Below are 57671 nucleotides of genomic sequence, written 5' to 3' on the forward strand. Positions count from 1 at the left end.
GCTTTGATATTGTGAGTTCTTCATCGATTGTTGCTCGTAACATCTCCGTCGAATTTCCGATCTACGAGAACTCCCATCGCTCGTTGAAAAAGGCGGTGCTCAATCTCACGACGGGTGGCCGGATCGGTCAGGATGCCGGTCGTCATGCGATCGTCAAGGCGATCGACGACCTCAGCTTCAGCTTTACCGAAGGCGAGCGCGTGGGTTTGATCGGTCACAACGGCTCGGGCAAGACCACTCTGCTGCGCACGCTCTCGGGCGTGTACGCGCCGGTACGTGGCGAGCTCAAGGTGCAGGGCAAGATTGCCTCGCTGCTGGACGTGTCGATGGGTCTCGATCCCGATGCCACCGGCTTCGAAAACATCTATCTGCGCGGCATTCTCGACGGCCTGAAGCCGGCGCGTATCCGCAGCAAGATCGACGAAATCGCCGATTTCAGCCAGTTGGGCGACTACCTGAATCTGCCGGTGCGCACCTATTCGAGCGGGATGATGTTGCGTCTTGCGTTCGCGATTTCGACCAGCGTCGAAGCCGATATCCTGATCATGGACGAGTGGCTGAGCGTGGGCGACGCGGAGTTCAGCGTCAGGGCGGCCGAACGTCTCGAGAGCCTGGTGGGCAAGGCATCGCTGCTGGTTGTTGCTTCCCACGATCCGAAGCTGGTGGCACGGGTGTGCAACCGCAAGATTTCCATGGAGCACGGCAAGATGGTCTCCGACGAACCGGTGATCGCGCCGGAAGTCAACGAGGGGCCGTTGGTTAGCGAGACTGCGCGGTTGCCACACTAACGCCGCAAGCGGGCGTGCCTGAACGGGTTGCGTGACCACGGCACTGCCCGGTGTGACCATTCAGAAAAGTGTGATGCGGGTGCCGAGCTTCGGTCCGTAGACAGGCTTTGCGCCCAACACAACAGTGACAACAGTGCCACTGAACGCGCCCGCGAACCTTCCGCAGCGCGTTTGGCGGGAGCCACACAGGCGCAACAAGGTTCGAATTTCATGCGAGCTAACCATCCATTTCTGCGGTATTCAGAGTCCCTGCTGGTGCGCCAGCCGTTTCGCACGTTAAAGGGCTTCGCGGGCGGCTACATTGCGTATCCGATCGCCGAGAGCCGCGAAAAACGCAGCGTACGTCCGAAGATCGAAGAGTTGCGGCAGCACTACACGTTGCCGATGCCGCATCGCCGTCGCATTGCGCTCGAGCGGCTTGCCAGCATGCTCGAATTCGCCGGCGCCCAGGTGCCGTACTATCGTGACCTGTTCCAGGCAAAGCAGTTCGATCCGGCCAAGGTCAAGCAGGACCCGCGCTATCTGGAAGAGCTTCCGTATCTGACCAAGGACATCATTCGCGAGCAGGGCCCGCGCATGCTGTCGATCCCGCTCGAAGCAGGCCGCCATCACGTCTGCAAGACCGGCGGTTCGACAGGGCTGTCGACCACGATCTACTACGACCAGGAAGGTGCGGACTACTCGTCGGCCGTCACGTTCTACGCACGCGAGCGGATCGGCAAGCTGCGCCATCGTTCGGAACTTCACTTTGCCTGCCGTTTCCCGGATCAGGCGATTCCGGAATGGCCGTCGCGCGAAGACTTCAAATGCTTCGCGATGAATCGCAGCAACATTTTCTTCGACCGGATCGACGACCAGGGTCTCGAGGAAATGTGGCAAACGCTCAAGCGTCGCAAGCCTTATTTGGCGCACTCGCATCCGTCTACCATGTATGCGCTCGCGTGTTACGTGCAGCGCAAATACGGTGGCGGCAAAGCGTTCGCGGTGTTCGAGTCGAGCGGCGAATTGCTCGAGCCCCATGCGCGCGAAATGATCGCGAAGGCGTTGCGGTGCCGGGTGATCGATCGCTACGGTCTCGCGGAGCTTGGCGTGATGGCCTACGAACTCGACGGCCATGATGGCGGCTTCCAGATTCTCGAATCCGAAGGGTGGCCGGAAAGCCGTGTGTCGGAAGGCAATCCCGATGGCGCACATGAACTCGTGTTCACCGGTTTCCGCAACCGCCTGATGCCGCTGATCCGCTACGCAACGGGCGACCTTGCGCGTGTGCAGGAAACTGAAAAGGGTTTCTTCCTGACGGACGTTGTCGGACGGATTCACGACGTCGTGCCGATCAACGGCGTGGCGCACCCGACACACCATATTCAGGACATGCTCGACCATCGTGTCGGCGGAATTCAGGAGTTCCAGATCGATCTGCGGACCGAGCCGCCTACCTTGCGAATCGTGCTTGAACCGACTGCGAACGCAGAAGAAACGACCAACAAGCTACGCCACTTCTGGCAGGACGCTTTCACGATCGACTATGTCGGGCACGACGATCTGGTGCGCGTCGGCAGCCGCGCTAAATTCCGTCACGTGGTGACCGCATGATTGGCGTCCTGTTCCCGGATGCGTCGGCAGAAGCGGGTCAGTATGTGCTGGCGGCCGTTCAGCGCTCGGTCAGCGCGACCCAGACGCAATCGATCTCGCGAAGCAGGCTCCGCGAGATCGCACCGGATGTGCTCGTCGCCGTCGACGCGCCCGATGGCTGGAGCGCGGACCTGATCGCGTGGTTGCGCGCGCGGCCTCGCAAGCTCGTGGTGTTCGGCCACATGCCGGTAGCGCTCGCGGACTATCTGCGCTATCACACGACGGATTGGCCGGCCGGATTGGAGAGCGCGAGCCGCAGCGCGCCGGCGCCGTCGGGCGAAGCGCGCGAGAGCGCGGCGGTGGTGCAATACGGCGCGTTGGCACAGGCGTTGGGCGGTCAGTCCTGGCAGCGTCCATTCGAGCGTTTCGACTTCACCGACGAGTGGAACAACCTCGGCTATGGCGCGATTCGCGGCGACGGCTCGATCTGGTCGGTTGGGCAAGCAGTTCAGGTGCCCGCGGAAGCGGAACTCGCGGCGGTCTTCGTGGCGGGGGAGCGGCAGTTCTCGTACGCCGCGCTGTCCGACGCCGGCACGTCGAGCGTGCTGTGGTTTAACCGGGCAGTTGGCCCGTGCGACTCGTTCGAATGGCGCATGGTCGAGAATTTTCTGTCGGGCTACCGCGCGGACGCATTGCCGTGTCAGCCGGTGCTGAGCGAATTGCCGTGGGGTTACGACGCGGCGATCACGTCGCGGCTCGATTGCGATGAAGACGTCGAGTCGGCGCGTCCTTTGTGGCAAGCCTATCAGCGTCTGGGCGTGCCTTTTACATTGGCGGTTCACACACAAAACCTGGGTCGCGCGGAGCAGCACGGCATTCTGCGTGAACTGCTGGCCGACAGGCAACAGGGCGCGGTGCTGTCGCACACGGCGACCCATGCGCCGAACTGGGGTGGCAGCTATGACAATGCCCTCGCGGAGGGCGCTCATTCGGCGGCCTTGATCGAGTCGGTGACAGGCATCCCGGTGCGTTACGCGGTGTCGCCGTTCCATCAGTCGCCACCCTACGCGATGCGCGGCCTTGCCGATGCCGGTTATGACGGTTGCATCGGCGGGATCATTCGCAACGATCCGGAGTTCCTGACCGCGCGTGGCGGCGCGTTGGCCGGCTTGCCGGCAGGTTTTATCGGACATAGTCAGCAGTGCATGCTGCATGGCGAATGCATGCTCAACGAGGGCGACAAGCTAGCCATTTTCAAGCAGGCCTTCGACTACGCCTACGCCACCAATACGCTGTTCGGGTATCTGGACCATCCGTTCTCCGAGCGCTACGCGTACGGCTGGCCGGACGAGACATTGCGCATCGACGCGCATGAGAAATTCATTGCGTACATCAGAAGCAAGGCGCAAAACCCGCTCTTCATGCACGAGGAAGCGGCGCTCGATTTTCTGCGGTTCAGGTCGCTGACCCAGGTGATCGAAGAGGACGGTAGATTCCGCATCCTGACGCCGTCGAATGGTGTTTCACCTTTGACGCTTGGCGTCGAGTTTCGTGGTGCCCACGTGCAGGTCGAGGCAGGGAAATCATTCCAATGAAAGTCATGGTGGTGATGGGCACGCGGCCCGAGGTCATCAAGCTGGCGCCGGTTGTGCGCGCCTTGCGTGCCGAAGTCGATACCGTCGTTTGCGCGAGCGGTCAGCATAAGGACATGGCTGCACAAGCGCTTGCGTTCTTCGGCATCGAGCCGGACATTACGCTCGATACGATGAGCCCTGGGCAATCGCTGAATGCTTTGTCGTCGCGTCTGTTGTCTGCGCTCGATCGGGCGTTGGAGCAGGTGCGTCCGGATTGGGTGATCGTGCAAGGCGATACGACCACGGCGTTTTGCGCCGGTCTCGCCGCTTTTCATCGCGGGATTCCGGTTGGCCACGTCGAAGCCGGACTGCGCACCGGTGACCTCAAGAGTCCGTTTCCCGAAGAAGCGAATCGCAACCTGCTAAGCCGTATCACCGCACTGCACTTCGCGCCGACCGAGCTCGCGCGCCAGAGTCTGTTGAGCGAAGGTATTGCGGCGGAAAAAATCGTCGTCACCGGCAATACCGTGGTGGATGCGATTGCCGAAGTGCGCCGAAGCTGGGACGTCACGCCTCCGGCGAGTCCGCTGCCGGCATGGACGGGCGCGGAGCAGCAGCACATCCTTGTTACGTGTCATCGGCGCGAAAACTTCGGCGACGTGCTGCAGGACATTTGTCGCGTGTTGCGCGATCTGTGTCAGCGCTATAGCGATTACCGCTGGATCTTTCCGGTGCACCTGAATCCGGCCGTGCGCGAGCCGGTGCTGCGTGAGCTGAACGGCATTCCCAATCTTGCTCTGATCGAACCGGTCGACTATCCGACCAGTCTCTATCTGATCAGCGGCAGCGCGGTTGTTGTCAGCGATTCCGGCGGCATTCAGGAAGAAGCGCCGACTTTCGGCGTGCCGGTTGTCGTGATGCGCAATCACACGGAGCGGCGCGAAGGTATTGACGCGGGCTTTGCAACGCTGGCCGGTCAGGCGTCGGACAGTATCGAGCGCGCGGTAGTGGGCTGGCTCGACGATCCGGCGCGTCGGGCGGCGCTGCGTAATCGCGCGAACCCTTACGGCGACGGGCTGGCCTCGCAGCGTATTCTCGACAGTCTGCTGGGCCGGTCGGTCGAGGTGTTCGGTGGTTGAACGCAAGGACACGGCGTCTGCTGCGCGAGACTGCGTGCTGTTTTCCACCGCCGATTGGGACGAACCGTACTGGACGAACAAACAGCATACGGCGAGCATTCTGGCCGCGCGCGGCTGGCGGGTGCTTTACGTGGAGAGCGTCGGTTTCCGCTCGCCCAAAGTTGGCAGCGGACGCGACTGGGCCCGCTTGTGGCGCCGTCTGTGGCGTGGCGTGCAGTCGCTCGTGATCGGGCCGCCGCAGCGCGCCGAAAACGTCTGGGTGCTGTCGCCGCTGATGGTGCCGGCCGGGCACCACCTGCCGTTCGTGCGTGCGTTGAACCAGGCGTTGCTGCGTTTTTCCGTGACCCGTTTCGCGAAGTCGCGGCGCTTCACGGATCCCGTCGTCTGGACTTATCACCCGTACATGCTCGATGCCATTGCGACGCTGCCGCGCGGGCCGCTCGTGTATCACTGCGTCGACGATATCGCGACGATTCCCGGCGTGGACGTGGATGCGTTCAACAGTGCCCAGCACGCATTGCTTGAGCGTTGCGACGCAGTGTTCACGACCGCGAAATCGCTGCAGGAAACCTGTCTGCCGTATAACCCGAACACGCACTACTTCGGCAACGTGGTGGACGACGCGCACTTTGGGCAGGCCCTTCATCAAGCGCAGCCGGTGCCCGCGGAACTCGCGGCGATTCCGGAACCCCGGCTCGTCTATCACGGGGTGCTGTCCGACTTCAAGATCGACTTCCCGCTGCTTTTGCAGACCGCGCAAGCGCGGCCGGAGTGGCAATGGATCATCATCGGCGAAGAGCGCGAAGGGCAGCGCAGCGACCTGCTGGCGCAACTTGCGCGTTTGCCGAACGTGCATCTGTTCGGCTACCGCAGCTATCAAAGCTTGCCGGCGTACTTGCGCGGCATGCAGGTCGGCGTACTGCCGACCTTGCTGAACGAGTACACGCGCTCGATGTTTCCGATGAAATTCTACGAATACCTGGCCGCTGGTTTGCCGGTGGTGTCGACGCCGTTGGATTTTGCGAAAGAGCCGCGTGCGGAGCTCGAAGTGGGTGGTGACCCCGAAGCTTTTATTGCCGCGATCGAAAAACAGCTGGCGCGCGGCAAGCTGACCGCGGACGAGGCGCGGGCGGCGGTGGGCGACAATACGTGGGAGCGGCGGTTGGACAAGATGCTGGGCATCACGTTCAGCGGCCGTGGATCGGACAACGGCAACGTGCAACACCATCGCGGCGCGGAGGTGCGCACGTGAAGGTGGTTCATGTTTACCGCACCTACTTCCCCGATCCGCCAGGTGGCCTGCAGGAAGCGATCCGGCAGATCGCGCTGTCGACGCGTGCGTGCGGTGTCGAACCATGCATCCTGACTTTGTCGCCGACACCCAGTCCAACGGAAATCGACTATCCCGAGGGACGCGTCGTACGCGAGAAATCATGGGCGGCGCCGGCGTCGTGCGATCTGGGCGGTCCGGGTGCCTTGATGAAGTATCGACAGATGGTCGATTGGGCCGATGTCGTGCATTTCCACTTTCCCTGGCCGTTCGCCGATGTATTGCATCTGCTCGGCCGCACGAACAAACCGACGGTGATGACGTACCACTCGGATATCGTGCGGCAAAAGGCGCTCGGTGCCGTGTACGGACCGCTGATGCGGCGCACGCTGCGCAGCATGTCCGCCGTGGTGGCGACTTCGCCTGCCTATGCGCAGACCAGCGAGGCACTGAGCGAATGCGTGACGAAAGAGCGGCTGAAGACCATTCCGCTCGGCATCATCGATTACCGTGATGCGCCGCATCCCGTGGACGTACAACGCGACGTGGCGAACCGTCTCGGTCTTGCAGCAGACGAACCGTACTTTCTTGCCCTCGGCGTGTTGCGCTATTACAAAGGTCTGCACACATTGATTGAGGCCGCACGTCAGGTCGGTGCGAAAATCGTGATCGCGGGTTCCGGCCCGGAGCGGGAGCGTCTGGCGGCATTGGCCGGGCAGGTGGGGGCGACTAATGTCGTCTTTGCAGGACAGGTGACGCACGAAGAAAAGGTTGCTCTGCTCAAGGGGTGCCGTGCGATGGTGCTGCCGTCGCACTTGCGCTCTGAAGCGTTTGGCATGGTGTTGGTCGAGGCTGCGATGTTCGGCAAGCCAATGGTGTGCTGCGAAGTAGGATCCGGAACATCCTACGTCAATCAACATGGTGTGACGGGGTTTGTCGTCGCACCTGAACAATCAAAAGACCTGGCTGGCGCAATGAATGCGCTGCTGAGCGACGACGCGCTGGCGGCGGCTATGGGAAGCGCTGCACGCGAGCGATACGAAGCACTGTTTTCGGGCGCGGCGCTTGGCAAAGCATATAGTGCGCTATACCAGGAGGTCGCGTGACGCGACGAGGGGAAGGGTTAGCGAAATGCAATGGAAAACACTGGCTGTCGATCTGGACGGCACGCTGATTCGATCGGATATGCTGATCGAGACAGGTTTTGCCTATCTGAAGGCGAACCCGTTGCGCTTTTATCGTCCATTGATCTGGCTTGCACGGGGCGGCAAGGCGCACCTCAAGGCAAAGCTCGCTGCCGCTACGCACGTCGACGTCGCGACTTTGCCCTATGACGCGAAAGTCATCGAATGGCTCAAGCACGAACGTGCTGCCGGCCGCCCGCTTGTACTCGCGACGGCAAGCGATTCCCGCTATGCGGAGGCAATCTCCGGACATCTGGGTTTGTTCGACAAGACGCTCGCGACCGACGGCAAGGTCAATCTGTCGTCGGGCCGCAAGCGCGATGCGCTGGTACGCGAGTTCGGAAACAAGGGCTTTGATTACGCCGGCAATTCACACGACGATATCGCCGTCTGGGAAGCGGCCGAGCGCGCCTATGTCGTGAATCCTTCACGCGGCGTCGAGCGACGGGCACAGAAGATCGGCAACGTCGAGAGCGTGCTGGAGACGCGCAAGAATCCGCTGCGCGTGTGGGTCAAAGCGCTGCGCATGCATCAGTGGCTCAAGAACCTGCTGATCTTCATTCCGCTACTGGCTTCGCATCGGGTGTCGTCGTGGGAGCTCGACGTGCGCGGCGTGCTCGCGTTTGTGCTCTTCGGCCTGTGCGCGTCAAGCGTCTATCTGCTCAACGACCTGCTCGATCTTGACGACGACCGGCATCATCCGACCAAGCGGCGACGTCCGTTCGCATCGGGTTCGCTATCGATTGTATGGGGCATGGTGGCGTTTCCGGTTTTTGCGATCGCGGCCTTTGCGGGCGCGCTGATCTGGCTGCCGTGGCGGTTTGCTGCCGTCCTCGCCGGCTATTACGTGCTGACGATGGCGTATTCGTTCCTGCTCAAGCGCCGTGTGATTCTTGACGTCGTGGTGCTGGCGATGCTTTACACCGCTCGTATCATCGCCGGCACTGCGGCATTCGGAATGACGCTGACGTTCTGGTTGCTGGCTTTCTCGATGTTTCTGTTTTTGAGCCTGGCACTGGTCAAGCGCTACGCTGAATTGCATGCGACCCGAGCAGCAGGCGGCGCGAAAGCGCGCGGGCGCGGCTACGTGGCTGACGATCTGCCGATGCTCTCCTCGCTTGGCGCCGCCTCCGGCTATCTTGCGGTGCTGGTGCTGGCACTCTACATTCAGGATTCCCGGACCACGCATCTGTATAGCCATCCGCAGGTGATCTGGCTGGCGTGTCCGCTGCTGCTTTACTGGATCAGCCGTGCGTGGCTCATCACGCACCGTGGGTTGATGCATGACGACCCGGTGGTGTTTGCCGCTAAAGACCGTACCAGCCTGATGATCGTAGCGCTCATGGGGCTGGTGTTCTGGCTGGCGACATGACGAGTCCGCTCAAGTCCTGGGGACGCTACCCCAATCACCCGCAGGCTGCACATCCGGTGCAGTGGCGTGACCGCCTGCGCGAGATATGGACACACGTAGCGAGTTCCAACGGCACGACACTGGCGTACGGAAATGGCCGGAGCTACGGCGACAGTTGCCTTGCCGCCAGCGATCACGTGGTGCATATGCGGCACCTGGACCGGTTCATTGCCGCTGACTGGCAATCCGGTGTGGTGCGGGCAGAGGCCGGTGCTACGCTGGACGATGTCTTGCAAATCGCCGTGCCGCGAGGCTGGATGCTGCCAGTCACACCGGGCACGAAGTACGTGACGCTGGGCGGCGCGGTTGCCAATGACGTTCACGGCAAGAACCACCATGTGCGTGGCACGTTCGGCCGTCATGTTCGCCGCTTTGGCTTGCTGCGTTCGGAGCGCGAGCCGCTCGAATGCTCACCGGAAGAGAATGCGGAGCTGTTTGCCGCATCGATCGGTGGCCTTGGGCTGACCGGTGTGATTGCCTGGGTGGAAATCCAGTTGATGCCGATTCGTTCGAGCCGTGTGTCGGTGACGAGCATCCGTTTTGGCAACCTCGACGAATTTTTTGCCTTGTCGGAAGAGCTCGACAGCAAGCACGAGTACAGCGTGGCATGGATCGATTGCCTGAGCCGTGGGGCGTCGCTTGGACGTGGGATCTTCATGGTCGGGGATCACGCTGAGCATGGCGATCTGAATCTTCCGGTCAAGAAGAAGCGCGCCGTGCCGATCACGCCGCCGATTTCGCTCATCAACCCGCTGACGCTGCGCGCATTCAATGCGCTGTATTACAACCGTCAGCAGCAGAAAACGGTGCAAAGCGAAGTCGACTACGACAGCTACTTCTATCCGCTCGACAGTCTGCTCGAATGGCACCGGATATACGGCAAGCGTGGGTTTCAACAGTATCAGTGCGTGCTGCCTCAGGCTAATTCCCGCGACGGCATGCACGCGATTCTTGAGGCAATCGGGCAAAGCGGTACCGGCTCGTTTCTCGCCGTGCTCAAGCGCTGCGGCGATATGGTGTCGCCAGGCCTCCTGTCTTTCCCGATGGCGGGTGCGTCGCTCGCACTGGATTTTCCGCAGCATGATGAAAGCAATCGCCGCCTGTTCGAGCGACTCGATGCGATTGTCCGGGAAGCCGGTGGACGAATGTATCCGGCGAAGGACGCGCATATGACGGCGAGCGATTTCCAGCTCGCGTATCCGGCGTGGCGTCAGTTGGAAGCATTGCGCGATCCCGCGCTGATGTCACGTTTTTGGCAACGAACAACACAAACATGAAAAAAGTCCTGATAGTCGGTGCGACTTCCGCAATTGCCATCGCCTGCGCGCGCCGTTGGGCGTCCGAAGGCGCGACGCTGTTTCTCGTCGGGCGGCAGGCGGAGCGCCTGGAACAGATTGCGGCGGATCTCGTGGCGCGCGGCGCCAAGGCTGCGACTAGCCACGTGTTGGACATGAACGACTTCGATGCCCATCAGGCGATGCTCGATGCTTGCGTCGGCACGCTTGGCGGTATCGATGTCGCGCTGATTGCGCATGGCACATTGTCCGATCAGAAAGCCTGCGAGCAGGATGTGAAGGTCGCATTGCGCGAGCTGTCCACCAATGGGTTGTCGGTCATCGCGTTGCTGACGCCGCTGGCCAACATCATGGAAAGCGCGAAGAGCGGTGTGATCGCGGTGATCTCGTCGGTGGCAGGGGATCGGGGGCGGCCTTCGAACTACGTCTATGGAACCGCGAAAGCTGCGGTGTCCACTTTCTGCGAAGGCCTGCGCGCGAGGCTGTTCAAGTCGGGCGTGCATGTGCTGACCATCAAGCCGGGGTTCGTGGATACGCCGATGACGGCTGGTATGCCGTTGCCGGGGCCGCTCGTCGCTACGCCTGAGCGTGTCGCGAACGATATCGTCCGTGCGGTTGAGAAGAAGAAGGATTCGATTTATACGCCGTGGTTCTGGTCGGGGATCATGTTGATCATTCGGTCGGTGCCGGGGTTCCTGTTTAAGAGAGCGTCGTTATGAGGGGGCGTTTGGCGACGGTTGCCGCATGGATTCTTGGGTTCTGTGGCCTGTTCGTCGTTGTCAGCTGCGTTATCGGCGTGGTGGGAAACTATTCTCCCGTGCCGTACTGGGACCAGTGGGATGGCTCCCTGGGCGGTTACATACGCTTCGCAAACAATTGGTCTGTGCTGTGGGAGCAACACAACGAACACAGACTGCTTTTGCCGAGGCTGATTTTCTGGACAGATATCCGATGGTTCGGCGGGCGAAATGTCGTCGATCTCGTGGCGAATCTTGTCCTGCTTGGCGCTCTGGCAGCAACCGTTGGCCGGATCGCGTCGCGCGGCGCGCGCCTGACATGGACTGAAGGGGTTGCGCTTGCTGGCGTCATCGCAACGATGGCGTTCTCCTGGATACAGGACGAGAACCTGACGTGGGGATTCCAGAACCAGTGGTTCGGCGTCTATCTGTTCGCTATGTTGGCGTTCGACGCATTGGCGTGTAGCCGTGATGCGTCAGGACGAAGCGGCCAGTTTTTTCTGGCATTGCTATATGGCGCGTTAGCCGCGTGCTGGATGGCGAGTGGCCTGTTGGTGTTGCCAGTGCTGCTCGTCTTTTCGCTTTATCTCGGTTTGTCAAAGCAGCGCGTCGCGTTGACAGGACTCGCAACGGCTGTGGTATGGGCTGCATACTTCAGGCATTACGGGTCGCCACCAGAACACGGAAGCGTGCTGAACTCGGTACTCCATCAGCCGGTACAGATGGTCGAGTACATGCTGCTTTATCTCGGTGCTCCGGTTTGGGCCGCGACGGCACAGCTCTCGCTGGCATATCTGGTGGGCGCCATTGTCGTGGCCGCTACACTGGCTGGTTTGTGGCTCGGGCGCGGCCGTGAGGTTCGCGCGCCCGCCTTGCTTGCCTTCGCCGTTTTTGTATGCGGCTGCGCATTCATTACCGCCGGGGGGCGCTTGCCCTTTGGTATCGAATCCGCGTTTGCGCATCGCTACACCACGTCGTCGTTATTTGCATGGTTGTCGCTTCTGCTTTACTTCTGGGTCAACTCACGACGCCCGCAGGCTCGCGCAGTAAACGCAGGGCTATTTGCCTTGGCGCTTGCCACGGTTTTGTCGTATCAGGATGCGGCCTTCAGGCCTGACCAGGATCAGTTGTTCGCCCGAAAGCTGGCCGGACTCGCCGTGCGCGAGGACGTATACGACAGCGAATGGACGCATGCGGTGTATCCCGCGGTCGAGCAGCTTCGGATTACTGCACAAGCCGCGCAGGCTCGGGGCCTGTCTATCTTCAAGCAATGCTCGCAGGACTATCCGTGCGCGCCGGAACAAACCACCGCGAGTCGCACGTGTGAAGGCGCGATCGATCTGATCAAACCGACTGGCACACCGGGTCGATACATGGCCCGTGGCTGGATTTTCGATCGGGATGCGAAGGTGCAACCGACTGACGTTGTTATCGTCAATGCGCAAAACGACTTGCGCGGTTATGGGATTGTCGGCAGTCACCGGCCAGATGTCGAGGCGGTACTAAAGTTAAACGGTGACCGTGTTGGCTGGACCGGTTTTTTCCGTGCGGATGACAAAACCATCCGCGTCCTGGCGAAGCACGGAGATACCTACTGTGCATTGACCGAGACAGGCAAGGTGCCGGATCAAGTTGCCCAGTAGTGTGGGCGCCACTGTTCGGCCCGGACGGCGATGATGAATTTGAACTGCAGCCCCAAATCAGAAGGGGCGTTTCGCATAGCTTAAAATGTCGCGTTATCTGGCGCGAACGTGTGCTAGCCCGCGTGCGGCGCATTACCTAAACTCGAGTAATCTGAACGATAGACCAATGAACGATACGCGCATCATTCTCCCAGGCGGCGCCGGCCTCGTCGGCCAGAACCTAGTCGCTCGTCTCAAGCAGCGTGGGTATACGAACCTGGTCGTGCTCGACAAACATCGAGCCAATATCGAAGTCCTGCGCAGCGTGCATCCTGACATCACCGTCGAGTACGCGGATCTGGCTGAGCCGGGCGACTGGGCTCGTTATTTTGACGGCGCGGCTGTTGTCGTGATGCTGCAGGCCCAGATTGGCGGTCCGACGATCGAGCCATTCATTCGCAACAATTTGACGTCCACGACTCACGTGTTGGCGGCAATCAAGCAATTTAATATTCCGTACACGGTGCACATCAGTTCATCTGTCGTGGAATCCGTGGGCGACGATTTCTATACCGACACCAAGAAGCAGCAGGAAGAGATGGTGCTGGCGTCAGGCATTGAATGCGTGGTGCTGCGTCCGACACTCATGTTCGGCTGGTTCGACCGCAAACATCTTGGCTGGCTGTCGCGTTTCATGCAGCGCGTGCCGGTCTTTCCGATTCCCGGCAGTGGGCGTTACATGCGCCAACCGCTCTATGCAGGGGATTTCTGCAACGTGATTATCAGCTGCATCGAGTCGCGCATCAGCGGCAAGGTGTTCAACATCACGGGGCTGGAGCGCGTCGATTACATTGACATCATTCGTCAGATCAAGGCGGCTACGAATGCTCGCTGCGCAATCGTCCGTATTCCGTACGGACTGTTCTATGTGCTGTTGAAGATTTACGCGTTGTTCGATAAGAATCCGCCTTTCACGGCGGATCAGTTGAAAGCGTTGACTGCCGGCGATGAGTTCGAGGTGATCGACTGGGAGGGCATATTCCAGATCAAGGCCACGCCGTTTGCCAAGGCGATGCATGAAACCTTCAACGACCCTGTGTACAGCCAGATCGCGCTTGAATTTTGATGCAGGAAATAGTGATGACAGACGAAAAGATCGCGGTGTTGGGTGCAGGCCCCATGGGCCTCGGGGTCGCTTACCAGTTGGTTAAAGACGGGCGCAAACCCGTTATATTCGAAGCAGACGATCGCGTAGGCGGCATGGCCGCGTGCTTCGATTTCGGTGGGTTGTCGATCGAGCGCTATTACCACTTCCACGCGATCTCCGATCACGCGTTCTTCGAGGTGCTGCGTGAACTTGGTATCGAAGATCAACTGAAGTGGGTCGAGACCAAGATGGGCTACTACTACCAGGGGCATGTGCAGGCCTGGGGGAACCCGATCGCGCTGCTCAAGTTCAAGGGGCTGAGTCTGACGGCGAAGATTCGCTACGGTCTTCACGCGTTCCTGTCCACCAAGCGCAATGATTGGCATCCGCTCGATCACGTTGAAGCGTCCGGTTGGATTCGGCGCTGGATTGGTGAAGAGGCGTGGGAAGTATTGTGGCGCCGGCTGTTCGACTACAAGTTCTACGACTATGCGTACAACCTGTCGGCAGCGTGGATATGGAGTCGCATTCGCCGCATCGGCCGGTCGCGCTACGACCTGTTCCGCGAGAAGCTTGGCTATCTCGAGGGCGGCTCGGATACGTTGCTCGAAGGTATGCGCCGCTATATCGAAGCTAACGGTGGAGAATTCCGTTTGGGGTCGCCGGCGCAGAAAGTTGTGATCGAAGACGGCGCCGTCAAGGGCGTGCAGGTCAACGGTGAAGTGCTGCCCTTTGACAAGGTTATCAGCACGATTCCGTTGCCGTACGTCCCGCGCGTCATTCCGGATTTGCCCGCTGACATATCGGCCGCGTTCCAGAGCATGAAGAACGTGGCGGTGGTTTGTGTGATCGCCAAGCTGAAGAAGGCGGTAACGAAGAACTTCTGGCTGAACGTCAACGATCCGGATATGGATATTCCGGGTATCGTCGAGTACACAAACCTTCGCCCGCTCGGCGAGCACATTGTGTACGTCCCCTTTTACGTGCCAGGCGAGCATGCGAAATACCAGGAAGCGGACAGTGTTTTCATCGACAAGGTGAAACGCTATCTGATGAAAATCAATCCGGCTTTAACCAGCGATGATTTCATCGATGTGCGCGCGAGCCGCTACCGCTATGCACAGCCGATTTGCGAGCCGGGTTTCCTTGACCGGCTACCTCCGATCCAACTTCCGGTGAAGGGGCTGCTGGTGGCAGATACGTCTTATTACTATCCGGAAGATCGTGGCATTTCCGAAAGTATCGGTCTGGCGCGAAAGATGGCGAGGATGCTGTGACGATGCCTGCAGGGACAGTGAAGGAGCGACTGGTGTCGCCTCGTTTCCTCAAATTTCTTCTGGCCGGCGGGGTGGCGGCCGGGGTGAATTTCGGCAGCCGGATCGTCTTCAATAACTGGATGCCGTTTACGGCTGCGATCGTACTTGCGTATATCGCAGGCATGATCACCGCCTTCATTCTGACGAAGCTATTCGTCTTTACGGAGAGTGTTCACTCCACATCGCGATCCGCGATGTTTTTTACGTTGGTGAATCTCGTCGCCGTGTTGCAGACGTGGGTGGTGAGCGTGGTGCTGGCTTTTCATCTGTTGCCGTTGCTCGGAGTTGTCTGGCACAAGAAAGAAATTGCTCACCTCGTGGGGGTGATCGTGCCAGTGTTTACCAGCTATGTTGGTCACAAAAAGCTGTCGTTTCGATCGCACTAGGGCTGTATGAGATGCCCCCTGCAAGGCGATTGCCAAGTAGGGCGGCTAGAGTGTGATGTCCGGCGAGGCGGACATCGACGGACTGCTTTCATTTAAGGAAGCTTGCAGAAGCGGCCGTGCTGATAGACGTAAGCAGAGATCGGCCCTTGAGTGGCGTTGGCGAATCCTGTCCAGCCTGCGTCTGGTGAAGCGTTTTTGACCGCCTCGGAAACGTCCAATCTGCGCTGGCCCGATACGCCATATCCAATCGTTTTGCCTTCGGCGTCGGTCAGGACGATAAGCAAGGTCTCACGGTCGGCCGTCGTCGCCCAGCCCGTTGCGTGCATAACGCCCTTGTCTGTGGACGTTGCATCGAGATGTCCTAGGCAGAAGCTTTGATCCAGGCGGGCGGCGTCGAATTTCACGACTCCGGCGTCGCGAAGCCAGCCGCGTCCATACGGTCCGATTTCATAGTCGGCGGCGAAGTTTGCGGTCGTTACAAACCCATCGTGCATTGCAGCTGGATAGACCGTCGCGTCATACTCAGGATGGTCGAGACCGATTTTTTGACCTAGCACTGCAAGCTTCCATTTGAACAGGTAGGAATTGTCCTCGAAAGCCTGGGATTGATAGAGCGCGATAAACGTAAGCAGCGCAAGCGGGGCGACGGAGGCCAGGAGCCGCGCGCGGCGTGTGCTCACGACATCAAGAACAAGCAGCGCGAGTACGGCAAAGCTGATTACCACAGGTGTGGTGTAACGGCCCGCTACCGACGCCTCAAGTCCGAGCATCCAGCGACTGTTGGATGCGCCCATTGCGGAAGCAACAACAAGCCCGTACGAAGCGATAAGGAACGATCGGTACGGCGTGATCTGTGCCTTTGCAAACAGGCGCACGGTGACAATGGCTGCGATTGCAAGCGAAGCAATGCCGAACAGGGCGGATATCTTTAGCCCCCATGTTGCCAGGCCCGTGGGATTCGGCGGAATCATCGCTACGATGGTGTTCCATCCAAAAAACGTTGGATTCCCCATGAACGCCGCGAAGAATTTGAGCCGGATAAGCGAGGTATGTGCGGCCGCTGGATCGATCGGCAAAATGGGTTTGTTGTACCCATGGAAATAGATGAATGCACACACCGCACCGCCTGCCGCCACGATGAGAGATTCGCGGACGGGCCGACGCTGCAGAACGCCCTGGATCGCCATCACGCCGAAGGCAACGACGCCATTGCCCATGCTCAGCATGGATGCGACGCAGAACAGCATTGCAAGCGAGATTCGAAGCGGCCGGCTATCCAGGCGAGAGAATTGCGCAAAAGCCATCAGCGCGAACAGATAGACCGCGATGCACTGGCTCTGGAATCCCCACTTGATATTCTCGGCTTGGACCCAGAGCAGCAGGAACCCAACGATCAGACCGCCGATAAACAGGGGAGGGTGTAGTTCTTTGTGTCCGGATCGGTATTCACGCCATAGCACAAGAGCCACCGCGGCGAGCAGAACGTAGTTCGCGATGATTGTGAAAACATTACGTCCACCAAACAGGACGATGTCCAGCCAGAAGAGCACGCGCGAAAATACAATTCGGTGCTCCATGTGCTGAGACCAGAAAGCGGAGTAGTTGCCTTCAACGACGTCCTTGTAAAAGCCTAGTTCTCCGTCCCATTGATCCCAATAAGGGATGGGTGAGAAAAAGTGATGTCCGCCATAGATGGATGTGGCAATAATCAGGGCGGCAAGGAGCGAGGCCCAAATAGAGAGGGTGCGCGACAACTTATTCTCCGGAAATGGTCGCGGGAGTATGCCATATCGGAGCCATCGCGCGACCTAAGCGCTCGGATCGGGGCGCTTCAGGCGCTGTTACGAGAAAACGGTGCTGTCCGGGTTGTCGGAACGGTCGGCGAACGTCAAGTCTTGCGGTGACGCGCAGCAGAGCGGTATCGCCCCACGGGTACGTGCAATTGCGTGCCGGCATCCCGGCATGACCGGGATATCGAATTCGTTTGAATATCGAACCTATGTCGCTTCTGTAATCGCGGACCGCAATGCTCGCCTGGTTTTCCAGAATGGGCGGTCAGGAGCATCGTCGACGGTCTCTGTTTCCATCAAACGCCAGCTTTCCACGATATGGGATTTGTCGTCGGATGGCTGGAGCGAAACAAAGAACTCCATATCATTTCGATCAGTATCGAAGAAATTAGCGCAGGCGAAGTCGATAAGCTCGAGTTCGGCCATTTCACGGAACAACTGCGCAAACGAGTGGGGCGAAAAAACCCAGCAGTGCACGTCGTGATAGGCGCCGTTTTCTAAACAGTCTCGTGCCACGCCCAATGCTGTGTCGATGTCGTGGTGCCGCTCGATTAAGTGAGGGTCGAGTGGTCCTCTCCAGGCGGCAAAGCAGTCAACCTTCGCGACGTTGACGCAATAGTCGATTAGAAGCTGCGGTTGAGGAATTCGTGCACGTATAAGATTGCAATATAGGACCGAAGCTATACGTGTTTCTTCGCGGAAATAGTCAAACGTAAATCGTTTGTCGGGCACGACTAATCGCACTTCACCGTTGGGCTTCAGGATGGAGCGAAGTTCTGTCAGCCACGCAACGAGATCGGGTACATGCTCGACAACGTGGGATGCGACCACGTAGTCAACCCGTCTCGTACCCAAAGCCTGCTGGAGGGTGTTTGAGCCCCAAACAGCGTCGACTTCGACGATTGCGTTCACGTCTACGCTGGGGTCGTCTTTGTATTTAGTACGCAGCGTTTCTGTATCTGCGTGATCGACGTAGATTACGGGCCCGTCGTCTTTCAGAAGAAGTGGCCGGCATAACGCTCCGATCTCTAGTCCAAGACTGTCTTTCTGGACCAAGCCGGCAAGTAACTTTTCCTTCCGGGTGCGGGGGCAACGGTCTGCTGAAATCATGGCTCTCCTGCTTTGGGCATTCTTCCAGATTCTTACCGAGAGCCAATCATAACCGAAAGAATCCATGTTGCACTGCACGAAAGCAGCGTTCGACCATTCACCTTTCCGCGGGAGGGTCGAGTTCCTTATCCAGCCAACGGAGTGAACGGAACGCAGTTCTCTCTGGTGTCGCGCATATGGCGGCCGGCTTTTATGAAGGTGCCGCAATGAGTGCGGCCGGTCTGTGAACGTGATTTTTGCGATCAGTTGCCGAGAAAATACTAGCGCCAGATCGCGCGGACGAAGGCTATTCACCGTTTCGGCAGGAAGGTTCCGCCACACGAAGTTCCGGTCGGTTGACGCTCCCAGAGGGTAAAAAGAGGCGCTCACGCAATACGTAACATCCGATTACAATGCGGAAGATTTATTAACATCAACCACACCAACTTGAGAGAGCGCGGAGACTTAGCCCGTGGACAGAACCAAAGAAAATTTTGAACGGGACGGCTTTGCCATCCTGCCGGGATTCTATTCTGCCGAGGAGATTGACAGCGTTGTCGGGTCGATTGCCCAGCGCAAGCTGGAGCGTCCGTTAGACGTAACGGTCGATCTACTGGACACAGGTGAGCGCACCTTGCTCGGCCTGCTTTCTGCGCAGGAAATTGCAACGCGGCGCATGAAGATTAACGACCTGTATCTCGACATGCCTGGCGTGCGGAATCTGGCGTTGTCCGACCGGCTTGCTCCGATACTTCAGGAATTGCTTGGTCAGGATCCGGCGCTGTGCAATAGCCTCTACTTCGAAAAAGGTAGTCAGCAGCCGCCGCACGTTGATTCGATTTACATGACTCCTGTTACACCGAACCATTTGATCGCGACATGGGTTGCCCTTGAGGACGCTCATGCCGATGCTGGTCAGCTCGAGTACTTCCCAGGTAGCCACAAGGTCGAGCAGATGATTTTCAGCAATGGTACGCGTCACTTCGTACCGGATGAAATGCCTCAGTGGCACAAGTACATGGATGCGGAAGTCGAGAAGGCCGGCTTTAGCAAAGTGACCTTTGCGGCCAAGAAGGGTGATGTGTTTGTCTGGCATGCCAATCTATTGCACGGCGGCGGGCCTATCGCTGATATGCAGCGAACGCGCAAGTCGCTAGTTTTCCATTACTACTCGCGGCCCGATGCGCTGAATCTGGACATGAAGCTGGAGCCGATGCTTTGCTCCTCGTGGATTAACCGACCGATCCAGGCTGTTCCCGAAGAAACTTTTGCGCGGGCGCAGTTTGAACAAGCCTATCTGGAGAAATATCCAGATGTCGCCGAAGCCGTTCGTGAAGGCAGATTCGTCTCTGGAATTCACCACTACGACATGTATGGCAAGGCGGAAGGCCGTACCGTTTAATGCATTGCCGGGGCGGAATGGACTAAGGACTATCCGGATGCGCCGTGCTCAAACGTGAGCATCGCGCCCCGGATATCCAGGAATGCTGTTTCAGGGGTTTGAGCTACACGAAGAATTTCAGGTCGAATTAAATCGACATGCAGATGAATGTTGGCCCTTTACGAGAGACAACATGCAGAAGATTCGCGATGAAGTTGCCACCCTTGATCCTCGAGAGGCGCGTCGACAGCGGTTTCTGCGCGGACTCAGCATCCAGGACAGTATTGGTATTGAAATAGGTGCACTGTGCTGGCCAATCGTTCGCCGCGAAGACGGTGCGAACGTCGTTTACGTAGACCATACGGACACGGTGGGACTGCGCCAGAAATACAAAGACGACCCTCACGTCAAGCTTCAGGAGATTGTCGATGTCGACGCCATTTGGGGGAGAAATTCTCTTCATGAAGCTGTCGGCGGTAAATATTTCGACTACGTTGTGGCCTCACATGTCGTAGAACATGTCCCCGATCTGGTTACCTGGTTGAGAGAATTGGCGGCGGTGCTGAGGCCTACTGGCGAGATTCGCCTCGTCGTCCCCGATCGGCGCTTCACATTCGATTATTTCCGCAAGGAAACGAAGCTGCAAGAAGTCCTCGCGAGCTACGTTACTCGCGCACGGGTCCCGCAGCCTTATTCATTGATCGACTACTGCCTGAGCGCCGCGGATATCAATACCGCGGACGCATGGCGCGGGCGAATCGATGCCCAGACCGTTAAGCGACAACATACGTCGGAAGGCGGCATTTGGCTCGCACGCGACGCTTTCGAAAATGGGACATACCATGACGTCCATTGCTGGGCTTTCATACCGAGGTCATTTGCCCGCCTGATGAGCGATCTGTGCGAACTGGGCCTACTCGATCTTGCGTGTGAAGATTTCCATGACACGGCCCGGAACGACATCGAATTTTTCGTCACGTTGAGACGTTCACACGACAAGAACCATATTGCGAAAAGTTGGCTGCGCATGGAGCGCGCGGCTAGCAATGCGACACCCGGGGTTCCATTTTGGCGTCTGCGCCGTAAGCTTGAAGAGCTGCTGGCTAGATCGGCGAACAACGGACCAACGCCTCGCCCATCCGGGCAGAGCAGTGAGTTGGATCCTCTGGAGCCACTCGAATTTCCGCCTGATTTTGATCCTGAACAGTATCTCCGCGCCAATCCCGATGTCCGCGAGTCGGGTGCGGACCCAACGCTTCATTACAGGCACCATGGGTGGCGCGAGGGCCGTCCAATCCGCGCTCTTTAGTGAAACGCCCATCCGGGCTTTTGGCGCGTCGAGTCAATTCACTCGTTTGACATCGACCATGAACCTTGCGAACGGCCTATAGGCATCTCTCTGTGTCCATGCAGGCAGCCAACCGACCGACACGCAACTGTTGGCGATTGTTTCGATTCAGCGCGAGATAAAAAACACATCCTGATGGTTGTCCCATCCGCCAGAACGATACTCGAGAATGATCAAGTCATTCTCGTCGCAAACGTCATTCACCCAGTTATGGGGGATTAGGGATATCCCATAGCTGTCGCCGATGTAGTCGACCGTCTTGGCCTCAAGCGAATGGTCAGCCATGTAGTTGACGAAACCGAACTGACCTGCGTCGTAGCTATCTAGCAAATGGGTACGCGCGGCGTCTCCGACCTGGTAGCAATCCACCGTTTCCAGAATCTCGCGTGAGCGTGCACCGTGCGTCGTGACTACGGCAATCCCGCCGGGTTTTAGCTTTCTGAAAAAGTGCTTAATCACTGTCCGCGCATTCCGTCCAGACAGGTGAGTGATCAGCGACCCAAGCGCGGCAGCGTCAAAAAACGTTTCAGGAACATTCTGGAATTCGTAGACGGGATCGACGATGTAGTAGCCGTTGACGCCAAATGTCTCTACACAGAAATCAACGGCTGGCACCATGATGTCAGCCACGTGTATCCGTTTGGGGTCGAAGCGGGAGGCGAGGTGGCGTGTCACCCGGCCATAGCCACATGGCAGTTCGAGAACGGTTGGCGAATCGATTTGTGCCAATTCGACCGCGTGGGAAACGCAGTCTGCCATCTGAGTGCCGACCGACGTGTAATGTTCGTTGGAGCCATGAAACATGTCGTCGTCTGGGTGGATCGGTGCTGACTGCATGGTACCTCTTGTCAATCGTAGTTACGGGCCGCTGAAGGGGAGCTTGTCGTACGGACTGAACAGGTACATCTGTAGCAAAGCGACCACCGAAACGGCTTGATTGTGGGCACTTGTCTTTGAAACAGCCATGCCATGCAGTCGGCAAAGGCATTGTCTTGTGGTACTGCTTATGAAGCTCGACGCAACAACCGCTCAGTCCTGATAAACCGGTTGCCCGGTATGCGGATGCGGTCGAGTCGCATAAAAATCGAAAAAATGCTGCTGCCACAGAGCGCAAACGGTATCCATCTGATCGACCAGTCCCGATCCGAAAACACCAGAGGCGTCTGCTTCGCCAATTTTCTCCTGCATGCGGTCGAACAGTAATTTTTCAAAATCGTTGATGCAGTAGTCACGTATCTCCTCCGTGCTGAACGGGTACGCTGACCGGGACAGTTCAGGATGCAGTGAAATATACGTGCTGAACAGTCGCTCGACGATGAAAGGCAAGAATGGTGCTGGATCCGTGTGCTTCGTGTCCACCATAACGGCGCGCGCGGATTCATGGGAAGGGTTGGCTTCGAGAAAGTTGGCAATCGGAAGCAATGTGCCACCGACATATTCGTCCCAGAACTGCCGTGAACCCACCCAGAAATTGCAGTAGGCCAGCGACGCCGGCCCGTGCCGTGGGGTGTCCGCGATTGCCCAGTCAAGCCCGCTAGCATCCAGCAGCGTTTGCGTCGCGGCGATCAAGCCGGGGTGTGCCTGCTCGCCTTGCATCCATACATTGTAGGACCAGTAAGCGAGTTGCGGAAAGGGGTTGATGAAGCAGACATCCGAATCGGCGTGACTCTGCACAAACTCGAGAAATTTGGCGCCGGATATCTTTGATTTCAGCGTGAATTTCGGCGAAAAGAGTCCCGTGTAATCGTGCTGAAGATGGTCGCCGTTTCGATACATATCGATGAGGATCTTGAACTCGCGCCACTCGGGGCGCGAATTGTCCGCGCGTACGAGCGGCAGGAACTCCGCGCATGTCAGCGTCTGGTCCGCAGCGTAGATCGGCTCGAATATCGCAACGGTCTTGCTCATACGTGACCTGCACGCTCAAGGCAGTAGCGGTTCAGGTCCGCGCGCCACTTCAGGTAGGTAAATGATGCATTCGGCACAGTGAAGCTGGGGTAGTGCGTCTCGATCGGCACCCCGAGAAGGTGCTGCAGCACTACGCTGATCGGGCCGCCATGTGCGACAGCAATCATCAGGCCGGGTTGGTGAACCTTGGGTTGCACCTCGGAATCGACCCAGCCTTGTACTCGCTCGGCCATTTGCAGATGCGATTCACCTTGCTCGTACTGGTTTCGAATGTTCTTGTTGAAGTCCGGAAAGGCTTGATTGAAATCCGCCTCGAGCCATGATCCGTATATGCCCGGATGAGTCTCTGCGAGCCGTGCGTCGAACGTCATCGGCGTCGACTCGCCGAAAAGCAGTTCGGCAGTTTGACGTGCGCGTGCCCATGGACTGCAATAAATCTGCGACGGCTGGAAGGCAAACTTTTCGAGCGTAGCGGCGAGGTTGACCGATTGAGTCTTGCCAAGTTCGGTTAGCCCGTCCTTGTCCGTCGAAATCAGTAATCCTTTGGCGTTGGCAACCGATTGGCCGTGCCTGATCAATAAGAGATCCATGTCGGTGTGTCCCGTTTAAACCGGATTCTCGCCGGTCATGAGTTCGAGGAAGACCTTCGCCGGTCCAGCGAGGCCGAACCGTTCATGAGTGTCGGCGTAAGCCTTGAGCCGCAACGAAGTGCGCAGTTGCTGATCCTGGTACAACTCTTCCATCGCGCTGGCCCACTCTTCGGCCGTGTTATTTACCAGAATACCGGTATCGCCATGCGAGACCGCCTCCTCGTAGACCGGCGATCGCGAATAGATGCCGGGGATACCGAGGCTGCCATAGTCGATGTATTTGATACATGATTTACAGCTGTTGAAGAACAGCGCATCGGGATCCTCGCGCCCGCCTAGCGGCACGATCGAGAACATATAGCCCGCATCCCGGATGGCGGCCTTGTACGCCGAGTTCTCCAGAAAACCCTTTGAAACCAGCCGGGGAATTCGCGACATCTCGGGGAACCCGTCGCCCCAGAATTCAAAGGCAACATCGGGATGCCGCTGCAAGAAATCGACGATGACCCTAAAGAACTCCTTCCTGAACTGGACGAGCTTGATGCCATCCGTGTTCGAGAACAGAATCTTCGGCGGGTTCGCTTCATGCCAGCTCGATGGATCAGACGGAAGCGCTTGATGATCGAAGCCGTTGGGGATGACGACGACCGACGGCCTGATCCGTCGCAACTTGTTTCGCAGGGTTTCATTCGAGACCGTGGCAATCGACGCCTGCCGGATAAGCCAGGTAATGTTTGCCAACAGGTCGTCGTTCAAATCGGTGACGCTGTACATCGGCAAGTCGATGATCCAGTCGTCCATATCATAGATGGTGCGCAGGCCGAGGTCATTCGCCATACGCATCACGTCGGTGGCGCGGTTCGAACTATGCTTGTTGAACAGCACGGCATCGAAACGCCGCAACTGCCCGACGGTCACGTCGCTTTCGACGATCTCTTCCCACTCGAGCATCCCGTTGTTGGCCATATAGCTTAGAAGCGGGCCGAAGCGGGCAGCGATCGACCGTGACATCAACCTGTCATGCGAGAGCGAGATTCGCTGAACAACTAATAAACGCGGAATCTTCGACATTTCAAATACTTTCCCGTGCAAGCAGCTCAGCGATTTGCGGGCCGATGATCGATGCTGAATGGCGTGCCATCACGCGGTCGTAAGTCGCTGCTACCTTTGCTTCCCGGTCGGCGTCGTTGATTGCACCCGCGATCGCAGATGCTATTGCGCTCACGGAGTCTGTCGACGTGTACCAGACACCGTCCTCAAAATGCTCGCGCTGCCAGGGGCCGTCGGACATGACCAAGGGCTTCTGCATGATTGCGCCTTCCAGGCTCGATCGGCCTGGCGGATCGATACTCGGCTCAACCATCACGCTGCTGTTGGCAATGATCGACCTGAGAAGGGCGCTGCAAGGCTGAATGAACGGTAGGAAGGTGATGCCGGAATGAGCCTCCGCAACGCATTGCCGATAATAGTCGTCGTCGCGTGCGCCTCCCACAAAGAGACCGTCCAGCTTGAGTTCATTCAGGGCTCTGATTGTCTGCAGCTGATTCTTGATCGGCTCGATCAGCCCCAGGCACAGCGCGAAGTCCGTGCTATTCGAGACTGTCGAGAGTAAATCTCTGTCCGGCTGCGCCAGAAAGCGGTTCGATACGCAGGTGGGCAGGATTTCAATTTTCTCAGCTGGCACCTGAATGTATTGCGTGAAATTCTCGAGTTCCGCGTGGGACTTGAATAGCAGCTTGTGCGCAATACGCGTGATTTCCTGAATGCGTTCGACTTCGCTGGCCGCAATGGGCTCGAGCCACCAGACGTTCGGCCAAAGGAAGATGCGTTTATTTCTGATTGCCGCTTCGCGCAATATGGCGTGGCTGTCGGCATGTACCGAGAAATGAATCACGCCGTCGTAAAAGTTGAGCGGGCGGCTACCAATGCCATAGATGTCGGTATGGACGCCAGAGGCCTTGAGAATCTCGGCAACTTGCACGAGCTCCGATTCGCCGCCGCCACTGACGGTAAACGCGGTGCTGTAGGTCGTCAGAATGAATTTAAGTCCTGTCATGCGTTTCTCCCCGTTGCACCAGCGTCAACAAGTCGGTTGGCGCAACTTCTCCGCCAGCGCAACGTGCATGTGGAGGAGGCTGGTCGACTGTTGGTGAAGCCACTCAGCAAAACGCTCATGGCGTGTCTGCTCTTCGAAGAGCCCGATCGAACACCTCCGCCCAATGCTCCGAAGAGGTGAGTCCGAGCAGAGCGCCCGCTCGCGCGCGCGCGCGGTGTGTCAAAGCGTCCCAACGGGAGGCATCGTTGCGCAGCGCGATAATTTGCCCGGCTATCTGGTTCGCGGTTTCCTGCTTGCCGATGACAAGCCCGGCATCGCTTACTACTTCAGCGGCGGCATGGCCGGCTCGCACCACGGCAGGAATGCCGCGGTGCATCGCCTCGAGTGCGGGAATGCAGAAGCCCTCATGACGGCTCATCGAAAGTAGCAGCGAGGCGCGGTCATAACTCGACAGCAGATCCGCATCGTCGACCATGCCCGTGAAATCGATACGGGTCAGTACGCCTAGGGCGCGTGCACGTTTGAGCAGGAATTTGCTGTAGTCGTAATTCGGCATGCTGCCGACGATCGTCATCGTGGCGTCAACACCGCCTTCGACCACGCGGGCGAGCACCTCGATGGCATCTTCGATGCGCTTATGCGGCACAACCCGGCCGAGCACCAGCATGTTGAATGTAGCCGGACTGCGGGACGTAATCGCATTAATCCCCAACGTCGGCAAATTATCGAAGACGGGTGGGATGACCACGACACTCGAAACGTCGACGTAGGGGGCGAGATCGTGCGCTACGTGCATCGAGTTGGCGACGATGACATCAAACCCTGCCAGCCTTGGCAATTGCGCCATTGCCTGTTCGCAAAGCTCGGCCGTTACCGGCTCGAATTCACGCAACAGGGCCGGATCGGTGACCCCATGGAAGTAACAGATCTTTCTGCACGGCAAGTCTAGTAGTCGATCGAGAAACGGATCGGCAATCGAATAGCTGACATACAACAGATCCTCGCTTGTCGCCTCTGAAAAAAGCGATTCAATCTGCTTCACCTGCGACACCGAGGTATCGAAGTTCTGGGCATATGTTCGCGAGTCCCACCCTGAACGCTCCGCCATGGCAGCCAGCCCCAGGCAATGGTTGCCGACGGCGTCGCCTTCGAAGATGTCGCGTGCATAGATCAGCAGTCTCATCGTCCGCTCACCGTCTTTCGAATTTCGTCCAGCCGCTGCGCATAGGCGCGTGCCACCGCCGCCATCGAATAATCCCTTTCGATGCGAGCGCGACCTGCCTTGGCAACAAGCTGGCGCATGTCTGCGTCGCCGAATACCCGGGCAATCTGGCTGGCGGCGATCTCCACGTCAGGATCGCACCAGTATTGACCTTCGTGGAACAGATAGTCCCCCGGGCGCAACGGCACCAGCTCGCCGTCAACCAGGAAGGCCGTCTGTTCATCGCAAAAATCCACGTTACCGGAGAAATTGGTTGCGACAACAGGCTGTCCCAGCGCCATCGCCTCTGCAATGACGCGACCAAAACCTTCGCTCCGATGCAGCGAAATATACGCATCGCAACAGGCCATGAAGTCGATGGTGTCCTGTCTGCCCAGCCGCTCGGAGACGATATGGATGCGATCGTCCGCTGCCGCGAGGTCGAGGACCTGTCGCCAGGTCGGATCGTCGTCGCGGGCGTTCATTGCCTTGATGACAAGGCCAACGCCGCTTGTTTCCTTTGCGAAGGCCTGTTTGAACGCCATGATCCCTGCCACGGGATTCTTCCGTGTCAGCCAGGAATTTCCATCGAACATCAGATAGAACAGGAAATCTTCGCTGGGAAGGCCGAAGCGCTTGCGGTCAATCGCTTGTGGCGTTGGAATGACCACAGCCATGGGCATGTGCCGCACTTTGGTCTTGCCAAGGCGTGCATATACCGCTTCAACGAAGCGGCTCTGTGCCCAGATTTCGTCCACGAACTCGTGGGCTTGCCCGAACGCGCTCGGCCAGTGAGGCAATTCCCACGGCCACGCGCCAATCTTGTAGGTATTCGACTCAATCAGTCTACGGCCGCCTTCGAGCGTCAACCGGACCATTTCCGGCGGCGGCAGGCAGAACAGACTGACCTGATAGGCGAGATCGTTGCGCAGCAGGTGGTTAGCCGACGTATCGAGTCGAGGTGGCCCGCTCATGGGTGCATTGATCAGCGCGACCTCGAAACCGCCGAGTTGCATCGCCTGCGCGGCCATCCGCGCGTCCTCGCCTAACCCGAGCACGCCCTGGGGAAAGCCCACGATGTTCACACCGAACGGCAGCACGGGCATGCTCGCCTGATGATGCAGGTTCGCGTCAAGAGCCTGCGCGCGGATATCGGCCGGGACGACGCGAAGGTGCCGGAACTCCGGGTACTCGCCTCTGCCGGCCGTGTGCCACCATGAGATCAGCGCCAAGGCGCTCTGCGCATTTCCAATGTCGAAGGCTGCGACCAGATCAGGCCGGCTTTCACGGATCGAGAGCAGGAGCCTGGGCAGTGCGATCGCCGCGGCAGGCGCCTGCTCCATTAACATCAAGTCGTTCAGACTTTCCTGGATTTTCCATTGAAGGCTCGGATATTCCCGCTGGCCATGCTGGATCCACCACTGCATCGCATTCAGCCGGCCTAGAAACGTATCGAAATCGAATAGCGATCGCAGATCCGGCCGGCTCCTGACCAGGTGCGGCAGGAAATGCGGGACACGGAAAAGGCCTTCCTTGTCGCCGTCGTCGAACTCATTGAGCCGGTCGAATATCTTCGCCGTTGGCCAATCCAGCCGGCGGTATTCGCGCTTGCCGTGCATATCCCACCAGAGCAGCATTGCGAATCGGCCATGAAACGTATCGAGATCTATCTCGCGGTTCAGGTCCGGTCTGCTACCGATGAGTGGCGCGAGAAAACGCGGAACGTCGATCAATGTTCCGTTCTCGTCGCGCACAATCTGGTTCAGTTGGTGGATGGCGGGCGAGGTTTGCCAGACCAGTCGCGGGTACTCGAATTTGCCGTGCTCGTCCCACCAGACCAGTGCGCCGAAACGTCCGGCGAACGTAGTCATATCCAGGCTGGCGCGTAGATCGTGGCGACTGTTCACGAGCAGTTCGAGGAATGCCGGAACGTCGATCACGGTTTCCTTCTGCTCGCCGCCCAATTCGTTCAGGCTATCCCATACTGGATTGGGTGACCATGACAGCCGGGGATATTCAAACTGACCGTGCGTTTCCCACCAGCTCAACGCGGCCAGTTGTCCCGAGAAGGATTCAAGATCGATATGGGTGCGCAAATCCGCTCGCGCGTTGACGAGGAGCGCCATGAAGCGTGGCAGCCGGGCACGCGTCGGCCCGATCGCCAGATCGCTGTGACGCAATACTTCAAGCACAGCCTTGTCGTCCAGAATGTCGGCTCCATTGCCGGCAAGCCAGAAGGCGATTGCGCGGGGATACTTGTCGACCAGCGTCTCTGCATCCAGCTGCGTTGCATACTCGACCTCGGGCTCGCCGAGAACCCACTCGAAATCCGGATAGTCACGCTCGCCGTAGGCCTTCCACCAGAAATACAGCGTTATCCGTCCTTCAACGGTCTGATGTTCAAAGGACGCAAGGTCGGACCGGAATTTCAACAGGAAGTAGATTGCGTTCGGGAGCGCAAACAGCACATTCGGAGAAGGATGCCTGCATTCCGTTGCCCAGTCGTTTGTCAGTGACATAGTGTTATTGAGCCTTCGGAAGACGCGGACTCATTGTCATCACGAATTCAGTCGAGTCGATGGAGAGATTCGGCGAATAGAACGGGTCGTTCCACAATGCGTCGCCCCAACGCTTCTTCACGAACTCGATTTCCTCGACGAAGCGCGCCATCTTCTCTGGCGTATCTTCATAGCCGCGCGAAGCGGATTCGTGGTGGTACAACTCGGCAAACGGGGTCCACACATTGCGATAGCCCGCCTCCCGCACACGTAGGCAAAAATCGACATCGTTAAAGGCGATGACCAGGCCCTCGTCAAGCCCCTGGACTTCACGATAGATACTTGTGCGGATGACCAGGCACGCCGCCGTGACCGCGCTGACCGCATTGCGCAGGACAGCCCGACTGAAATACCCCGGTGCATTGCGTGGCAGGTACTTGTGACCGTGGCCGGCCAGGCCACCCATACCCAGATACACGCCGGCATGCTGGACGGTGTCGTCAGGGTAAAGCAGCTTCGCGCCCACCGCACCGACGTTGTCTTGCAACGCGACGGAAACGAGTTCGCTCAGCCACTCCGGCGTGATGACTTCAATGTCGTTGTTCAGCAAACAGACGAACTCGGCTTGACTCGCCAGTGCAATACGATTGTTGAGCGCGGAATAGTTGAACGGAGAATCGTCGCGGACTACACGGATGCGGGAGTCGCCTTCATAGCTTTTAAACAGTTCAAAGGTTTCGGGCTTTTCCGAACCATTGTCGATGATCGTAATCAGGTAGTTCTGGTAGGTGGTGCGTTCCTTGATGGAATCGACGCACTGCTTGACGAGGTCGGCCCCATCGCGAGTCGGAATGATGATTTCGACAAGCGGCTCTTTTTCAGGCAAAGCGTAGACAATTCGCTGATACATCACCGCGTCGTCGGCAGATTGGACCTTCGCCGCGATATTGCAGCGCGTCAGGTGCTCCTGGATCGCGCGACTGGCAGCGATCACGGCGTAGGGCTTCGCATCGTGACTTGATGCGGTGCTTTCCGGCAAGACGCGCCAGTGATACAACACGCGCGGGATATGGCGGATTGCCTGAGGGCCAACGACTTCCATTGCACGAAGCGCAAGATCGTAGTCCTGCGAACCTTCGAGTCCTTCGCGGAACCCGCCGATCTGTCGAAGGACGGAGGTCTTGTACACGCCGAAGTGCGAAATCATGTTCTGGCTAAGGAACAGGTCGTAATTGAAATCGCACTTGAAATACGGCTCGTATCGCCGGCCATCGACCGTGAGCTTGTCCTCGTCGCTGTAAATCAACGCGGCTTGCGGGTCCTGCCGGGTCAAGTCCGCCGCGTAGTAAAGCGCCAATGGATGCAACTCGTCGTCATGGTCGAGCAGACCGGTGAATTCGCCGGTGACCAACGCCAGCGCACTGTTACTGGCTGCGCTGATATGGCCGTTGACCGGACGATAGATCACCTTGATGCGCGGATCACGTGCCGCATACTCGTCCAGAGTCGCTTTCACATGGGGTTGCGTGGACTTATCGTCTGCAATGCAGAGTTCCCAGTTTGTATAAACCTGATTGAGCACTGAGTCGATTGCTTTGCGCAGGTACTCATCGGGCGAGTTGTAAGTCGGCATCACCAGACTGATGAGTGGCTGACGATCCCAATTGCTTACGGCTTCCGCCAGACTCGAATAGCGATCCGGCGACACCTCATTGAGGGCGATCCAGTTCTCGTAGGTAGGAGCAAGTGCAGTGCCGGACGCCGCCGCTGCATCAGCCTGTGCAAGTGCTGCGTGGTTCGCCTCGCCAAATGGCAAAGAGTTCTCGTCGACGATCAGCGCGAAGTCATTCAGCGAGAACGGCCCCGGAAACGCGATGGGGTCAAAGCGTACCGCACGGAGCGTCCACGGGAACGAGATGGTTTGGTCCACCTTTCCGTTGGCGTCTGGGCGCAGCCAAACAGCCCCTTGCTCCGACATTCCGTCGCCCTTGTCAACATAGATCATGCAAGGTGTCTTCGGCATCTTGCCTGTCGTAAGCGAAAAAGACAGGTGTACCGTGCGCCCACGCATGTGTTCCCAACCCACAAAGGCAAACTGCGGATCGTTTGTCGTTGCGGTCCATTGGTATGCAGCACCCGAAAATGCTTCAACGTTGTTGAGCGGTTGCAGTTCAAGTTTCATGTTGGATAACGGGCTGTAGATATATCTATGATGGACGACATTATCGAGCGCCAAGCGAGCGCGCGTTAGGGGCAATGTCGAACGACGCGCGGACCATGCATCTTGACGGTCCCTTCTGGGCAGTCAGTTCAAGCTTTGGATCAACATCATGCGCCAATTCGGGAGCCATACAATTCTGAGTAAGTGCAACTTTGCCAGACAGACAAAACTCGAAAGTCATTTCGTCGACAGGGATGTATAGAGTTCTTTCAATGGCGAGAGCACGGCTTGCCAGCAGAGATTTCGCTCACGCCGCGCACCGGTGCGTTCAAGTGTCAACGCCTGCCGTATCGACTGCGCAATGCTGGAGATATCTTCTGGTGCGAGATAGGAAACCTGATCCGAGAAGTACTCTTCCGTCGAGCCGACGCGTGTGACGGCAATGCGCGTGCCGGCCGCATGCGCTTCAAGTGCTGCAAGGCCCGGCGTTTCGAGCGTGCTTGGCAAGCAGAACGCCTCGCATGCCGCGTAGGCCGAGCGCAGGAGTGGCGACTCATGCGGCAGCGCGCCAAGATACATGACCTGGTTTCCTCCTGCTTCGAGGCAGGCGCGGGCATACTCCGGGTCGCGTTGATGACCGATCAGGATCACCTTCAACTCCGGAATGGATTTCATTGCATGCATGAGCGCGAGCTGGTTCTTGCGCGGCTCGATATTCCCGACGTTCAGCAGGAAGGGTTCGCGAATGTTGAAGTGGTCGCGGAAAAGAGCGGGCGACACCGGCTCGTAAAACGCTTCTTCGACACCGTTATAAACCGTGACGAATTTCTCGCGTGGCAATTGGAACACCTGCGCGAGCGTATCGCACTCGATGTCGGAATTTGCCACCACGCGGTCTGCCAACGAAAACTGATGCCGGATCTCGTCAACCGGATAGAGATGCTTAGTTTCCTCCGTCACCCACAAACTGGACGACACCACCAACGGCAAACCCAACTGCTTAACGAAATTACAAAAATGCACCGACCCACCGACGCACGAAAAGAAGTGGACCACATCATGTTCGAGGAACCGCGGATTCCACTGATCGAACAGCGTGACGTCCACACCATGCGCGGGTAGATGCTTGCGATACGCGAGCAGCTGTATTTCTCCGCCTCCGGGGGTATGGAAAGCCATTGGGTAAGTGGCGAATAGCACTTTCATGGATAGGACTCTATCTGCTCAAACGTTTATTCAGATCAACACTTTCTGCTGGCGCAATGATGCGTTCGCGATCATGCGGCGCGAAACGGCGATCCGTATGATGCGTGACGGCGATCCGGCCGGTACGGCAGGCACGTCGCAGGACGTCCGCGCTGCGGCACGATGTAATGCCCGGTGGTAACAGTGGTAACCAAGTGTTGGCTCGCCGGAGCGAGGGCCGTTGCGCCCCCGCGTCGCTCCGGGGCGAAGTTGATTGTGCTGTCGTCGAGCACGTCGGATCGAAACCGCGAATTCCACATGCGCGAATATGTTTGAGATGTTAAGAATTGTTCGGACTGACGTCTGGGAGGCTTGTCCGTTTTATCATCACGACCCGGGACTTCCGCCGTGCTTTCAGTCTGTTGCCTACCAAAGCATTTTAGCGCCTAACGCTTGCGAGAAGCGGCGGTAGCGGAAGCCGCCCGCATACAATACGTCTTTCCAGACGAATTCCCTTATAAGCGTTGCCGATGCCGGATTGTATCGTGTCTCATCAACCTGTCCCGCCATACGTCGGCTCGCAAAGCCTTACCGTCGTGCGCTCGTGTCTTCGGCCGGTATGTGTCGTGGAGCGCGGCTACGCGTCCGGCTCCGGAGGTGCGCTGATGTGCCGCCGCCTGGCCGGCGCGCGGTTGGGCGAGGCGCGTCGATGACTCAAAGAGTGCTGATTACCGGCGCGAATGGCTTCGTCGGCAATGCGGTTTCCCGTGCGTTGTTGCAGCGCGGGGATAGCGTCGTCGGTCTTGTGCGTCGGCCGCGGACCGCTGCCGACGGGGTTCTCGAATGGCTCTTCGACGCCGACGACTTCGAAGGTATCGGCGAACGCTGGCCGGTGGCAACGCGCTGCGACGCAGTCATCCATCTCGCCGCCCGCGTCCACGTCATGCGCGATACGACGGCTGATCCACTCGCCGCGTACCGCTCGACGAACGTCACCGGCGCCTTGCGTGTCGCCGCTGCCGCCCGCCGCGCGGGCGCGCGCCGTTTCGTTTTCGTCAGCAGCATCAAGGCTGTAGGGGAGGGGCATGCCGGCCGCCTCATTACCGAAGCGGAAGAACCCGCGCCCACCGACCCCTATGGCATCTCCAAGCTGGAAGCCGAGCGCGCGCTGATCGAATACGGTCGTGAATCGGGCCTCGAAATCGTGATCGTGCGCCCGCCGCTGGTCTACGGTCCGGGCGTGCGCGCCAACTTCCTGCAATTGATGAGCGCCATCGCCAAAGGTATTCCGCTGCCGCTCGGCTCAATCCCGGCCCGTCGCAGCCTCGTGTTCGTCGACAACCTGGCGGACGCGCTCGTGCACTGCACAACCGACCCGCGCGCCGCCGGCGAGACCTTTCATGTGACCGACGGTCGCGATTTAAGCGTCTCCGAACTTGCCCGGGCGCTCGCGAAGCAGCTACACGCGCCGGAGCGCCTCATACCGGTCCCGGTCGGTTTGCTGCGCGTTGCCGGGCGCCTGACCGGCCACTCAGCCCAGATCGACCGGCTAATCGGCGAACTGCGTCTCGACAGTTCCCACATCTGCGAACGCCTCGGCTGGTATCCGCCTCACACCGTCGAACATGGTCTGCTGGAGACAGCCGCCTGGTATCGCTCAACACACTGAACCCGCACCGAACCCATTCTCAATGCCGAACGCTTCGTTCCTTGCCTCCTCTGCCGTGCACCTGCTCCTTTGGGGAGTCGCAGCGCTGTGCGCGTGCGCGGCGATTCTGTGGTGGCTGCTCCGGAGCGGTCTTGCCTGGCGCCTCGCCACCGACATCCCGAACGACCGTTCGCTGCATACGCGCCCAACGCCGCGCGTCGGCGGCTGGGGCATCGTGCCGGTGGTCGTGATCCTGATCTGGCTGGCTGCCCCGGCGCTCTGGTTGCCCGCGCTGCTGGCGGCGCTGCTGGCCGCGTTGTCGCAAATCGACGACCGCCGCGGCCTGCCCGCGCGAGTCCGGTTCGGCGGCCACGCCGCGGCCGTGGCCGCGCTGGTCGCCGTCTACCCGGCTGATGCACCCTGGTGGGCCCTGGCGGCCTTGGCGTTTTTACTCGTCTGGCTGGTCAATTTGTACAATTTCATGGATGGATCGGACGGCCTTGCCGGTGGCATGGCGCTGTTCGGCTTCGGCGGCTACGCGATCGCCGCGTCCATTTCGATTCATCCGGACCCCGCGCTCGCACTGGCGTGTCTGGTCGTGGCGGGGGCGGCAGCGGGCTTTCTTCTGTTCAATGTTCACCCCGCACGGATTTTTCTCGGCGACGCCGGCTCGATCCCATTGGGTTTTCTGGCCGGCGCGCTCGGCTACTGGGGCTGGCGCGAAGGCGTCTGGCCGATCTGGTTCCCGGCGGTCAGTTTTTCCCCGTTCATCGGCGACGCCTCGGTTACCCTGCTCAAACGGCTACTCCGCGGTGAAAAATTTTGGCAAGCGCACCGCGAACACTACTATCAAAGACTGGTGCAGGGCGGTTTCGGGCACGCGTCGACGGCACGAATTTGGTATTTCTTCATGGCGGCGGGCATAATGCTTGCTTTATGGGCACTGAGTTTTGCTGTGGTTTATCAATGGCTTGTTGTCGTCGCATGGGTTGCTGTGCTTGTGCTCGCCGGGCTTTTCATTGATCGCTACTGGCAGCGCCATGTGTCCCGTTCCGGGCAATCCTGAGGTTCTGCGCAATGAAAAGATTTAAAGCCCGATGGCTTTCGTTCAGTGCGTTCGCGTTCGACCTGTGCGCGGTGGCTTTGGCCTGGATGCTGGCCTACGTGATCCGTTTCAACGGACCGGTGCCGGCCCCGTTCTGGTCGAGTGGTCTGCACGCATTAGTCTGGGTACTGCTGGTCTACGCCGTGATGTTCCGCAGCTACGGGCTGTATCGCGGCATGTGGGTCTTTGCCAGCCTGCCCGATCTCGTGAGAATCGCCAAGGCGATCGGCGTCGGCGCGGTGGTCGTAGTCATCGGCTCGGCGCTGTTGCAGCCGGCTCCGGTTGTGCCGCGCTCGGTCCTGATCGTTTCGCCGATGCTGCTGTTCCTCTCAATGGGCGGTTCGCGCGCGCTCTACCGGGCTGCGAAGGAGTTCTATCGCTACGGTGGCCTGGTCGGGCAGGGCAAGCCTGTGCTGGTGCTGGGTGCGGGTAATGCAGGCGCAAACCTGGTGCGTGAGCTGAAGCGCTCAGGCGAATGGCGCCTCGCGGGTCTGCTCGACGACGATCCGATCAAGCAGGGCCGCGAAATATACGGCTACCGCGTGCTGGGTGCGATCAGCGATCTGCAGAAGATCAGCGCTGAACTGAAGGTCGAACACGTCATCATTGCGGTGCCGTCGGCTTCGGTCGAAGCGCATCGCCGCATCGCCACGCTGTGCGTGCGCGCAGGCGTACGCGCAATGACGCTGCCGGCGCTCACGCCGCTCACGCAAGGCCAGGCTTTCCTGTCGCGCGTGCGGCAGATCGATCTGGAAGACTTGCTAGGCCGCGATCCGGTCATGATCGACACCCAGCACGTCGAGGCGCTGCTTAAAAACCGCGTCGTGATGGTGACGGGCGCCGGCGGTTCGATCGGCTCGGAACTGTGCCGGCAAATCCTGCGCTTCGGCCCGGTGCAACTGGTGGCATTCGATATTTCCGAGTTCTCGATCTACCGCCTCAACGAAGAGCTGCGCGATAAATATCCCGAAGTATCGGTGGTGCCGATCATTGGCGATGCGAAGGATTCGTTGCTTCTCGACCAGGTGATGGGGCGTTACTGCCCGCACATCGTCTTTCATGCCGCGGCCTACAAGCACGTGCCGCTGATGGAAGAAGTGAATAGCTGGCAGGCGGTGCGCAACAACGTGCTCGGCACGTATCGGGTGGGACGCGCGGCGATCCGTCACGACGTCGCCCATTTTGTCCTGATCTCCACCGACAAGGCTGTCAATCCGACCAACGTCATGGGCGCGAGCAAGCGCCTCGCCGAGATGGCTTGCTCAGCGTTGCAGCAGGGTGCAAGGCGTACGCAGTTCGAAACTGTTCGGTTCGGCAACGTGCTCGGCAGCGCCGGCAGTGTGATCCCGAAGTTTCAGGAGCAGATTGCGCGCGGCGGTCCGGTGACGGTCACGCACCCGGAAATCACCCGCTTTTTCATGACGATTCCAGAGGCGTCGCAACTGGTGTTGCAGGCGTCGAGCATGGGACATGGCGGCGAGATTTTCATTCTCGACATGGGCAAGCCGGTGCGGATCGCCGACCTCGCGCATGATCTGATCCGCCTTTATGGCTTCACTGAAGAGCAGATTCGTGTGGTGTTCACCGGCCTGCGCCCTGGGGAGAAGCTGTACGAGGAATTGCTGGCAGACGACGAAACGACCACCCGTACGCCGCATCCGAAGTTGCGCATTGCGCGGGCGCGTGAGGTGCCGGACAGCTTCATCGACAATCTGTTGCCCTGGCTCATGCAACACCGCGTATTAAGCGACGACGAAGTGCGCCGTGACCTGCGTCGCTGGGTACCGGAATATCAACCGGCCACGGCACCGGCATTGCGTAGTGTCGGCAACACCACATCAATCACGCGGGTTTCCTAGCATTGACTCGCGGCGCGGGTTCCCGCCTTCGCTATCACCCATAAAAAAGGCGCTTCAAGCGCCTTTTTTTCTACCGCCACACATTCACCACGCTGACCGAGCAGCAGTAAAACTCATAAGCCGCCACAAGGATTCGGTGCCGTGGTGGTCGTGGCCTTGGTCGCCACCGATACGGCCGCCAAGGCCGCCATCGTCCCCGCTACCTTCAGCGTCTTCGTCAGCGGATCTGGCGTGGCGTCACTCGTGTTGGCCACTTGCCGATGCGTGTACGCCGTGCATTCCGGCTGGGTACTCACCGCGGCAACGGGCCTTGTGCTCCAGACAATATTGTCCGAGGCGGTATTGGCGAACGCCGGCAGACTGACTGCCAACGCGCCGAGCGAAAACACACACGCTTTCCACTGCATAACGGACCCCTGCGATGAACGATTGTGCCGATGATATTCGCGCCTGCCGTTTCCAGGCAAACAAAGCACCGATTTTATGCGCGTCGCTTACCGCTTCGCCTTCCTCACCACCATCCACCGTGGCGACTTGAATCGCACAATACTGACATAAAGCCAGACATAGGTCAGCGCAAACACCACCACAAAGCAGAATAGATGCAGCGTATGCCGCCAGAACAACGTCGCCGGCACGACTGCGATCAGACACAGCAACCAGAGGTACGGCGAGGTCAGTGAATTCCGCCGCGTCAGCTCGCGTGCGGTGCGCGCGCCCACCGCCCAGCGCATCAGGCGCTTATAAACCAGCATGTGCAGATGCACGCCGTCGGGAATCCCCGGCGACATCCCGCGAATGAACTTCTTCCGGTAGATCGAGAAGCAGGTCTCGAAGATCGGGTACATGAAAAGCAGCACCGGATACCACGCCGACACATCGCGGTTGCGCATCACCAGCATGATCGACAGCTCGGCAAGCATGAAGCCGATGAAGTACGCACCGCCGTCGCCAAGGAAAATCAGCCCCGCCGGGAAATTCCAGATGAAGAAGCCGAGCACCGCGCCCATCATCATGAACGACGCCGACAGCACGATCGGATCGGACACCTGGAACGCCACGTAAGCGAGCGAAGCGAACATCATGAACGCTACCATGGAGGCCAGGCCATTGAAGCCGTCGATGATATTGATCGCGTTGGCGAGCGCCGCAACGGCCAGCACCGTGACGGCGCAGGAGATCACCGCATACGAGAGCAGAAAGTCGAGCGGCGGCACGCTGATGCGCGTCACGGCGATATCCAGCAGGAAATAGGCGAGGGCGGCCGCCGCCATCGTGCAGACGAGCCGTACGAAGGGCGATACGCGCTTGGTCATATCCTCGGCCAATCCCGAGCCGAACGCCGGCATGCCGCATGCGATCAGCCCGAGGATGCCGCCCGACACGGCGGGATAGGCATGATGCAACTGCACGGCAGACACGATCAACCCGACCAGAATCCCGGCGCCGCCGATGCGCGGCACCGGGCGCACATGGAATTTCTGCACGCCGGCCAGATCGGTGTCCGTGGAGAATTTTTCATGCAGATGCGCATAGCGCACGATCAACAGCGTGATCAGCAGTGAAACGAGAAAGCCGAGCGCAAAACTAAGCATGAAAGTGGGCCTGAGCGAAGACGCCGAATTATACAAACGAAACGCATATCGTCCTGAAAAGCAGCGTTTGCGCCGATTACGCGGAAAATCCCAGATAGTGATGCCTTAGGCATCCGCAAACCCATGCCTGTCATGGATTTCACCTATTTAACGAGGTCTCTGGAAGGCCGTTAACCTGGATGCGGCGAAGTATAAGTTGCAGGCGAAAAGCTGGTCGCCTGCACATTGTGGGGTTCGCCGCCGATCAATGCGACGTTCCGGAGACCCAATGCTTAACAACCTCACCATTCGTGGCGGCCTGACGCTGGTGATCAGCGTATTCGTCGCTTTTCTGCTGATTGTGATCGGCGTCGGCTATGGCGCGCTCAAGCTCGCCAACAGCAGCCTCGACGAAACTCAGCATAGCGCCGTGGCGCTGTCGCATCTGAAGGCAAGCTCCGAAAAGCTGCTGCAAGTGCAGCTCGCGCTCGGCTCCTATCAGACGCTCTTTAGCGTCGGCAAGCAAACGGACGACCTGTTGCCGGCCGCGCACAAGGTCCTGGTCGAATCGAACAAGGACTTCAGCGGTTACATGGCCGGTCCGTTCGCGAGCGAGGCTGAGAAGAAGCTCGCACAGAGCGTCGAGCAGGCGCGCAGCGCACTCGTCGATAAGGCAATCGAGCCGGAGTTCAAGGCACTGAACGACTTCGACTTCAACACCTTCCGCAATATCCAGGGCGAAACGGCGAACGCCTTTTACGCGACTTATTCGAAGTCCATCGATGCCCTCCAGCGCCTGCAGATGGACAGCCAGCACAAGCAGGCCGAAGCGGCGGCGCAGCAGTTCCAGATGGCGACGCTGCTGTTCGCGGCGATCGGCGCGATTGCCATCGTGATCGGCGTGATGGCGCGGATGGGTTTGTCGGCGGCAGTGGTGAAACCGGTCAGTGCGACCATCAAACACTTTGAGCGCATCGCCGCGGGGGACCTGACGATTGCAATCAAAAGCAAGTCGCGCAACGAGATGGGTCAGTTGCTGGGCGCGCTGACGAAGATGCGCGACGGCCTCGTCGAGACAGTCGCGAAGGTGCGCGGCAGCACGACGGCGATTACGCAAGGTGCAAACGAGATCGCCTCGGGCAACGCCGATCTGTCGGCGCGCACCGAGCAGCAGGCGGCGGCGCTTCAGCAGACCGCGGCAAGCATGGAGCAGTTATCGGCGACGGTGAAGCAGAACGCGGATAACGCGAAGCAGGCCAATCGGCTTGCACATGGCGCGCTGGATACGGTGACGCGTGGCGGCACCGTGGTGTCGAGCGTCACCAAAACGATGGACGGAATCACGGAATCATCGCGCAAGGTGACCGAGATCATCGGCATGATCGAAGGGATCGCTTTTCAGACCAATATTCTGGCGTTGAATGCCGCGGTGGAAGCAGCTAGGGCCGGCGAGCAGGGCCGCGGGTTCGCGGTGGTGGCCTCGGAAGTGCGCAGCCTCGCCCAGCGTTCTGGCACAGCGGCCAAGGAGATAAAGGCGCTGATCGGCGATTCGGCGGCTCAGGTGGAGCAGGGGGCTTCGCTGGTGGCGGAGGCGAGCCGGACGATGAATGAGGCGATGCAATCGGTCGAACGCGTGACGGGCATCATGGGTGAGATCGAGGCAGCCGCGCTGGAGCAAAGCGACGGGATCGAGCAGGTGAATAAAGCGATCACCCAGATCGACGAAGTCACGCAGCACAATGCAGCGCTTGTCGAGGAAGCTGCTGCTGCGGCTAAGTCGCTTGAGGAGCAGGCCACTGTTTTGAGGGATGCCGTGGCGGTGTTCAGGATTGACGATTCGCCGGCGAGACAGGAGGCGCATGTGGCGGCGGGCAGCGCCAGATTGGCTGGCGCGCCTGTTGCGTTTGCGGCTTCTTGAGCTTATTGCTTACGGGGTAGCGGCGTTGTCTGTTTACCATGCGCAAACAGACAACGCCGCGGCCCGAGGCAGAAATTAGCCGCTAAACCCCTGCGGATTCGCCGACTGCCAGCGCCAGTGATCCGCGCACATCCGCTCGATCCCGAACTCGGCGCGCCATCCCAGTACGTTCAACGCTGCCGCCGGATCGGCAAAACACGAAGCCACATCGCCCGGTCGGCGCGCCACGATCTCATAAGGCACAGGCCGTCCGGAAGCCTTCTCGAACGCCTTGACGACGTCGATCACGCTATACCCCTGGCCCGTCCCGAGATTCACCACAAGGCTGGCGTCGCGTTTGACCAGCGCATCCAATGCCGCTAGATGCCCGCGCGCCAGGTCCACGACGTGGATATAGTCCCGCACTCCGGTGCCATCCGGCGTTTCATAGTCGCCGCCGAACACCCGCAGCTTTTCCAGCTTGCCGACCGCCACCTGCGCCACATACGGCATCAGGTTATTCGGAATGCCGGCCGGATCTTCTCCAATCAACCCGCTCTCATGCGCGCCCACCGGATTGAAATAGCGCAGCGTCGCGATTCGCCATGAAGCATCCGCCACTTCCAGATCACGCAAAACCTGCTCGGCAATCAGCTTCGACTGCCCATAAGGATTGGTGGCCGACAGCGGAAACGATTCGTCGATCGGTGAGCTCTTCGGCACGCCATACACCGTTGCCGACGAACTGAACACGAACTGCTTCACATTGCGATCGCGCATCAGGCCGAGCAGCGCGAGCAGACTGCCGACGTTATTGCTGTAGTACTCGATCGGCTTGGCGACCGATTCGCCCACCGCCTTCAGCGCGGCAAAGTGAATCGCGCCGGTGATCGGGTGTGCGTCGAAAATACGGTTGAGCGCCGCTTCATCGCGCGCGTCGGCTTCGTAGAAACTCACGGCCTTGCCGGTGATTTTCTCCACGCGCCGCAGCGATTCGCGGTTGCTGTTCACGAGATTGTCGATTACCACGACGTCGTAACCGCCGTTGAGCAGTTCGACACACGTGTGCGAGCCGATAAATCCTGCTCCGCCCGTTACCAGAATCGTGCCCTTCGTGGTCATGCTGTTGCTCCGTTAAAGTAAAACGCCCGTCATTTTCTGCACCAGGTCTTTATACGTTTCGACGACCACGCGTTCGTCGAATTCTTGCGCGACTTTCTGTCGGCCGCGTTCAGCCATTGCACGGCGCTCGGCGCTGCTCATGTCGAGCATCTGCTCCAGCTTCGCCGTGAGACTTTCTACATTGCGCACTTCGCACAACAATCCATTGACGCCGTCCGCCACCACTTCACGGCAGCCGGGCACATCCGTTGTGACAATCGGCCGGCCCATCGCCGACGCTTCCATCAGCGTGCGCGGCACGCCTTCCCGATAGGACGGCAGAACGACGCAGTCCGCGGCGGCGATAAAAGGCCGCACGTCGTGCGCCTCGCCAAGATACTCGATGATGCCTTCCTGCTCCCACGCGGCTACTTCTTCGCGTGTGATCGCGCTCGGGTTGTCGACGCCAACCGGGCCGAGCAACTGAAACTGTGCGTGCGGGTAACGTTCGCGCAAACGCCGCGCGGCTTCGACATATTCGCCGACACCCTTGTCCCACAGGAGCCGCCCGATCAGCACGAACCTGAATTCCGCCTGCTCCGGCAGCGGCGTGAAGGCGAACTGTTCGAGATCGACGCCTTCGCCATGCAGGAGCCGCGCACGCTCAGGATGCACCAACAAATTCTGCTCGACAAACGCGGCCTGGTCGTCGCGATTCAGAAACCAGATCTCGCGCGGGAAGCGGAACGCGAAACGGTACAGTTTTTTTGCGACCTGCGCCGCGCGGCTCTGCTGGATGAACACGTAACCGAGCCCGGTTGTCACCGCCACCGACTGCACACCCGCCAGTTTCGCGGCGACCGAGCCGTAAATGTTCGGCTTGATTGTGTAATGGAACACGACGTGCGGACGAATGCTTCTATACAAACGATACAACGACAAAAGTGTGCGCAGGTCTTCGCGCGGACTGGTGCCTTTCGACGCCACCGGCAATTCGATGCAGCGGCATCCCATCGCGGTGAGCAGCTCGAACGTGCGGTCACGCGGCGCGAGCACCGTCACGTCGACGCCGCGTCCGACCAGCATGCGGATCAGTCCCTGCCGATACGTATAGATTGCCCAGGCGGTGTTACAGACCAGTGTAATGCGCAGCGCGGGCGTCGACTTCAAGGCAGGCTTCATGCGGAAACGGACTCGACGGTGAGTGACGGATTGACGGATGAATGATCGGGTAACGGCATCACTGGCTCGCACGCGGCGCGAGCAACGTGCGTTTGATCCGCTGCAAGGCGCGGTAAGGCGTCACGAGATGCAGCAGATTTTTCACGAGACCCAGCCAGTCGTACGGATTCGCGGCGTTGAAGTAGCGCAGTTGCAGCCGCAGCGTCGAATTGACCTGGCGGCGACGTTTGGTCGCGCTAATGCCGCCTTCGTTCAGCTCGTAGTAGAGCCCGAGTTCCGGCAGATTCGCGCAGTCGTAGCGTTCCATCAGGCGCACGAACAGATCGAGGTCCTCGGCGGAAGGATAGGCGGCGCGATAGTTGCCGACGGTGCGGACCGCGTCGATACGCAGCATCATCGAAGGATGCGCGAGGCATGAACGGAAGAAGCGTAGACGCCGAATTTCATTCGGTTCGGCAGGCGGTGTCAGCATGAAAAGCGGTTTGCCTTCACGCGTGACGACCTGGGTCCACATGCCGAGGCCGGCTACGTGCGGATGCAGTTCCATGAACTCGCGTTGTTTGGCGAGGCGCTGCGGCACGCTGCGATCGCCCGCGTCGATGCGTGCTGCGTAGCGAAAGCCGCGCTGAGCAAGGGCGTCGATGCCGGTTTGCAATGCACGCTCGATGCCGCCGTTCTGCGGCATGCGCAGCACTTCGATCTTCAGGTTAGGGAGCGCGGGTGCGACGATTGGCGGCGTGCTGCCGTCGTCGACGATCAGCACATGCACCAATGCGTTTTCGCTGAACGAGGCCAGCGTGAGATCGACGTCGGCCTGGCCGTTGTACGCGGGCATGAGTACCGCGACGTCGTCGAGAGACATTTGCGCGGCGGCGGATGAATTCGTCATGGGCGCAATTTGAAACGAATGTAATAAAGATTAACTGACGCAGCGGCGAGATAACCGGCCGCGAGGCCGACCAGCGCACCGTAAGCGCCAAGCCGCGGAATCGCCAGCAGATTGACGATGAACGCAACAGCCAGCGCCAGCAGCCACTTCGAGAGCAACACGAATTTGGCCTGATATTTCAGCACGATCAGATTGCCGATCGCTTCGATGCCGGCCGGCACGGAAAGCCACACGGCCCAGCGGAAAATCTCGATCGCGCCTTCGAAGTCCGGCCCGAACACACGGCGGATGATGAAGCCCGCCAGCAGGTCCAGCACGATCGCGCCGCTCACCATCAGCGCGGCGGTCATGGCGGTGAGCCGCCACACGTTGCGGCGCAGTTGCGCGGCGTCCTGCACGCGGTAGACAAAGGCGGGCGCAATCGTCTGCGCAAGCATCAGCGCGAGCGTGATCCAGTTTTCGTTCAACTGCTGCGCGGCGGAATAGCGGCCGAGATCGGCGAAGGAAATCGCGCGCTCGAGCATCAGTCTGTCCAGTTTCAGGAACAGATACATACAGATCAGGCCGAGCCAGAACACCGTGCCCGCGGTCGCGAAGTGCCAGAAGAGCGAACGGTCGACGTGCCAGCCGAGCTTGCCGCCGTGCCGGCGGGCGTAATAGATCAGCAGAACCGCGCCGATCAATGCCGATTCGGCGGCCCATAGCCAGCCAAAGCGCGCGGGCGTCGCCATCGCGCGCACCAGCAGATAGACGAAGCCGGCCTTCAGCACCGCGGTGCTCATACTGGTGAGCAACTGCGGCTTGCTGTACGTCATGCTTTGCAGCCACGCATTGATCACGCCGACGAACGGCTCGCGGAACAGCATCGTCACCGCGAGACCGGCGAGCATGGCGCCCACCAGCGGCTCGAAGAAGTGCAAGGCGATGCCGAGCCACGTGAGCAGCAGCGCCGCGACGGAAACCGAAAAGCGCAGCGCGAAGGCGCTGCCCAGCACCGTGCCCAACTGGGTTGGCGGCCGGCCGACGATGGTGGGAACCAGGATTTCCGCGCCGCACACCCAGGTGATCGGCGAGAGCACCAGCAGCAGCGTGTTCGCGTACTGCCATTTGCCGAAGGTGTCCGGCCCGAAGTAGCGCGCCAGCATGCCGCTGATCACGATCGCCACGCCGATCTGCGTGAGCCGCTCCAGCCCGAGCCAGACGATATTGGTGAAGGCGCGCGTGACGTCGGGATTGGCGAAGCGTTTGAGCGTCAGCATCCGGTCGCCGCTCGCCAAGGCAATGGCGCCCGTTGCGCGGCTTGCTTGCCTTGTACGGTTTGTGCCGATTGTGTCATTTGTATGGGCGGCATCCACGACAGGAGAAGCGCAATGCGCGCGACCGCCCACCCGGCCGCTTGTAACGGCAACTTTACAAAAGGAGGGCGTCTAAGCATTAGAATGGCGTTTATAAGGCAGGTCCGAAAAGCGCAATTATAAGTTGGAACCGGATCGCTTCCGGCAAGGGCGCTTCGCGACGTCATATCGATCGGTGAATAATGAATTTGATGCGCAATTTACCGATTCCCCAGCGATGCGCCGGTCAAAATTTTCCATTGCACGCAAGTGAGCCAACATGATCTCCAAATCTATTTTCAAGGCGTATGACATTCGCGGCGTTATCGGCAAGACGCTCGACGCCGATGCGGCGCGCTCGATCGGCCGCGCATTCGGCAGCGAAGTGCGGGCGCAAGGCGGCGACGCCGTGGTGGTTGCGCGTGACGGACGTTTGTCGGGCCCCGAGCTGATCCAGGCGCTATCGGACGGTCTGCGTGCGGCCGGCGTCGACGTGGTGAACGTCGGCATGGTGCCGACCCCGGTCGGCTACTTCGCGGCCAGCGTGCCGTTGCAACTCGAGGGCGGCGAACGACGTGTCGATTCGTGCATCGTCGTGACGGGCAGCCACAATCCGCCTGACTACAACGGCTTCAAGATGGTCCTGCGCGGCGCGGCCATTTATGGCGAGCAGATCCTCGCGCTGCATCAGCGCATCGTCGACGAAAACTTTGCTGAAGGTAGCGGCACGTACACGGAGTACGACATTGCCGATGCGTATCTGGATCGCATCGCCGGCGACGTCAAGATCGCCCGCCCGATCAAGATCGTGGTCGACACCGGCAACGGTGTGGCAGGCGGCCTCGCGCCGAAGCTCTTCAAGAAGCTCGGTTGCGAACTGGTCGAACTGTTCACGGAGATCGACGGCAACTTCCCGAACCATCACCCGGACCCGGCTCACCCTGAGAATCTGCAGGACGTGATCCGCGCGCTGAAGGAAACCGACGCGGAAATCGGTTTCGCGTTCGACGGCGACGGCGACCGCCTCGGCGTCGTCACCAAAGATGGCCAGATCATCTATCCGGACCGCCAACTGATGCTGTTCGCCGAAGAGGTGCTGTCGCGCAACAAGGGCGCGCAGATCATTTACGACGTGAAGTGCACGCGCAATCTCGCCAAGTGGGTCAAGGATAAAGGCGGCGAACCTCTGATGTGGAAAACCGGCCACTCGCTGGTGAAGGCGAAGCTGCGCGAAACCGGCGCGCCGCTGGCGGGTGAAATGAGCGGCCACGTGTTCTTCAAGGACCGCTGGTACGGTTTCGACGACGGCCTGTACACGGGCGCGCGTCTGCTGGAAATCCTCACGCGTGTGGCCGATCCGAGCAAGCTGCTGAACTCGCTGCCGAACTCGAATTCCACGCCGGAACTGCAACTGAAGCTGGAAGAAGGCGAAAACTTCGAGCTGATCGCCCGTTTGCAGCAAAACGCGAAGTTCACCGGCGCGGACGACGTCGTGAAGATCGACGGCCTGCGTGTCGAATACCCGGACGGCTTCGGCCTCGCGCGTTCGTCGAACACCACGCCGGTGGTGGTGATGCGTTTCGAAGCCGATAGCGACGCAGCGCTCAAGCGCATCCAGGAAGATTTCCGCCGCGTGATCATGGCGGAGAAGCCGGACGCGAAGCTGCCGTTCTAAAAGCTCCAGCGGCGGCGCGGTTCTTTACGAACTGCCGTTGCTGTCGAACGCGGCGCGGGTTTCACTTACCGCGCCGCGTTTTTTCATGCCATTGACCCATGTCGCGATAGAATTGCGGTCCTCACCCCATTGGGGGCCTGGCGCGAAGCGGCAGGTTTGGGGGCCCTTTTCCTCTCAACGCATCTTCGGGCCGGATAGCCGGTTTTCCCACACTTGAGCGTGCAAAAGATACTGATCGTGAGGGTGTCGTCTCTGGGCGACGTCGTTCACAACATGCCGGTGATCGCCGATATCCGACGCCGCCATCCCGACGCCCAGATCGACTGGCTCGTCGAGGAAAGCTTCGTGGGGCTCGTGGAGCTCGTCAGCGGCGTGCGGCGGGCGATTCCCGTGTCGCTGCGGCGCTGGCGCAAGCGCATCCTGTCGGCCGACAACTGGCGCGAGATCGGCGCGTTTCGCCGTGCACTCGCGGCAGAGAACTACGATCTCGTGATCGACTGCCAGGGGCTCATCAAGACCGCATGGGTCGCGAGCATGGCGCGCGGCCCGCTGGTCGGCCTTGCGAACCGTACCGACGGCGCGGGCTTCGAATGGCCGGTGCGCTTCTTCTACGACAAGCGCGTGCCGATCGCGCCGCGCACCCATGTGGTCGAACGCACGCGCCAATTGGTGGCTGCCGCGCTGGACGACCCGCAGCCGCAACCCACCGACGAAATCGACTTCGGCCTCGACACCGGGCGCGCGGCGCTGGCTTTGTCGCAGGCGGATCTGAACCTGCCGGTCCCTTACGTGATGTTCGTGCACGCCACTTCGCGCGCCGACAAGCAGTGGCCCGATGCCGCGTGGATCGAGCTCGGACAGTCTCTGGTGCGGCGCGGGGCGTCGATCGTGCTGCCGTGGGGCAGCGAGGAAGAGCGCGTTACCAGCGAGCGGTTGGCGAAGGAATTCGGCGCTGCGGCGATCGTGCCGCCCAAACTGTCGTTGCCGGCGGTGGTCGGTCTGATCGAGGGCGCCGTCGCGACAGTGGGTGTTGACACAGGTCTAGTTCACATTGCCGCGGCGCTGAAGCGGCCGACAGTCGAGTTGTACAATTTCGCCACCGCATGGCGTACCGGCGGCTACTGGTCGCCGAACGTCGTCAATCTCGGCACGGCCGGCAAGCCGCCCACGCTGCAGGAAGTCAAGTCCGCACTGGCCGGTTTCGGCCTGCTGTAATGTTGTGACGCGGCGTGCTTCGCCTTACGCTCCATCCGTTTTCAAGGGCGACCATGAACGAAACCCAGATCATCGAAGTAGCGAACGCTGACTGGCACGGCAGCAATCTGTCCGTGCCGCGCGAGACGCTGCTGGCCGGCGTCGAACGCGGCAAAGTGCTGTATTTCCCGAATCTGCGCTTTGCGATCGAAGGCGGCGAACAGGCCTTGCTCGATCCCGCACTGGCCGATCCGAACCGCAAGAACATCAGTCTGGAGCCGAACGGCGGCGCCTTGCACGGCGTGGCCGGTGACGCGGTCACGCAATCGGCGGTGCGCGCGTTGATCGCGCGTTATCAGGCCAATGCGCGCACGCTGGTCGATGGGCTTTTTCCCGAATACAACAGCAAGCTGCGCGTTGCGCCGACAAGCCTGCGGCTGCATCAGGTGGAAGGGCGCGAAACGTCGTGGCGTAAAGACGATAGCCGTCTGCATGTCGACGCCTTTCCGTCGCGGCCGAACTACGGCGAGCGCATTCTGCGCGTGTTCACCAACGTCAATCCGCATGGCGCGCCGCGCGTGTGGCGCGTCGGCGAACCGTTCGAAGATATGGCGAAGCGCTTCCTGCCGCGCATCAAACCGCAGATGCCGGGCTCGGCATGGTTGCTGAACCTGCTGCACGTCACCAAATCGCCGCGCAGCGAATACGACCATCTGATGCTGAATCTGCATGACGGCATGAAGGCCGATCTCGAGTATCAGAAGTCGAGCCCGCAGGAGACCATGCCGTTTCCGCCGGGCAGCGTGTGGGTGTGTTTCTCCGACCAGACTTCGCATGCGGTCATGTCCGGTCAGTTCATGCTGGAGCAGACCTTCTTCCTGCCGGTCAAGGCGATGGCGCAGCCGGACTGCGCACCGCTCGGCATTCTTGAGCGCCTGAAGGGCAGGGCGCTGGTTTGAGCGCCGCTGTCTGGTTCGATCGCGCCGCGAAACTCGCGCTTGCATTCGGATTCGCGCCTGAGCGTGCGGAGTCCCGATGCTGAGGGCGATTTATAACGCGCTCTGGTGGATTGTCGCGCCGGTTGCCGTGCTGCGCTTGCTGATCCGTTCACGTAAGGAGCGTGGCTATCGCGAGCATATCGCTGAGCGTTTCGGCTATGCGCGCGGCCGGTTGCCGGAAGACAATGCGCCGCTGATCTGGGTGCATGCGGTGTCGGTGGGCGAGACGCGCGCCGCGCAACCGCTGATCGACGCGTTGATGAAGGCGCGGCCCGACGCGCGAATTCTGTTGACGCATATGACGCCGAGTGGCCGCGCCACCGGCGAGCAGATTTTCGGCGACAGTGTGTTGCGCAGCTATCTGCCGTACGACATGCCGCATGCGGTGCGGCGTTTTTTACGGACGTGGCGGCCGTCGCTCGGTCTGGTGATGGAAACCGAAGTGTGGCCTACGCTGATCGACGAATGCCGTCGCGCGGATGTGCCGCTGGTGTTGACCAATGCGCGGATGTCGGCCCGTTCGTACAGGCGCGCGGCGAAGTTCGGCAACGCGACCCGAGGCGTGTTCGGTGGCTTCGCACGAGTGCTGGCGCAGAGTCCGTCGGATGCGGAGCGGCTTACTGCGCTCGGTGCGCGGAACGTCGCGGTGCTGGGCAATCTGAAGTTCGATATGAGCACGCCGCCGGAGCTGGCGGCGCGGGGTCATGCATGGCGCGCGGCGATCGGCACGCGGCCTGTGTGGGTCGCGGCGAGTACGCGCGAAGGCGAAGAGGAACTGGTGCTGCAGGCGTTCGCGGCGTTGGGCATCGACGATGCGTTGCTGATTCTGGTGCCGCGTCATCCGCAACGGTTTAATGAAGTAGCGGGGCTGGTCGAGAAGGCCGGTTTGCGTATCGAGCGGCGTTCGACGTGGGCGCCGGGCGCGGCGGTGGCGTCGGCGGCCTCAGGCGCGGGCGGCGGTGTGCCTGCTTTGGCGCCAGACGTGAGCGTGCTGCTAGGCGATTCGATGGGCGAGTTGGGCGCTTACTATGCCGCTTCGGATCTGGCGTTTATCGGCGGGAGTTTGCTGCCGCTGGGCGGGCAGAATCTGATTGAGGCCTGTGCGGTTGGCGTGCCGGTGCTGATCGGGCCGCATGTGTTCAACTTCACGCAAGCCACGGCGGATGCGGTCGCGGCGGGTGCGGCGGTGCAGGTGCAGGATCCGGCCGATCTGGCGCGCGCGCTTCGCGAGCTGTTCGGCGACAAGGCAAGGCGGCTGGCAATGAGCGGCGCGGCCTCGGCATTCGCCGCGCGCCATCGGGGTGCGACGGCGCGAACGGTGGATGTGTTGATGGCGTTGTTGCCGGAGTGAGGGGAAGCGCTCCGATTTCAAATCGTCGGAGCGTGCCCTTTGGGCTTAAACCTTCAACAACCCCTTCTTCTCGATAAACTTCACCACCACATCCAGTCCATCGAGCGCCTTCAGATTGCACATCACGAAGGGGCGCTCGCCGCGCATCTTCTTCGCGTCTGAAGCCATCACCTCCAGATTCGCGCCGACCATCGGTGCGAGGTCGGTCTTGTTGATGACCAGCAGATCCGACTTCGTAATGCCCGGGCCGCCTTTGCGCGGAATCTTCTCGCCGCCGGCCACGTCGATTACGTAGATCGTCAGGTCCGACAGTTCCGGGCTGAAGGTTGCCGCGAGATTATCGCCACCCGATTCGATGAACACGATGTCCGCATCCGGAAAACGCGTCAGCATACGGTCGACGGCTTCGAGGTTGATCGACGCGTCTTCGCGAATCGCCGTGTGCGGGCAGCCGCCCGTTTCCACACCCATGATCCGTTCGGCCGGCAGTGCGCCTGCTACGGTCAACAGACGCTGGTCTTCTTTCGTATAGATGTCGTTGGTGATTGCGACGAGGTCGTACTGTTCGCGCATCGCCTTGCAGAGCATTTCGAGCAGCGTGGTCTTGCCCGAGCCAACCGGGCCGCCGACGCCCACGCGCAGCGGCGGCAGTTTCTTCGTGCGGACAGGCGGGTGAGCGGGGTGATGAGGTGCGTTCATTCGTATCTCCGAGAAACCTCGGCCTTCAGGTAGGGGAGAGTGTTAAGAGCGAAAGAGCCGCGAATACTGCGACTCGTGACGCGCCGACAGAATGCCCAATTGCGGCGCGAAGGTGTTGATGTTGTCGGGTGAAGTGGCTAATGCTCGTGTGACGGCGACATCGATCGGCTCGCGTAACGCGACGATGATGCGTTGTCCGGCGAGCTGTCCGAGCGGCACGGCCTTCAATGCGGCGGCGGCCTGGTTTTCCACCCAGCTGAATGCGTAAGCGGCGAGCGCTGCGTCGGGCGCTGCATCGTGCGCGAAAGCGGCGAACGCGAAAGCCGTAGGTTGAGCCAAAGGCTTGAGCGATTCCAATGTCGTGCGCCGTTCTGAGTCGCCCCATTCCAGCGAGACGCACAACTGTCGCAGCGACCAGCCCATCTGTTCCGTTTCGCGTCTGAGTTCAGCGGATTCACGGCTTGCGAGGAATTCGCTGTTCGCTTCCTTCAGGCCCTCGGCGTCGTGCGCGCGCCAGCGTTCCATCTGATGCGCGAGAAACGGCAGCTCGCCACGCGCGAGCACGTCGGTTAAACCGCACGCGATCCAATCGCGTGCGGAATCGGCGTCGGTGATGAGTTGCGCCTCGATCGCGGCTTCGAGGCCTTGCGAGTAACTGAACGCGCCAATCGGCAATGCCGGCGACGCGAGATGCAGCAGCGCAGTGAGTTCAGCGATGCGCATGGTGATGATGCCCGTGGCCGCACGATTCGTCGTGGACGTGATCGTCGTCTTTGGGATCGTGCGAATGGTCGCCGTGGTCGTGGTCATGCGAGTGACCACGCGCGTGGCTGTGGCCGTGTTCATGATCCGGGTGATTATGTCCGTGCTCGTGTCCGTGCCCATGACCGTGTTCGTGCGGGTGGTCATGCCCATGCTCATGCGAATGCTCGTGCCCATGATGCTCGCTGAACACCTGCTGAGCTACCGCATAGTCTTCCGCAAAGGTCTCATCATGACCATGCTTGTGACCACCGCCGTACGCGCCGGATTCCGGCTGGAACGGCATCGACACCTGGTCCACGCTTGCACCGATGCGCTTCAGCATATCGGCCAGCACCGGATCGTATTCGAGCTTCAGATAATCCGCGCCGACTTCGACCGGCGTATGACGATTGCCCAGGTGATACGCGGCGCGTGTCAACGTCAACACATCTTTCGCGCGGACAACCAGCACCGCTTCGGGCGCGGCAACCACCCGCACCAAGCCACCATCGTCGGCAACCAGAACATCGCCGTCGCGCAGCACCGTGCCGCGCGGCAGCAGCAGCGCGACTTCCTCGCCGTTATCGAGCGTTGCCGCGAGACGGCTCTTGCGACGGTCGTCGAAAGCAAGCGTCAAGGTCGGTGCGCGCTTCACCAGCACGGGCGCGAGCTTCAGATGCGGTGCAATCAGTTTGTCGATAGTGCGCATGGGTTAGAACAGAAAGTAACGCTGCGCCATCGGCAGTACGGTTGCGGGTTCGCAAGTCAGCAACTGACCGTCTGCAATGACCTGATAGGTTTCCGGATCGACGCTGATCGCCGGACGCCACGCGTTGTGAATCATGTCGGCCTTCGTGATGTTGCGGCAGTTCTTCACAGCAACGATACGCTTGTTCAGGCCATAGCGTTCGCCGACGCCGGCATCGGCAGCCATCTGCGAGACGAAGGTCAGGGACGTGCGCCCCAGTGCGCCGCCACGCGTTGCGAACATCTCGCGATAGTGGACCGGCTGCGGTGTCGGAATCGACGCGTTCGGGTCGCCCATCTGCGCCATCGCGATCATGCCGCCCTTCAGAATCAGCGAAGGCTTGATGCCGAAAAACGCCGGTTCCCAGAACACCAGATCGGCCCACTTGCCGGGCTCGATCGAGCCGACTTCATGCGAGATGCCGTGCGTGATGGCCGGGTTGATCGTGTACTTGGCGACGTAACGCTTCGCGCGGAAATTGTCGTGCCGCGCGTTGTCTTCAGGCAGCGCGCCGCGTTGCACTTTCATCTTGTGCGCCGTCTGCCACGTGCGGATGATCACTTCGCCCACGCGGCCCATCGCCTGCGAATCCGACGACAGCATCGACAACGCGCCGAGGTCATGCAGGATGTCTTCCGCGGCAATCGTCTCGCGACGGATACGCGACTCGGCAAACGCGATATCTTCCGCAATCGACGGGTCCAGGTGGTGGCACACCATCAGCATGTCGAGATGCTCTTCGAGCGTGTTGACGGTGTATGGACGCGTCGGATTGGTCGAGGAGGGCAGCACGTTCGCTTCGCCGCACACCTTGATGATGTCCGGTGCGTGGCCGCCGCCTGCGCCTTCCGTGTGATACGTGTGAATCGTGCGGCCCTTGAACGCGGCTACTGTCGCTTCGACAAAACCGGCTTCGTTCAAGGTGTCCGTATGGATCGCGACCTGCGTGTCGGTGTCGTCGGCAACAGAGAGGCAGTTGTCGATTGCGGCCGGCGTCGTGCCCCAGTCTTCGTGCAGCTTCAAGCCGATCGCACCCGCGGCGATTTGCTCCAAAGCAGGCTGCGGCTGGCTCACGTTGCCCTTGCCGAGGAAACCGAGATTCATCGGATAACCATCGGCCGCCTGCAGCATGCGTTCGAGATGCCACGGACCCGGCGTGCAAGTCGTCGCGTTCGTGCCCGTTGCCGGACCTGTGCCACCGCCGAGCATCGTCGTCACGCCGCTCGCGAGCGCTTCTTCGATCTGCTGCGGGCTGATGAAATGGATGTGCGTATCGATGCCGCCCGCCGTCACGATCAAGCCTTCGCCCGCGATCACTTCGGTGGACGCGCCGATCGCGATCGTCACGTTCGGTTGAATGTCGGGATTGCCCGCTTTGCCGATTGCGGCGATGCGGCCGTTCTTGATGCCGATGTCCGCCTTGACGATACCCCAGTGATCGAGAATCACCGCATTCGTCACGACGGTATCGACCACGTCGGCATGTACGCGCTGCGACTGGCCCATGCCGTCGCGAATCACTTTGCCGCCGCCGAATTTCACTTCCTCGCCGTAAGTCGTAAAGTCGCGTTCGACTTCGATCAGCAGCTCGGTATCGGCGAGGCGCACGCGGTCGCCGGTGGTGGGGCCGAACATCTCCGCGTATGCGCGGCGGCCAATGCGTAATGTCATGGTGTGGGTCCGGAAATGAACAGGGTGGTCAGAGCAGGCTGGCGCGGATCGCGCATCAGAGCTTGCCCATCACCTTGCCGTTGAAGCCGTAGACGACGCGATCGCCCGCCAGTTCGACCAGTTCGACGGTGCGTTCCTGGCCGGGCTCGAAGCGCACGGCGGTGCCCGCCGCAATGTTCAGCCGGAAGCCGCGTGCCGCTTCGCGATCGAACGACAGTGCTTCGTTCACTTCATAGAAATGATAGTGCGAGCCGATCTGTACCGGACGGTCGCCGGTATTCGACACGACCACGGTGACGGTGGCGCGGCCCGCGTTGAGTTCGTGTTCGCCGTCGTCGGTGATAAGTTCGCCGGGAATCATGGGCCGCCTTACGGGATCGGGTGGTGAACGGTGACGAGCTTGGTGCCGTCGGGGAACGTGGCTTCGACCTGGATGTCGGGGATCATTTCCGGCACGCCTTCCATCACATCGGCGCGCGTGAGGAGCGTGGTGCCGTAGTGCATGACTTCGGCGACGGTTTTGCCGTCACGGGCCGCTTCCATCAGCGCGGCGCTGATAAAAGCGATGGCTTCCGGGTAATTCAGTTTGAGGCCGCGGGCGCGGCGCCGTTCGGCGAGCAGCGCGGCGGTGAAGATCAGCAGCTTGTCCTTCTCGCGAGGTGTCAGCTTCATCGAATGGTTGCGTAGGGTTGCGCCGGTCCCGAATGGGGCCGGCTGCGACAATGATAGGCGCTGCGCGTCATGGCCGCGATCGCGTGTTGCGCACGGGATGAGTCCACGACGGGTGCAATGCCGGATAAGCCTGTCACGGTATCAAGTTCGGCTAACGACGCGCTTACAGATCGGCCGGCAGCGGCGCGCCGAACCACTTCTTCGACATCGTGTTGAGCGTGCCGTCCTGCTTGGCTTGTGCAATGGCGGCGTTCACTTTCTGTTGCAGACGTCCTTCGTTCTTGTTCATGCCGACGAAGCACGGCGAATTCTTGATGACGAACTTCGGTTCCGGACGACGCGGCGGATTCTTCGCGAGAATTGCAGCGGCAACGATGTTGCCGGCAGCAATCAGTTGCACCTGACCCGAGAGGAACGCGGCGATGGTCGCGTTGTTATCTTCGAAGCGCTTGATGGTGGCGTTCGGCGCCATTTGCGTGAGACCGATTTCTTCGAGTGCGCCGCGCGTGGCGCCGACCGTTTTGCCGGTGAGATCGGCGGGGCTGGTGACCTTGATGTCGGCGGGACCGAACACGCCTTGATAGTACGGCGCATAGGCCGTCGAAAAATCGATGACCTTGTCGCGCTCAGGCGTCTTGCCGAGCGACGAGATCACCAGATCGACCTTACCCGTTTGCAGATAGGGGATGCGGTTCGCGCTGTTGACCGGCACGAGTTCGAGCTTCACGTTCATCGACTTCGCGAGCATCGCGGCGGTATCGATGTCATAGCCTTGCGGCTTCATATCGGCGCCGACCGAACCGAACGGCGGATAGTCCTCGGGAACCGCGACTTTGAGCACACCGGCCTTGGCGATGTTGTCGAGCGTATCCGCGTGGGCGGCGGGTGCGTTGATGGCGAGGACGGGCGAGAGCAGCAGTGCGGCGAGCCAGGCGCGACGCGCGGGGCGAAGAGTCGATCGGGTCATGTTGAGTGAGCGGTGGTGGCGAGAAACGGTCGGCTGCCGTCAGGACGCGGCAACATCGTGGGAGATTTCGACGCAAGGTATGTGCCATGCCGGTGCAGCGTGGGAGAGCGGAGCAACACGGGGTGTCGCGCACCAGATTAAGGCGTTAAAACGGACCAGGTTGGTGCAAACACGGACTTACAAAGGTGAAAGACAGGAAAGTCTTCGCCAGGCAGCTATAAAGCACACCGAAAATGAAGTACCGCCACGGCGCGCGCAGCGCCGCCGGAAGAATGACTGCCTTGTCACGAACGCCGAATGTGCGAGAACACAGATTCCAGATGCACCACTACCGCGACTGCGCGGGGGACCCGCTTATGAGTTGGCGGTGTGAGCCGCTTTCTTTGCTTATCTTTCTTTGCGGCGGCAAAGAAAGTAAGTGCCGCCCCGCACAGGGGCAAACGCTAATAAACCACTAACAAAACAAGGAAAGGCCAAAAACCAGACCAAGAAAAAACAAAAAAACCAACCCCAGGACTACGTCGTCCAAATCCTCAAAGGCACCGCCTCAACCCCATGCACAATGGGCCGCAACTGAAGCCAGCATTGAGTCAAAGCGCGCTGCAGCGTTTCCATCGACCGCGAAACCGCTCTCACGAGCAACACCCCTGAAGTGACACAAGAAGCCGCCACCCGAATCGAATCATCAAACGGCAACTGGGCAGTGAGCCCTTCAGCAAGCGCATCGTCGCAGGCGGCCCCCACGGCCCACAGCGTCCCATACGCAGGAAACCCGGCAAGCCCTTGCGCGGCATCCCGCAACGAATCTTCCGCGCTGAGGCTTGCGCGTTCGAGCCAAAGCGCCTCGCCATTCGCCCCAACAATCCGCGACACCGCGCGCAAGTGCCCGGCCGACCACCGTTCACCGGCAGCTTGCCGCCCAAGCTGAGTAGCGTCCCATCCAATCGCAGTCGCGCCCTCATCAAGCGTCAGCGAAAAATCCAGCATCGCGTTGGCGTGATCGAAAACGATATTGTTCTGCGGCAACCAGTCGAGTTTTGCCTGAGGTCCGACACGCACCGAAATATTCTGCCGCGCAGCACGGCCATTGGATTTGTACCACTTAGTCGCACCGGGCGTAGTAATCACGGCATGCGCACAGGCGCCCACAGCAACGTCGATGTCGAGATGATCGCCGCCCGCGATCCCGCCCGGCGGATGCACGATCACCGCGTGGCAGATATCGCGACCTTCCGGATAGAGCGGCCTTTGAACCCGCAGCGGCCCATCATGCAGCCGATGCTTGAGCGTGGTCCGCTCGTCCTCTTTGACGAAGCCGAGTTCGAGGCGCGCGCGCCATTGTGAGTGCGCAGTGGGCTGCGCGGTGGCGAGTGCAGCGTGGTTTTCGTGAAGCGACATGCGAGCGGACTTGCGAATGAATGAGCGGATGGGCGCAGTGTGGACACAGCATCGGACGCGGCAGCAGGCGCATGAACGCGCAGTGTGCCCACACGCATCAGCCAACGACGAACCGCGTTGCCACAGAATGCGGCGAGAATAGCATGCTGCACCGCTGCACCGCTGCACCGCTGCACCGCTGCACCGCTGCACCGCCGCGCGTCAAACCGCGATCAGCGCACGCACACCATCCTTATCCATGTTCGCCCCTTCACCACCCGCGACGATTTCCCCGCGGCTCATCACCCAATACCGATCGGCAATCTCTTTAGCGAAGT

50 protein-coding genes (2 of these 50 only partly in view) are annotated in these 57671 nt (G+C 60.0%); 24 read left to right on the forward strand and 26 right to left on the reverse strand.

Annotation, left to right across the window (positions count from 1 at the left end):
* The 14 genes from ACOSV0_RS03500 to ACOSV0_RS03565 all read left to right on the forward strand — a co-directional run.
* Window positions 1-7, forward strand: the final stretch of a protein-coding gene (locus ACOSV0_RS03500; RefSeq protein ID WP_434108755.1) for an ABC transporter permease. Its footprint begins 812 nt before the window's first position; the window shows 7 of its 819 coding nt (coding positions 813-819); its start codon lies off the left edge, out of view; its stop codon occupies window positions 5-7.
* Between the two features lie 4 nt (window positions 8-11).
* Window positions 12-788, forward strand: a complete 777-nt coding sequence (locus ACOSV0_RS03505) for an ABC transporter ATP-binding protein (protein WP_434108757.1) — start codon at window positions 12-14, stop codon at window positions 786-788.
* Between the two features lie 210 nt (window positions 789-998).
* A complete protein-coding gene (locus tag ACOSV0_RS03510; protein WP_434108758.1) occupies window positions 999-2381 on the forward strand; it encodes a phenylacetate--CoA ligase family protein in 1383 nt (460 codons plus the stop codon).
* Complete coding sequence (locus ACOSV0_RS03515) at window positions 2378-3955, forward strand: polysaccharide deacetylase (protein ID WP_434108760.1); 1578 nt, start codon at window positions 2378-2380, stop codon at window positions 3953-3955. Before ACOSV0_RS03510 ends, ACOSV0_RS03515 begins: the two co-directional genes overlap by 4 nt.
* Complete coding sequence (gene wecB, locus ACOSV0_RS03520; protein WP_434108761.1) at window positions 3952-5073, forward strand: non-hydrolyzing UDP-N-acetylglucosamine 2-epimerase; 1122 nt, start codon at window positions 3952-3954, stop codon at window positions 5071-5073. Before ACOSV0_RS03515 ends, wecB begins: the two co-directional genes overlap by 4 nt.
* The gene (locus tag ACOSV0_RS03525) at window positions 5066-6325 is read left to right on the forward strand and encodes a glycosyltransferase (protein ID WP_434108762.1); all 1260 of its coding nucleotides are present in this window, start codon (window positions 5066-5068) and stop codon (window positions 6323-6325) included. The genes wecB and ACOSV0_RS03525 overlap by 8 nt, the downstream gene beginning before the upstream one ends.
* Window positions 6322-7449 (forward strand): glycosyltransferase, encoded by a 1128-nt coding sequence (locus ACOSV0_RS03530; RefSeq protein WP_434108764.1) that lies wholly within the window; start codon window positions 6322-6324, stop codon window positions 7447-7449. Before ACOSV0_RS03525 ends, ACOSV0_RS03530 begins: the two co-directional genes overlap by 4 nt.
* A 25-nt stretch (window positions 7450-7474) precedes the next feature.
* Window positions 7475-8899 (forward strand): UbiA family prenyltransferase, encoded by a 1425-nt coding sequence (locus ACOSV0_RS03535; RefSeq protein WP_434108765.1) that lies wholly within the window; start codon window positions 7475-7477, stop codon window positions 8897-8899.
* A complete protein-coding gene (locus tag ACOSV0_RS03540; protein ID WP_434108767.1) occupies window positions 8896-10215 on the forward strand; it encodes an FAD-binding oxidoreductase in 1320 nt (439 codons plus the stop codon). Before ACOSV0_RS03535 ends, ACOSV0_RS03540 begins: the two co-directional genes overlap by 4 nt.
* Complete coding sequence (locus tag ACOSV0_RS03545; RefSeq protein ID WP_434108768.1) at window positions 10212-10952, forward strand: SDR family oxidoreductase; 741 nt, start codon at window positions 10212-10214, stop codon at window positions 10950-10952. The genes ACOSV0_RS03540 and ACOSV0_RS03545 overlap by 4 nt, the downstream gene beginning before the upstream one ends.
* Before the next feature lie 8 nt (window positions 10953-10960).
* Window positions 10961-12613, forward strand: coding sequence for a hypothetical protein (locus ACOSV0_RS03550; protein WP_434108770.1), 1653 nt, complete (start codon window positions 10961-10963; stop codon window positions 12611-12613).
* A 166-nt stretch (window positions 12614-12779) separates the two neighbouring features.
* Entirely contained in the window at window positions 12780-13718 is a 939-nt protein-coding gene (locus ACOSV0_RS03555; protein ID WP_434108771.1) for an NAD-dependent epimerase/dehydratase family protein, read from the forward strand.
* A gap of 14 nt (window positions 13719-13732) precedes the next feature.
* Window positions 13733-15016 (forward strand): NAD(P)/FAD-dependent oxidoreductase, encoded by a 1284-nt coding sequence (locus ACOSV0_RS03560; RefSeq protein ID WP_434108772.1) that lies wholly within the window; start codon window positions 13733-13735, stop codon window positions 15014-15016.
* Window positions 15017-15018: 2 nt separating this feature from the next.
* The gene (locus ACOSV0_RS03565; RefSeq protein WP_434110152.1) at window positions 15019-15441 is read left to right on the forward strand and encodes a GtrA family protein; all 423 of its coding nucleotides are present in this window, start codon (window positions 15019-15021) and stop codon (window positions 15439-15441) included.
* Between the two features lie 92 nt (window positions 15442-15533).
* Here the strand turns inward: ACOSV0_RS03565 and ACOSV0_RS03570 are convergent, their stop codons facing one another.
* A complete protein-coding gene (locus ACOSV0_RS03570; protein ID WP_434108774.1) occupies window positions 15534-17195 on the reverse strand; it encodes a hypothetical protein in 1662 nt (553 codons plus the stop codon).
* Window positions 17196-17438: 243 nt separating this feature from the next.
* Window positions 17439-18341 (reverse strand): methyltransferase domain-containing protein, encoded by a 903-nt coding sequence (locus tag ACOSV0_RS03575; protein WP_434108776.1) that lies wholly within the window; start codon window positions 18339-18341, stop codon window positions 17439-17441.
* Between the two features lie 451 nt (window positions 18342-18792).
* On the opposite strand from ACOSV0_RS03575, the gene ACOSV0_RS03580 reads away from it, so the two are divergent.
* Both ACOSV0_RS03580 and ACOSV0_RS03585 read left to right on the forward strand, forming a co-directional pair.
* Complete coding sequence (locus ACOSV0_RS03580; RefSeq protein ID WP_434108777.1) at window positions 18793-19722, forward strand: phytanoyl-CoA dioxygenase family protein; 930 nt, start codon at window positions 18793-18795, stop codon at window positions 19720-19722.
* A gap of 172 nt (window positions 19723-19894) precedes the next feature.
* On the forward strand, window positions 19895-21010 hold the full coding sequence (locus tag ACOSV0_RS03585; protein WP_434108778.1) for a class I SAM-dependent methyltransferase: 1116 nt from the start codon (window positions 19895-19897) through the stop codon (window positions 21008-21010).
* A gap of 147 nt (window positions 21011-21157) precedes the next feature.
* Here ACOSV0_RS03585 and ACOSV0_RS03590 read toward each other — a convergent pair whose 3' ends face one another.
* From ACOSV0_RS03590 to ACOSV0_RS03630, 9 genes are all read right to left on the reverse strand, one after another.
* Window positions 21158-21886: a class I SAM-dependent methyltransferase gene (locus ACOSV0_RS03590; RefSeq protein ID WP_434108780.1), complete on the reverse strand. Its 729-nt coding sequence runs from the start codon at window positions 21884-21886 to the stop codon at window positions 21158-21160.
* Window positions 21887-22078: 192 nt separating this feature from the next.
* The gene (locus ACOSV0_RS03595) at window positions 22079-22957 is read right to left on the reverse strand and encodes a hypothetical protein (protein WP_434108781.1); all 879 of its coding nucleotides are present in this window, start codon (window positions 22955-22957) and stop codon (window positions 22079-22081) included.
* On the reverse strand, window positions 22954-23547 hold the full coding sequence (locus tag ACOSV0_RS03600) for a histidine phosphatase family protein (RefSeq protein WP_434108782.1): 594 nt from the start codon (window positions 23545-23547) through the stop codon (window positions 22954-22956). The genes ACOSV0_RS03595 and ACOSV0_RS03600 overlap by 4 nt, the downstream gene beginning before the upstream one ends.
* A gap of 15 nt (window positions 23548-23562) precedes the next feature.
* Window positions 23563-24618 carry a glycosyltransferase family 1 protein gene (locus ACOSV0_RS03605; protein WP_434108784.1) on the reverse strand — a complete coding sequence of 352 codons (1056 nt, stop codon included), beginning with the start codon at window positions 24616-24618 and terminating at the stop codon, window positions 23563-23565.
* Between the two features lies 1 nt (window position 24619).
* Window positions 24620-25603, reverse strand: a complete 984-nt coding sequence (locus tag ACOSV0_RS03610) for a glycosyltransferase (RefSeq protein WP_434108785.1) — start codon at window positions 25601-25603, stop codon at window positions 24620-24622.
* 115 nt (window positions 25604-25718) lie between these two features.
* The gene (locus tag ACOSV0_RS03615) at window positions 25719-26786 is read right to left on the reverse strand and encodes a glycosyltransferase (RefSeq protein ID WP_434108787.1); all 1068 of its coding nucleotides are present in this window, start codon (window positions 26784-26786) and stop codon (window positions 25719-25721) included.
* Window positions 26783-29323, reverse strand: a complete 2541-nt coding sequence (locus ACOSV0_RS03620) for a glycosyltransferase family 4 protein (RefSeq protein ID WP_434108788.1) — start codon at window positions 29321-29323, stop codon at window positions 26783-26785. The genes ACOSV0_RS03615 and ACOSV0_RS03620 overlap by 4 nt, the downstream gene beginning before the upstream one ends.
* A 4-nt stretch (window positions 29324-29327) precedes the next feature.
* Complete coding sequence (locus tag ACOSV0_RS03625) at window positions 29328-31484, reverse strand: glycosyltransferase family 2 protein (protein ID WP_434108790.1); 2157 nt, start codon at window positions 31482-31484, stop codon at window positions 29328-29330.
* 216 nt (window positions 31485-31700) lie between these two features.
* Complete coding sequence (locus ACOSV0_RS03630; protein WP_434108792.1) at window positions 31701-32669, reverse strand: glycosyltransferase family 4 protein; 969 nt, start codon at window positions 32667-32669, stop codon at window positions 31701-31703.
* A 688-nt stretch (window positions 32670-33357) separates the two neighbouring features.
* Here ACOSV0_RS03630 and ACOSV0_RS03635 point away from each other — a divergent pair.
* The 3 genes from ACOSV0_RS03635 to ACOSV0_RS03645 are packed head-to-tail and all read left to right on the forward strand — an operon-like array spanning window position 33358 to window position 37260.
* Window positions 33358-34317, forward strand: a complete 960-nt coding sequence (locus ACOSV0_RS03635; RefSeq protein WP_434108793.1) for a UDP-glucose 4-epimerase family protein — start codon at window positions 33358-33360, stop codon at window positions 34315-34317.
* A gap of 22 nt (window positions 34318-34339) precedes the next feature.
* Window positions 34340-35362: an MraY family glycosyltransferase gene (locus ACOSV0_RS03640; protein WP_434108795.1), complete on the forward strand. Its 1023-nt coding sequence runs from the start codon at window positions 34340-34342 to the stop codon at window positions 35360-35362.
* An 11-nt stretch (window positions 35363-35373) separates the two neighbouring features.
* Window positions 35374-37260 (forward strand): polysaccharide biosynthesis protein, encoded by a 1887-nt coding sequence (locus ACOSV0_RS03645; protein ID WP_434108796.1) that lies wholly within the window; start codon window positions 35374-35376, stop codon window positions 37258-37260.
* A 113-nt stretch (window positions 37261-37373) separates the two neighbouring features.
* Here the strand turns inward: ACOSV0_RS03645 and ACOSV0_RS03650 are convergent, their stop codons facing one another.
* Together ACOSV0_RS03650 and ACOSV0_RS03655 are read right to left on the reverse strand one after the other, a co-directional pair.
* Window positions 37374-37667: a hypothetical protein gene (locus ACOSV0_RS03650; protein ID WP_434108797.1), complete on the reverse strand. Its 294-nt coding sequence runs from the start codon at window positions 37665-37667 to the stop codon at window positions 37374-37376.
* 87 nt (window positions 37668-37754) lie between these two features.
* On the reverse strand, window positions 37755-38855 hold the full coding sequence (locus ACOSV0_RS03655) for an MraY family glycosyltransferase (RefSeq protein ID WP_434108798.1): 1101 nt from the start codon (window positions 38853-38855) through the stop codon (window positions 37755-37757).
* 268 nt (window positions 38856-39123) lie between these two features.
* On the opposite strand from ACOSV0_RS03655, the gene ACOSV0_RS03660 reads away from it, so the two are divergent.
* Complete coding sequence (locus ACOSV0_RS03660; protein ID WP_434108799.1) at window positions 39124-40752, forward strand: methyl-accepting chemotaxis protein; 1629 nt, start codon at window positions 39124-39126, stop codon at window positions 40750-40752.
* 75 nt (window positions 40753-40827) lie between these two features.
* On the opposite strand, the gene galE is transcribed toward ACOSV0_RS03660, so the two are convergent.
* The 4 genes from galE to ACOSV0_RS03680 are packed head-to-tail and all read right to left on the reverse strand — an operon-like array spanning window position 40828 to window position 45162.
* Window positions 40828-41853, reverse strand: a complete 1026-nt coding sequence (gene galE, locus ACOSV0_RS03665) for a UDP-glucose 4-epimerase GalE (RefSeq protein WP_434108800.1) — start codon at window positions 41851-41853, stop codon at window positions 40828-40830.
* A 12-nt stretch (window positions 41854-41865) separates the two neighbouring features.
* On the reverse strand, window positions 41866-43014 hold the full coding sequence (locus ACOSV0_RS03670; protein ID WP_434108801.1) for a glycosyltransferase family 4 protein: 1149 nt from the start codon (window positions 43012-43014) through the stop codon (window positions 41866-41868).
* A gap of 58 nt (window positions 43015-43072) precedes the next feature.
* The gene (locus ACOSV0_RS03675) at window positions 43073-43903 is read right to left on the reverse strand and encodes a glycosyltransferase (RefSeq protein ID WP_434108802.1); all 831 of its coding nucleotides are present in this window, start codon (window positions 43901-43903) and stop codon (window positions 43073-43075) included.
* Window positions 43900-45162 carry an oligosaccharide flippase family protein gene (locus ACOSV0_RS03680; RefSeq protein WP_434108804.1) on the reverse strand — a complete coding sequence of 421 codons (1263 nt, stop codon included), beginning with the start codon at window positions 45160-45162 and terminating at the stop codon, window positions 43900-43902. The genes ACOSV0_RS03675 and ACOSV0_RS03680 overlap by 4 nt, the downstream gene beginning before the upstream one ends.
* Window positions 45163-45517: 355 nt before the next feature.
* Between ACOSV0_RS03680 and ACOSV0_RS03685 the strand changes: the two genes are divergently transcribed.
* The 4 genes from ACOSV0_RS03685 to waaA all read left to right on the forward strand — a co-directional run bounded on the left by ACOSV0_RS03685 (window position 45518) and on the right by waaA (window position 50455).
* Window positions 45518-46912, forward strand: coding sequence for a phosphomannomutase/phosphoglucomutase (locus ACOSV0_RS03685; protein WP_434108805.1), 1395 nt, complete (start codon window positions 45518-45520; stop codon window positions 46910-46912).
* 213 nt (window positions 46913-47125) lie between these two features.
* Window positions 47126-48127, forward strand: coding sequence for a lipopolysaccharide heptosyltransferase I (gene waaC / locus ACOSV0_RS03690; protein WP_434108806.1), 1002 nt, complete (start codon window positions 47126-47128; stop codon window positions 48125-48127).
* A gap of 53 nt (window positions 48128-48180) precedes the next feature.
* Window positions 48181-49065, forward strand: a complete 885-nt coding sequence (locus ACOSV0_RS03695) for a Kdo hydroxylase family protein (RefSeq protein ID WP_434108808.1) — start codon at window positions 48181-48183, stop codon at window positions 49063-49065.
* 76 nt (window positions 49066-49141) lie between these two features.
* On the forward strand, window positions 49142-50455 hold the full coding sequence (gene waaA, locus ACOSV0_RS03700) for a lipid IV(A) 3-deoxy-D-manno-octulosonic acid transferase (RefSeq protein WP_434108809.1): 1314 nt from the start codon (window positions 49142-49144) through the stop codon (window positions 50453-50455).
* Window positions 50456-50500: 45 nt separating this feature from the next.
* Here the strand turns inward: waaA and ureG are convergent, their stop codons facing one another.
* The 9 genes from ureG to urtE all read right to left on the reverse strand — a co-directional run.
* On the reverse strand, window positions 50501-51154 hold the full coding sequence (ureG, locus tag ACOSV0_RS03705; protein WP_172175704.1) for an urease accessory protein UreG: 654 nt from the start codon (window positions 51152-51154) through the stop codon (window positions 50501-50503).
* 42 nt (window positions 51155-51196) lie between these two features.
* Complete coding sequence (locus ACOSV0_RS03710; protein WP_434110154.1) at window positions 51197-51877, reverse strand: urease accessory protein UreF; 681 nt, start codon at window positions 51875-51877, stop codon at window positions 51197-51199.
* On the reverse strand, window positions 51864-52607 hold the full coding sequence (gene ureE, locus ACOSV0_RS03715; RefSeq protein ID WP_434108810.1) for an urease accessory protein UreE: 744 nt from the start codon (window positions 52605-52607) through the stop codon (window positions 51864-51866). The genes ACOSV0_RS03710 and ureE overlap by 14 nt, the downstream gene beginning before the upstream one ends.
* A 3-nt stretch (window positions 52608-52610) precedes the next feature.
* Window positions 52611-54317, reverse strand: coding sequence for an urease subunit alpha (ureC, locus tag ACOSV0_RS03720; protein ID WP_434108811.1), 1707 nt, complete (start codon window positions 54315-54317; stop codon window positions 52611-52613).
* 55 nt (window positions 54318-54372) lie between these two features.
* Window positions 54373-54678 (reverse strand): urease subunit beta, encoded by a 306-nt coding sequence (locus tag ACOSV0_RS03725; protein WP_434108813.1) that lies wholly within the window; start codon window positions 54676-54678, stop codon window positions 54373-54375.
* Between the two features lie 8 nt (window positions 54679-54686).
* Window positions 54687-54989, reverse strand: coding sequence for an urease subunit gamma (ureA, locus tag ACOSV0_RS03730; RefSeq protein ID WP_074286085.1), 303 nt, complete (start codon window positions 54987-54989; stop codon window positions 54687-54689).
* A gap of 163 nt (window positions 54990-55152) precedes the next feature.
* Complete coding sequence (locus ACOSV0_RS03735; RefSeq protein ID WP_434108814.1) at window positions 55153-55956, reverse strand: transporter substrate-binding domain-containing protein; 804 nt, start codon at window positions 55954-55956, stop codon at window positions 55153-55155.
* A 516-nt stretch (window positions 55957-56472) separates the two neighbouring features.
* Entirely contained in the window at window positions 56473-57354 is an 882-nt protein-coding gene (locus ACOSV0_RS03740) for an urease accessory protein UreD (protein WP_434108815.1), read from the reverse strand.
* Between the two features lie 201 nt (window positions 57355-57555).
* Window positions 57556-57671, reverse strand: the end of a protein-coding gene (gene urtE, locus ACOSV0_RS03745; RefSeq protein WP_434108817.1) for an urea ABC transporter ATP-binding subunit UrtE. It continues 577 nt past the right edge of the window; only the last 116 of its 693 coding nucleotides appear in the window; its start codon lies beyond the right edge, outside the window; it ends in the stop codon at window positions 57556-57558.

It is taken from the genome of Paraburkholderia caffeinilytica, assembly GCF_051027425.1.
In the GTDB taxonomy this organism is placed as follows: domain Bacteria; phylum Pseudomonadota; class Gammaproteobacteria; order Burkholderiales; family Burkholderiaceae; genus Paraburkholderia; species Paraburkholderia caffeinilytica_A.

What these genes read in the sequence shown, in the direction of transcription:
- ACOSV0_RS03510 (WP_434108758.1), top strand. Translation starts at nt 999, where the DNA reads ATGCGAGCTAACCATCCATTTCTGCGGTATTCAGAGTCCCTGCTGGTG.
- ACOSV0_RS03630 (WP_434108792.1), bottom strand. Translation starts at nt 32,669, where the DNA reads ATGAAAGTGCTATTCGCCACTTACCCAATGGCTTTCCATACCCCCGGA.
- ACOSV0_RS03695 (WP_434108808.1), top strand. Translation starts at nt 48,181, where the DNA reads ATGAACGAAACCCAGATCATCGAAGTAGCGAACGCTGACTGGCACGGC.
- ACOSV0_RS03670 (WP_434108801.1), bottom strand. Translation starts at nt 43,014, where the DNA reads ATGAAGCCTGCCTTGAAGTCGACGCCCGCGCTGCGCATTACACTGGTC.
- ACOSV0_RS03740 (WP_434108815.1), bottom strand. Translation starts at nt 57,354, where the DNA reads ATGTCGCTTCACGAAAACCACGCTGCACTCGCCACCGCGCAGCCCACT.
- ACOSV0_RS03590 (WP_434108780.1), bottom strand. Translation starts at nt 21,886, where the DNA reads ATGCAGTCAGCACCGATCCACCCAGACGACGACATGTTTCATGGCTCC.
- ACOSV0_RS03625 (WP_434108790.1), bottom strand. Translation starts at nt 31,484, where the DNA reads ATGAAACTTGAACTGCAACCGCTCAACAACGTTGAAGCATTTTCGGGT.
- ACOSV0_RS03725 (WP_434108813.1), bottom strand. Translation starts at nt 54,678, where the DNA reads ATGATTCCCGGCGAACTTATCACCGACGACGGCGAACACGAACTCAAC.
- ACOSV0_RS03515 (WP_434108760.1), top strand. Translation starts at nt 2,378, where the DNA reads ATGATTGGCGTCCTGTTCCCGGATGCGTCGGCAGAAGCGGGTCAGTAT.
- ACOSV0_RS03585 (WP_434108778.1), top strand. Translation starts at nt 19,895, where the DNA reads ATGCAGAAGATTCGCGATGAAGTTGCCACCCTTGATCCTCGAGAGGCG.
- ACOSV0_RS03650 (WP_434108797.1), bottom strand. Translation starts at nt 37,667, where the DNA reads ATGCAGTGGAAAGCGTGTGTGTTTTCGCTCGGCGCGTTGGCAGTCAGT.
- ACOSV0_RS03560 (WP_434108772.1), top strand. Translation starts at nt 13,733, where the DNA reads ATGACAGACGAAAAGATCGCGGTGTTGGGTGCAGGCCCCATGGGCCTC.
- ACOSV0_RS03710 (WP_434110154.1), bottom strand. Translation starts at nt 51,877, where the DNA reads ATGCGCATCGCTGAACTCACTGCGCTGCTGCATCTCGCGTCGCCGGCA.
- ACOSV0_RS03680 (WP_434108804.1), bottom strand. Translation starts at nt 45,162, where the DNA reads ATGCTGACGCTCAAACGCTTCGCCAATCCCGACGTCACGCGCGCCTTC.
- ACOSV0_RS03600 (WP_434108782.1), bottom strand. Translation starts at nt 23,547, where the DNA reads ATGGATCTCTTATTGATCAGGCACGGCCAATCGGTTGCCAACGCCAAA.
- ACOSV0_RS03675 (WP_434108802.1), bottom strand. Translation starts at nt 43,903, where the DNA reads ATGACGAATTCATCCGCCGCCGCGCAAATGTCTCTCGACGACGTCGCG.
- ACOSV0_RS03655 (WP_434108798.1), bottom strand. Translation starts at nt 38,855, where the DNA reads ATGCTTAGTTTTGCGCTCGGCTTTCTCGTTTCACTGCTGATCACGCTG.
- ureE (WP_434108810.1), bottom strand. Translation starts at nt 52,607, where the DNA reads ATGCGCACTATCGACAAACTGATTGCACCGCATCTGAAGCTCGCGCCC.
- ACOSV0_RS03635 (WP_434108793.1), top strand. Translation starts at nt 33,358, where the DNA reads ATGACTCAAAGAGTGCTGATTACCGGCGCGAATGGCTTCGTCGGCAAT.
- ACOSV0_RS03615 (WP_434108787.1), bottom strand. Translation starts at nt 26,786, where the DNA reads ATGAGACTGCTGATCTATGCACGCGACATCTTCGAAGGCGACGCCGTC.
- ACOSV0_RS03660 (WP_434108799.1), top strand. Translation starts at nt 39,124, where the DNA reads ATGCTTAACAACCTCACCATTCGTGGCGGCCTGACGCTGGTGATCAGC.
- galE (WP_434108800.1), bottom strand. Translation starts at nt 41,853, where the DNA reads ATGACCACGAAGGGCACGATTCTGGTAACGGGCGGAGCAGGATTTATC.
- wecB (WP_434108761.1), top strand. Translation starts at nt 3,952, where the DNA reads ATGAAAGTCATGGTGGTGATGGGCACGCGGCCCGAGGTCATCAAGCTG.
- ACOSV0_RS03620 (WP_434108788.1), bottom strand. Translation starts at nt 29,323, where the DNA reads ATGTCACTGACAAACGACTGGGCAACGGAATGCAGGCATCCTTCTCCG.
- ACOSV0_RS03575 (WP_434108776.1), bottom strand. Translation starts at nt 18,341, where the DNA reads ATGATTTCAGCAGACCGTTGCCCCCGCACCCGGAAGGAAAAGTTACTT.
- ACOSV0_RS03555 (WP_434108771.1), top strand. Translation starts at nt 12,780, where the DNA reads ATGAACGATACGCGCATCATTCTCCCAGGCGGCGCCGGCCTCGTCGGC.
- ACOSV0_RS03535 (WP_434108765.1), top strand. Translation starts at nt 7,475, where the DNA reads ATGCAATGGAAAACACTGGCTGTCGATCTGGACGGCACGCTGATTCGA.
- ACOSV0_RS03605 (WP_434108784.1), bottom strand. Translation starts at nt 24,618, where the DNA reads ATGTCGAAGATTCCGCGTTTATTAGTTGTTCAGCGAATCTCGCTCTCG.
- ACOSV0_RS03565 (WP_434110152.1), top strand. Translation starts at nt 15,019, where the DNA reads ATGCCTGCAGGGACAGTGAAGGAGCGACTGGTGTCGCCTCGTTTCCTC.
- ACOSV0_RS03735 (WP_434108814.1), bottom strand. Translation starts at nt 55,956, where the DNA reads ATGACCCGATCGACTCTTCGCCCCGCGCGTCGCGCCTGGCTCGCCGCA.
- ureC (WP_434108811.1), bottom strand. Translation starts at nt 54,317, where the DNA reads ATGACATTACGCATTGGCCGCCGCGCATACGCGGAGATGTTCGGCCCC.
- ACOSV0_RS03640 (WP_434108795.1), top strand. Translation starts at nt 34,340, where the DNA reads ATGCCGAACGCTTCGTTCCTTGCCTCCTCTGCCGTGCACCTGCTCCTT.
- ACOSV0_RS03540 (WP_434108767.1), top strand. Translation starts at nt 8,896, where the DNA reads ATGACGAGTCCGCTCAAGTCCTGGGGACGCTACCCCAATCACCCGCAG.
- ACOSV0_RS03595 (WP_434108781.1), bottom strand. Translation starts at nt 22,957, where the DNA reads ATGAGCAAGACCGTTGCGATATTCGAGCCGATCTACGCTGCGGACCAG.
- ureA (WP_074286085.1), bottom strand. Translation starts at nt 54,989, where the DNA reads ATGAAGCTGACACCTCGCGAGAAGGACAAGCTGCTGATCTTCACCGCC.
- waaA (WP_434108809.1), top strand. Translation starts at nt 49,142, where the DNA reads ATGCTGAGGGCGATTTATAACGCGCTCTGGTGGATTGTCGCGCCGGTT.
- ACOSV0_RS03645 (WP_434108796.1), top strand. Translation starts at nt 35,374, where the DNA reads ATGAAAAGATTTAAAGCCCGATGGCTTTCGTTCAGTGCGTTCGCGTTC.
- ureG (WP_172175704.1), bottom strand. Translation starts at nt 51,154, where the DNA reads ATGAACGCACCTCATCACCCCGCTCACCCGCCTGTCCGCACGAAGAAA.
- ACOSV0_RS03610 (WP_434108785.1), bottom strand. Translation starts at nt 25,603, where the DNA reads ATGACAGGACTTAAATTCATTCTGACGACCTACAGCACCGCGTTTACC.
- ACOSV0_RS03685 (WP_434108805.1), top strand. Translation starts at nt 45,518, where the DNA reads ATGATCTCCAAATCTATTTTCAAGGCGTATGACATTCGCGGCGTTATC.
- ACOSV0_RS03545 (WP_434108768.1), top strand. Translation starts at nt 10,212, where the DNA reads ATGAAAAAAGTCCTGATAGTCGGTGCGACTTCCGCAATTGCCATCGCC.